The sequence below is a fragment of the Micromonospora sp. NPDC050417 genome, assembly GCF_044458865.1.
Lineage (GTDB): Bacteria > Actinomycetota > Actinomycetes > Mycobacteriales > Micromonosporaceae > Micromonospora_G.
Window position 1 is genome coordinate 113,462 of record NZ_JBITIH010000015.1, and the last position, 56,841, is coordinate 170,302.

53 protein-coding genes and 1 riboswitch (2 of these 54 only partly in view) are annotated in these 56,841 nt (G+C 70.3%); of the genes, 25 read left to right on the forward strand and 28 right to left on the reverse strand.

Translation table 11 applies throughout. From position 1 onward, the window contains the following. On the reverse strand, positions 1–406 hold the start of the coding sequence (locus ACIBF5_RS20330) for an erythromycin esterase family protein (RefSeq protein ID WP_396813785.1). Its footprint begins 797 nt before the window's first position; only the first 406 of its 1,203 coding nucleotides appear in the window; the start codon lies at positions 404–406; its stop codon lies beyond the left edge, outside the window. Between the two features lie 98 nt (positions 407–504). Here ACIBF5_RS20330 and ACIBF5_RS20335 point away from each other — a divergent pair, with 98 nt between their 5' ends. The 4 genes from ACIBF5_RS20335 (at position 505) to ACIBF5_RS20350 (ending at position 4,018) form a co-directional block, all read left to right on the forward strand. Further along, a complete protein-coding gene (locus tag ACIBF5_RS20335; RefSeq protein WP_396813787.1) occupies positions 505–1,200 on the forward strand; it encodes a TioE family transcriptional regulator in 696 nt (231 codons plus the stop codon). 72 nt (positions 1,201–1,272) lie between these two features. Then, positions 1,273–2,250 (forward strand): ATP-binding cassette domain-containing protein, encoded by a 978-nt coding sequence (locus ACIBF5_RS20340; RefSeq protein WP_396813789.1) that lies wholly within the window; start codon positions 1,273–1,275, stop codon positions 2,248–2,250. Further along, entirely contained in the window at positions 2,247–3,074 is an 828-nt protein-coding gene (locus ACIBF5_RS20345; RefSeq protein ID WP_396813790.1) for an ABC transporter permease, read from the forward strand. Before ACIBF5_RS20340 ends, ACIBF5_RS20345 begins: the two co-directional genes overlap by 4 nt. Positions 3,075–3,129: 55 nt before the next feature. Next, positions 3,130–4,018, forward strand: a protein-coding gene (locus ACIBF5_RS20350) for an IS5 family transposase (RefSeq protein ID WP_396813962.1) whose coding sequence is annotated in 2 segments (ribosomal slippage) — positions 3,130–3,467 and positions 3,466–4,018 — 891 coding nt in all. Because the reading frame shifts where the segments join, the coding sequence is not laid out codon by codon here. Here ACIBF5_RS20350 and ACIBF5_RS20355 read toward each other — a convergent pair. Continuing rightward, positions 4,015–7,194 carry a BTAD domain-containing putative transcriptional regulator gene (locus ACIBF5_RS20355; protein WP_396813792.1) on the reverse strand — a complete coding sequence of 1,060 codons (3,180 nt, stop codon included), beginning with the start codon at positions 7,192–7,194 and terminating at the stop codon, positions 4,015–4,017. The two genes, ACIBF5_RS20350 and ACIBF5_RS20355, sit on opposite strands and share 4 nt — an antisense overlap. 211 nt (positions 7,195–7,405) lie before the next feature. Here ACIBF5_RS20355 and ACIBF5_RS20360 point away from each other — a divergent pair, with 211 nt between their 5' ends. The 4 genes from ACIBF5_RS20360 (at position 7,406) to ACIBF5_RS20375 (ending at position 11,734) form a co-directional block, all read left to right on the forward strand. After that, positions 7,406–8,593, forward strand: a complete 1,188-nt coding sequence (locus ACIBF5_RS20360) for a glycosyltransferase (RefSeq protein WP_396813793.1) — start codon at positions 7,406–7,408, stop codon at positions 8,591–8,593. Between the two features lie 222 nt (positions 8,594–8,815). Next, positions 8,816–10,120 carry a sensor histidine kinase gene (locus ACIBF5_RS20365; RefSeq protein WP_396813795.1) on the forward strand — a complete coding sequence of 435 codons (1,305 nt, stop codon included), beginning with the start codon at positions 8,816–8,818 and terminating at the stop codon, positions 10,118–10,120. Further along, on the forward strand, positions 10,108–10,782 hold the full coding sequence (locus ACIBF5_RS20370; RefSeq protein WP_396813796.1) for a response regulator: 675 nt from the start codon (positions 10,108–10,110) through the stop codon (positions 10,780–10,782). The genes ACIBF5_RS20365 and ACIBF5_RS20370 overlap by 13 nt, the downstream gene beginning before the upstream one ends. A gap of 67 nt (positions 10,783–10,849) precedes the next feature. Then, complete coding sequence (locus tag ACIBF5_RS20375; RefSeq protein WP_396813798.1) at positions 10,850–11,734, forward strand: YcnI family protein; 885 nt, start codon at positions 10,850–10,852, stop codon at positions 11,732–11,734. Between the two features lie 19 nt (positions 11,735–11,753). Here ACIBF5_RS20375 and ACIBF5_RS20380 read toward each other — a convergent pair whose 3' ends face one another. The 5 genes from ACIBF5_RS20380 to ACIBF5_RS20400 all read right to left on the reverse strand — a co-directional run bounded on the left by ACIBF5_RS20380 (position 11,754) and on the right by ACIBF5_RS20400 (position 17,186). Continuing rightward, positions 11,754–13,754, reverse strand: coding sequence for a cytochrome c oxidase assembly protein (locus tag ACIBF5_RS20380; RefSeq protein ID WP_396813800.1), 2,001 nt, complete (start codon positions 13,752–13,754; stop codon positions 11,754–11,756). Further along, on the reverse strand, positions 13,751–14,350 hold the full coding sequence (locus tag ACIBF5_RS20385; RefSeq protein ID WP_396813802.1) for a copper resistance protein CopC: 600 nt from the start codon (positions 14,348–14,350) through the stop codon (positions 13,751–13,753). The genes ACIBF5_RS20380 and ACIBF5_RS20385 overlap by 4 nt, the downstream gene beginning before the upstream one ends. A gap of 76 nt (positions 14,351–14,426) precedes the next feature. Then, positions 14,427–15,341 carry a cation diffusion facilitator family transporter gene (locus tag ACIBF5_RS20390; protein WP_396813804.1) on the reverse strand — a complete coding sequence of 305 codons (915 nt, stop codon included), beginning with the start codon at positions 15,339–15,341 and terminating at the stop codon, positions 14,427–14,429. Positions 15,342–15,448: 107 nt separating this feature from the next. Further along, complete coding sequence (locus ACIBF5_RS20395; protein ID WP_396813805.1) at positions 15,449–16,798, reverse strand: hypothetical protein; 1,350 nt, start codon at positions 16,796–16,798, stop codon at positions 15,449–15,451. Between the two features lie 19 nt (positions 16,799–16,817). Then, positions 16,818–17,186 carry a hypothetical protein gene (locus tag ACIBF5_RS20400; protein WP_396813807.1) on the reverse strand — a complete coding sequence of 123 codons (369 nt, stop codon included), beginning with the start codon at positions 17,184–17,186 and terminating at the stop codon, positions 16,818–16,820. Positions 17,187–17,274: 88 nt separating this feature from the next. On the opposite strand from ACIBF5_RS20400, the gene ACIBF5_RS20405 reads away from it, so the two are divergent. The 3 genes from ACIBF5_RS20405 (at position 17,275) to ACIBF5_RS20415 (ending at position 20,229) form a co-directional block, all read left to right on the forward strand. Continuing rightward, positions 17,275–18,150, forward strand: coding sequence for a copper resistance protein CopC (locus ACIBF5_RS20405; RefSeq protein ID WP_396813809.1), 876 nt, complete (start codon positions 17,275–17,277; stop codon positions 18,148–18,150). A gap of 176 nt (positions 18,151–18,326) precedes the next feature. Then, positions 18,327–18,458, forward strand: a riboswitch (cyclic di-AMP (ydaO/yuaA leader). Between the two features lie 3 nt (positions 18,459–18,461). Continuing rightward, complete coding sequence (locus ACIBF5_RS20410; protein ID WP_396813811.1) at positions 18,462–19,472, forward strand: coiled-coil domain-containing protein; 1,011 nt, start codon at positions 18,462–18,464, stop codon at positions 19,470–19,472. A 214-nt stretch (positions 19,473–19,686) separates the two neighbouring features. After that, the gene (locus ACIBF5_RS20415; protein ID WP_396813813.1) at positions 19,687–20,229 is read left to right on the forward strand and encodes a MarR family winged helix-turn-helix transcriptional regulator; all 543 of its coding nucleotides are present in this window, start codon (positions 19,687–19,689) and stop codon (positions 20,227–20,229) included. A 33-nt stretch (positions 20,230–20,262) separates the two neighbouring features. On the opposite strand, the gene ACIBF5_RS20420 is transcribed toward ACIBF5_RS20415, so the two are convergent. From ACIBF5_RS20420 to ACIBF5_RS20450, 7 genes are all read right to left on the reverse strand, one after another. Further along, the gene (locus tag ACIBF5_RS20420) at positions 20,263–20,949 is read right to left on the reverse strand and encodes a hypothetical protein (RefSeq protein WP_396813814.1); all 687 of its coding nucleotides are present in this window, start codon (positions 20,947–20,949) and stop codon (positions 20,263–20,265) included. A gap of 142 nt (positions 20,950–21,091) precedes the next feature. Continuing rightward, positions 21,092–22,378: an erythromycin esterase family protein gene (locus tag ACIBF5_RS20425; RefSeq protein WP_396813816.1), complete on the reverse strand. Its 1,287-nt coding sequence runs from the start codon at positions 22,376–22,378 to the stop codon at positions 21,092–21,094. A gap of 8 nt (positions 22,379–22,386) precedes the next feature. Beyond that, positions 22,387–22,908 carry a hypothetical protein gene (locus tag ACIBF5_RS20430; RefSeq protein ID WP_396813817.1) on the reverse strand — a complete coding sequence of 174 codons (522 nt, stop codon included), beginning with the start codon at positions 22,906–22,908 and terminating at the stop codon, positions 22,387–22,389. A gap of 173 nt (positions 22,909–23,081) precedes the next feature. Continuing rightward, complete coding sequence (gene erm / locus ACIBF5_RS20435; protein ID WP_396813964.1) at positions 23,082–23,873, reverse strand: ErmE/ErmH/ErmO/ErmR family 23S rRNA (adenine(2058)-N(6))-methyltransferase; 792 nt, start codon at positions 23,871–23,873, stop codon at positions 23,082–23,084. 193 nt (positions 23,874–24,066) lie between these two features. Next, on the reverse strand, positions 24,067–24,195 hold the full coding sequence (locus ACIBF5_RS20440; protein WP_396813819.1) for a hypothetical protein: 129 nt from the start codon (positions 24,193–24,195) through the stop codon (positions 24,067–24,069). Positions 24,196–24,347: 152 nt separating this feature from the next. Next, positions 24,348–25,253 carry a Gfo/Idh/MocA family protein gene (locus ACIBF5_RS20445; RefSeq protein WP_396813821.1) on the reverse strand — a complete coding sequence of 302 codons (906 nt, stop codon included), beginning with the start codon at positions 25,251–25,253 and terminating at the stop codon, positions 24,348–24,350. Positions 25,254–25,377: 124 nt separating this feature from the next. After that, positions 25,378–26,079, reverse strand: a complete 702-nt coding sequence (locus ACIBF5_RS20450) for a hypothetical protein (protein ID WP_396813823.1) — start codon at positions 26,077–26,079, stop codon at positions 25,378–25,380. A gap of 205 nt (positions 26,080–26,284) precedes the next feature. Here ACIBF5_RS20450 and ACIBF5_RS20455 point away from each other — a divergent pair, with 205 nt between their 5' ends. Both ACIBF5_RS20455 and ACIBF5_RS20460 read left to right on the forward strand, forming a co-directional pair. Then, positions 26,285–26,650 carry a hypothetical protein gene (locus ACIBF5_RS20455; RefSeq protein ID WP_396813825.1) on the forward strand — a complete coding sequence of 122 codons (366 nt, stop codon included), beginning with the start codon at positions 26,285–26,287 and terminating at the stop codon, positions 26,648–26,650. 64 nt (positions 26,651–26,714) lie between these two features. After that, entirely contained in the window at positions 26,715–27,101 is a 387-nt protein-coding gene (locus ACIBF5_RS20460) for a hypothetical protein (RefSeq protein WP_396813966.1), read from the forward strand. Positions 27,102–27,245: 144 nt separating this feature from the next. On the opposite strand, the gene fabG is transcribed toward ACIBF5_RS20460, so the two are convergent. Together fabG and ACIBF5_RS20470 are read right to left on the reverse strand one after the other, a co-directional pair. Continuing rightward, complete coding sequence (fabG, locus tag ACIBF5_RS20465; RefSeq protein WP_396813827.1) at positions 27,246–28,004, reverse strand: 3-oxoacyl-ACP reductase FabG; 759 nt, start codon at positions 28,002–28,004, stop codon at positions 27,246–27,248. Between the two features lie 37 nt (positions 28,005–28,041). Further along, positions 28,042–29,700 carry an alpha-amylase family protein gene (locus tag ACIBF5_RS20470; protein WP_396813829.1) on the reverse strand — a complete coding sequence of 553 codons (1,659 nt, stop codon included), beginning with the start codon at positions 29,698–29,700 and terminating at the stop codon, positions 28,042–28,044. Positions 29,701–29,954: 254 nt separating this feature from the next. Here ACIBF5_RS20470 and ACIBF5_RS20475 point away from each other — a divergent pair, with 254 nt between their 5' ends. Then, positions 29,955–30,650, forward strand: a complete 696-nt coding sequence (locus ACIBF5_RS20475; protein WP_396813831.1) for a DedA family protein — start codon at positions 29,955–29,957, stop codon at positions 30,648–30,650. 192 nt (positions 30,651–30,842) lie between these two features. Here ACIBF5_RS20475 and ACIBF5_RS20480 read toward each other — a convergent pair whose 3' ends face one another. From ACIBF5_RS20480 to ACIBF5_RS20495, 4 genes are all read right to left on the reverse strand, one after another. After that, positions 30,843–32,228: a chitinase gene (locus ACIBF5_RS20480; protein WP_396813833.1), complete on the reverse strand. Its 1,386-nt coding sequence runs from the start codon at positions 32,226–32,228 to the stop codon at positions 30,843–30,845. 170 nt (positions 32,229–32,398) lie between these two features. Continuing rightward, the gene (locus ACIBF5_RS20485) at positions 32,399–33,814 is read right to left on the reverse strand and encodes a carbohydrate-binding protein (protein WP_396813835.1); all 1,416 of its coding nucleotides are present in this window, start codon (positions 33,812–33,814) and stop codon (positions 32,399–32,401) included. A 184-nt stretch (positions 33,815–33,998) separates the two neighbouring features. After that, complete coding sequence (locus ACIBF5_RS20490; protein WP_396813837.1) at positions 33,999–34,742, reverse strand: YidC/Oxa1 family membrane protein insertase; 744 nt, start codon at positions 34,740–34,742, stop codon at positions 33,999–34,001. Between the two features lie 170 nt (positions 34,743–34,912). After that, positions 34,913–35,212 (reverse strand): DUF6412 domain-containing protein, encoded by a 300-nt coding sequence (locus tag ACIBF5_RS20495; RefSeq protein WP_396813839.1) that lies wholly within the window; start codon positions 35,210–35,212, stop codon positions 34,913–34,915. Between the two features lie 178 nt (positions 35,213–35,390). Here ACIBF5_RS20495 and ACIBF5_RS20500 point away from each other — a divergent pair, with 178 nt between their 5' ends. The 9 genes from ACIBF5_RS20500 to ACIBF5_RS20540 all read left to right on the forward strand — a co-directional run bounded on the left by ACIBF5_RS20500 (position 35,391) and on the right by ACIBF5_RS20540 (position 47,477). Then, on the forward strand, positions 35,391–37,205 hold the full coding sequence (locus ACIBF5_RS20500; protein WP_396813841.1) for a DUF1800 domain-containing protein: 1,815 nt from the start codon (positions 35,391–35,393) through the stop codon (positions 37,203–37,205). 10 nt (positions 37,206–37,215) lie between these two features. Further along, positions 37,216–38,610, forward strand: a complete 1,395-nt coding sequence (locus tag ACIBF5_RS20505) for a DUF1501 domain-containing protein (protein WP_396813843.1) — start codon at positions 37,216–37,218, stop codon at positions 38,608–38,610. A 173-nt stretch (positions 38,611–38,783) separates the two neighbouring features. After that, complete coding sequence (locus ACIBF5_RS20510) at positions 38,784–39,359, forward strand: TetR/AcrR family transcriptional regulator (RefSeq protein WP_396813845.1); 576 nt, start codon at positions 38,784–38,786, stop codon at positions 39,357–39,359. 92 nt (positions 39,360–39,451) lie between these two features. After that, positions 39,452–40,708 (forward strand): MFS transporter, encoded by a 1,257-nt coding sequence (locus ACIBF5_RS20515; RefSeq protein WP_396813846.1) that lies wholly within the window; start codon positions 39,452–39,454, stop codon positions 40,706–40,708. A 57-nt stretch (positions 40,709–40,765) separates the two neighbouring features. Further along, complete coding sequence (locus ACIBF5_RS20520) at positions 40,766–41,617, forward strand: enoyl-CoA hydratase/isomerase family protein (RefSeq protein WP_396813848.1); 852 nt, start codon at positions 40,766–40,768, stop codon at positions 41,615–41,617. 275 nt (positions 41,618–41,892) lie between these two features. Next, complete coding sequence (locus tag ACIBF5_RS20525; RefSeq protein WP_396813850.1) at positions 41,893–43,197, forward strand: glutamate--cysteine ligase; 1,305 nt, start codon at positions 41,893–41,895, stop codon at positions 43,195–43,197. Positions 43,198–43,200: 3 nt separating this feature from the next. Then, a complete protein-coding gene (locus ACIBF5_RS20530; protein ID WP_396813852.1) occupies positions 43,201–44,574 on the forward strand; it encodes an FAD-dependent oxidoreductase in 1,374 nt (457 codons plus the stop codon). 161 nt (positions 44,575–44,735) lie between these two features. Then, positions 44,736–46,160 carry a WGR domain-containing protein gene (locus ACIBF5_RS20535; protein ID WP_396813854.1) on the forward strand — a complete coding sequence of 475 codons (1,425 nt, stop codon included), beginning with the start codon at positions 44,736–44,738 and terminating at the stop codon, positions 46,158–46,160. Between the two features lie 120 nt (positions 46,161–46,280). After that, complete coding sequence (locus ACIBF5_RS20540; RefSeq protein WP_396813856.1) at positions 46,281–47,477, forward strand: low temperature requirement protein A; 1,197 nt, start codon at positions 46,281–46,283, stop codon at positions 47,475–47,477. 23 nt (positions 47,478–47,500) lie between these two features. Here the strand turns inward: ACIBF5_RS20540 and ACIBF5_RS20545 are convergent, their stop codons facing one another. The 3 genes from ACIBF5_RS20545 to ACIBF5_RS20555 all read right to left on the reverse strand — a co-directional run bounded on the left by ACIBF5_RS20545 (position 47,501) and on the right by ACIBF5_RS20555 (position 50,567). Continuing rightward, entirely contained in the window at positions 47,501–48,685 is a 1,185-nt protein-coding gene (locus tag ACIBF5_RS20545; protein ID WP_396813858.1) for a low temperature requirement protein A, read from the reverse strand. A gap of 171 nt (positions 48,686–48,856) precedes the next feature. Beyond that, complete coding sequence (locus tag ACIBF5_RS20550; RefSeq protein WP_396813860.1) at positions 48,857–49,666, reverse strand: Fpg/Nei family DNA glycosylase; 810 nt, start codon at positions 49,664–49,666, stop codon at positions 48,857–48,859. A gap of 277 nt (positions 49,667–49,943) precedes the next feature. Next, the gene (locus ACIBF5_RS20555) at positions 49,944–50,567 is read right to left on the reverse strand and encodes a TetR/AcrR family transcriptional regulator (RefSeq protein WP_396813861.1); all 624 of its coding nucleotides are present in this window, start codon (positions 50,565–50,567) and stop codon (positions 49,944–49,946) included. 435 nt (positions 50,568–51,002) lie between these two features. On the opposite strand from ACIBF5_RS20555, the gene ACIBF5_RS20560 reads away from it, so the two are divergent. Then, on the forward strand, positions 51,003–51,851 hold the full coding sequence (locus ACIBF5_RS20560; protein ID WP_396813862.1) for a DUF4262 domain-containing protein: 849 nt from the start codon (positions 51,003–51,005) through the stop codon (positions 51,849–51,851). A gap of 23 nt (positions 51,852–51,874) precedes the next feature. Here ACIBF5_RS20560 and ACIBF5_RS20565 read toward each other — a convergent pair whose 3' ends face one another. The 5 genes from ACIBF5_RS20565 to ACIBF5_RS20585 all read right to left on the reverse strand — a co-directional run bounded on the left by ACIBF5_RS20565 (position 51,875) and on the right by ACIBF5_RS20585 (position 56,559). Further along, on the reverse strand, positions 51,875–52,783 hold the full coding sequence (locus tag ACIBF5_RS20565) for a phytanoyl-CoA dioxygenase family protein (RefSeq protein ID WP_396813864.1): 909 nt from the start codon (positions 52,781–52,783) through the stop codon (positions 51,875–51,877). A 169-nt stretch (positions 52,784–52,952) separates the two neighbouring features. After that, positions 52,953–53,303, reverse strand: coding sequence for an MmcQ/YjbR family DNA-binding protein (locus ACIBF5_RS20570; RefSeq protein WP_396813866.1), 351 nt, complete (start codon positions 53,301–53,303; stop codon positions 52,953–52,955). A gap of 498 nt (positions 53,304–53,801) precedes the next feature. Further along, entirely contained in the window at positions 53,802–54,470 is a 669-nt protein-coding gene (locus tag ACIBF5_RS20575) for a YceI family protein (protein WP_396813868.1), read from the reverse strand. Positions 54,471–54,811: 341 nt separating this feature from the next. Then, positions 54,812–56,056: a low temperature requirement protein A gene (locus tag ACIBF5_RS20580; RefSeq protein WP_396813871.1), complete on the reverse strand. Its 1,245-nt coding sequence runs from the start codon at positions 56,054–56,056 to the stop codon at positions 54,812–54,814. 74 nt (positions 56,057–56,130) lie between these two features. Continuing rightward, positions 56,131–56,559, reverse strand: a complete 429-nt coding sequence (locus tag ACIBF5_RS20585; protein WP_396813874.1) for a hypothetical protein — start codon at positions 56,557–56,559, stop codon at positions 56,131–56,133. Positions 56,560–56,662: 103 nt separating this feature from the next. Between ACIBF5_RS20585 and ACIBF5_RS20590 the strand changes: the two genes are divergently transcribed. Next, positions 56,663–56,841: the 5' portion of a hypothetical protein gene (locus tag ACIBF5_RS20590; RefSeq protein WP_396813876.1), read on the forward strand. 184 nt of this gene lie beyond the right edge of the window; 179 of the gene's 363 nt are visible here — the first part of the coding sequence; its start codon is at positions 56,663–56,665; its stop codon lies off the right edge, out of view.

The window sequence follows — 56,841 nt, forward strand, 5'->3', positions numbered from 1 at the left end:
CGGCGCCGGTCATCTCCAGCGGGCCGTCGAACCCGGCGAAGCGCAACTGCTCGGACAGCGGCCGGCCGTCGTTGTACGCACGCATCCACCCCACGAGTTCGCGGTTGGCCGCTGACGCGCCGAACCCGTGGCTGAACCCGCGCCGCATGACCTCGTCGAGGGTGCCGGTGCCCGAGGTGACGTAGTCGTCCACGACCAGACCCATCATGCAGTCGCTCTCGATCGCGATCGTCCGGTATCCCTCCTCCTCGATGAGTTGCCGGAAGAGTTCGTTGCGCAGGTCGAGCAGGACGTCCTCGCCGTGGGTGGGCTCGCCCAGGGCGAGCAGTCGCGGTCGGGTCGGGAGCAGCCTCATGACCGAAGCGCTCGCGACGGCATGGGCGCTGTTCTTGACACCAAGCATCATGACGTAAACGCTATCGTTGAACCGGCCGTGTAAACTTTACCCGCAGAATCAGCAGGAAGATGCCTCGAAACCCTCAAGACGGGGAACGGCTCAGGCCGGTGGACCTGGCTCGCGGGCATGGTCTGTCCACGCAGGCGATCAGGAACTACGAGCAAGCCGGCATCCTTCCGGGCGCCGAACGCACCCGGTCCGGCTACCGCACCTACACCCCGCTGCACGCGCAGGCCCTGCGCGCATTCCTCGCCCTCGTGCCCGGACACGGTCACCAGACAGCGACGTCGATCATGCAGGCGATCAACCGGGACGCGACCGAGGACGCGTTGCGGCTCGTCGACGAGAGTCACGTCCAGCTCCTTGAGGACCGCCGCACCCTCCAGTCCGTCGAAGCGGCGCTGCGTGACCTCGCGCCCGTGCCGCAGGAACGCGGCGACACGTTCGTCGGCCCCCTGGCCCGAAGGCTCGGCATCCGCCCCGCCACGCTGCGTAAATGGGAACGTGCCGGCCTGGTCCAACCGGGCCGCGACCCGCAGACGGGCTACCGGGTCTACCGCGCGGCCGACGTACGCGACGCCCAACTGGTGCACCAGCTCAGACGCGGCGGCTACCTGCTGGAGCAGATCGCCCCGCTGATCGCCCAGGTCCGCTCCGCCGGCGGCGTCGTACCGCTCGAATCGGCGCTACGGGACTGGCGCAGCCGCCTGACGGCCAGAAGCCGCGCCATGCTCACCGGCGCCGCCGCGTTGGACGTCTACCTCAACCGCCGACCGGCTCCGCACCGAGCTGAACCGAGCTGAGTCGGGGCGCTGTCGGCGGCCGTGTCGGTGCGGTGTCGGTGACGTGTCAGCGGGCCGCCGCAGGATGGTGGCATGACAACTGACCTGGTGATCGAGGCCGAGGGCCTCGTGAAGAGTTTCGGGAAGACGAGGGCGCTCCAGGGCGTCGATCTCGCCGTACCCCGGGGAACGGTGCTCGGCGTACTCGGCCCCAACGGCGCCGGCAAGACCACCGCTGTACGCATCCTCTCCACGCTGCTCACCCCGGACGGCGGGACCGCCCGGATCAGCGGCTTCGACGTCGTACGCGACGCCGAGCGGGTCCGCCAGACCATCGGCCTCACCGGTCAGTACGCCTCGGTCGACGAGGACCTGACCGGGCGGCAGAACCTGGAGCTGTTCGGCACCCTGCTGGAGTTGGGCCGCGCCGGCTCCCGGCGCCGCGCCACCGAGTTGCTCGAATGGTTCGACCTGACCGAGGCGGCCGGCCGACCGGCCAAGACCTACTCCGGTGGTATGCGGCGGCGGCTGGACCTGGCCGCGAGCCTCGTCGGCTCACCAGAGGTGATCTTCCTTGACGAGCCGACCACGGGTCTCGACCCGGCCAAGCGCGAGGACATGTGGGACGTGGTCCGGTCGCTGGTCACGAACGGCTCGACCGTGCTGCTCACCACCCAGTACCTCGAAGAGGCGGACGCGCTCGCCGACGCGATCACGGTCATCGACCACGGGCGGGTGATCGCGTACGACACCCCGGAAGGGCTGAAGCGGGTCGTCGGCGGCCAGACCCTGGAGGTACGGCCAGCCGATCCGGCGGAGCTGACCCGTACGGCGACGATCCTGAGTGAGGTCTCCTCCGGCGCCCGCGCCGACGAGATCCGCAAGGGCGTGCTCGCGGTGCCGGTCGCCGACGACACGGCCCTCACCGAGGCCGTCGCGCGGTTCGCCGCGGCCCACATCACGGTCACCGAACTCTCCCTGCACCTGCCGAGCCTCGACGAGGTCTTCTTCACCCTCACCGGGCGTACGGCAGCCGACGACGACACCAGCATGAAGGAGGTGGCGGCATGAGCACCCTGGTCGACGCGGCCCCCACGACGAGCCGCGCACTGTCGACGGTCTCCCCGAATCCACGACCGTTCCGCCTGGTCCGGCACTCGCTCGCGCTGGCCAAACGCAGCCTCATCAAGACCTGGCGTACGCCCGAGGCGCTGATCGACGTCACGTTGCAGCCGGTGCTGTTCCTCGTCATCTTCGTGTACATCTTCGGTGGCGCGGTCAGCGGTTCCACCCACGACTACCTGCAGTTCCTGCTGCCCGGAATCCTGGCGCAGACAATCGCGACGGGGTCCATCGCGATCGGGGTGAACCTCAACACCGACATCGCCAAGGGCGTCTTCGACCGGTTCCGGGCACTGCCGATCCCCCGTTCGGCACCGCTCGTCGGCGCGGTCCTGGGCGACGTCGTACGGTATGTGATCGTCACCGTCTCGACCCTCGCGATCGGCTACCTGCTCGGGTTCCGGATCGACGCCAATCCGCTGCTCGCGCTCGCCGGTTGCCTGCTCGCGGTCCTGTTCGCGCTCTGCCTCAGCTGGTTGCCGGTCTTCGTGTCGATGAAGGTACGCACCCCGGGTGCGGTGCAGGGCCTGATGTTCGCACTGATCATGCCGCTGAGTTTCGGGTCCAACGTGTTCGTCAGCACCGACACCCTGCCGGGCTGGATGCAGGCGTTCGTGAAGGTCAACCCGATGACCCACCTGGTCGACGCGATGCGCGGGCTCTTCCTCGGTACGCCGGTCGGCCCGCACGTCTGGTGGACACTCGCCTGGTGCGCGGGTTTCGTGGTGCTCTTCATGCCGCTCGCGCTGCGGGCCTACCGTAAGAAGGTTTGAACTAGGGCGTGTCCTGTATGGGTTTTGACCTGGGATCGTTGATCATGTTCAGGTGGTGGGGCGGGGTGAGCTGACTGACAAGGCGTGGGCGAGGATCGAGCCGTTGCTTCCTCCGGTGGCGGGTCGGGGTCGTCGGTGGCGTGATCACCGGCAGGTGATCAACGCGATCCTGTGGAAGCTGCGTACCGGTGCTCCGTGGCGGGATATGCCCGAGCGTTACGGGCCGTGGAAGACCGCGCATGAACGGCTTCGGATCTGGACAGCCGACGGCACCTGGGAACGTGTCCTCGACGAGGTGATCGTCAAGGACGACTCCGTCGGAAACGTGGAGTGGACCTTCAGTGTCGACTCGACCTCGGTCCGGGCCCACCAGCACAGCGCGGGGGCCCGGAAAAGGGGGCTGCGCGACCGGGTGGGTCGAGGACCTCGCCGTCGACGGCGAAGCCCTCGGACGGTCCCGCGGCGGGCTGACCAGCAAGATTCATCTCGCGGTCGACGGGCGTGGGTTGCCGATGTCGGTGATCCTGACTCCGGGCCAGGCCGGGGACAACCCGCAGTTGTTGGCGTTGCTCGATCAGGTCTCGGTGGGCCGTGACGGGCCTGGCCGGCCCAGGAAACGACCCGAGCGGGTGCTGGCCGACAAGGCCTATTCCCATCCCTCGACCCGGGCGGCGATGCGGAAGCGCGGGGTCGCGTTCACCTGTCCGGAGAAGAGCGACCAGATCGCCCGCCGTCAGGCGAAGGGTTCCCATGGGGGCCGGCCACCACTTTTCGACCCGAAAGTGTACGCCGACCGCAACGTCGTCGAGCGCTGCTTCAACCGGCTCAAGCAGTTCCGCGCTCTGGCTACCCGCTACGCGAAGCGCGCGGCTTACTACCGATCGGAGATCATCATCGCCGCCATCATGTTGTGGCTGCGCACCGACCTACAGGACACGGCCTAGCCGAGCAGGTCGTCCATCACCTGCTGGATGCGCGCGGCGACCGAGGTCGCCGACTGGGCGCGCAGGGCGGCCACCAACGGCTCACGCCGCTCCTCGTCCCCGAGGGCGGCGGTGAGCCGTTCGCTCTCCCCCGGCGGGAGCAGCAACCCGATGTTGGTGCCGATCCGGGTGCCGAGCGCCCACAGCTCCAGCGTGGTCGGGACATCACCCCGGTGGGCCGCGAGTTCGGCACCGCCGAGCGCCCACGCCCCGATCACCGGCAGGTCCTTCGAGGACATCGCCTCGTCGCGGGCGAGCGTCAGCAACGCGGTCGCGTGCGCGTCCGCGTCGTCGCCTGACCCGGGGCGTACCGACGCCACCCGGAGGTGGAGCACCGAGACCGCGACCCGGAACACGACGCGCGGCTGCGGCTGCGGGCGGGTGGACCCGGCCACCACCCGGGTCACCGCGTCGGCGTACGCGAGGACCTCGTCGTACCGCTCCCGCTGCCAGGCGAGGTGGGCCAGCCCGAGGCTTGCCTGCGCGGCGTCGAACTCCTCGGCCGCCTGCCCCGGTGCCGCGGTCTCCCGCAGCCGCCGCTCCGCCTCCGGGTCACCGGTCAGGGCCAGTTGCACGTCCAGCAGCACCCGGACCGACCGGGCGTCCTGGGCCGCGCCGACCAGGTCCATGTGGCGGACGCTGCGCGCCAGCCACTCGGTGGCCCGGACGTCCCCCCGTGGGGTGATCGAGTGCCCGACCGCCTGCGCCGCCATCGCCATGCCCCAGTGGTCACCGGCGACCCCGAAGCGGTGGTACGCCAACTCCGCGTCGACGACCGAAGCCTCCGGCATGCCGCCGTTCTCCCGTACCGCCGCACGGGCGAAGAAGCCGAGCCCCTGCACGTACGGGTCCGGGTGCGCGACCATCTCGTCGGCGCCCTTCATGCTCTCGTCCGGATCGAACGCGTCGAAGCTGGGCAACGCCGACGCGAGCACGGTCTGCCTCGGCGACAGCTCACCGGGCCGCTCCACGAGCAGCGTGCGCAGCACCCGCCGGGAGAGTACGGCGAGTCGGAGCGAGCCGCTGATGCCGGCGTTGACCCCGATCACCAGACACATCCAGGCGAGCCGGTCGGCGTCGGGCAACGGCCGCCCGGCGGCCCGACCAGCCCCGATCGCCGAACGCCGCCGCCGGTCCGGCTCGTCGACCCAGAGCAGACCCCGCGCCCACCCGATGACCTCCAGGTGCAGCCCCCGCACCGACCAGAAGTGGAACAGCACGCTGGCGACGTCAACCTCGGCCGGCTCGTCGTCCTGCTGGATCGCCCAGCGCAGCGCGGCGAGCAGGTTGTCCTGTTCAGCCGCGCAGCGCGCGAACGCGTCGAGCTGGCCGGGGCCGACGAGCCGCTCGGCGAGCGCGACAGCCTGCTCCCGAGCCCACCCGAGTAGTCCGGCCATCGCCGGATCACGGTCACCGGAGGCGTCGAGACGGGCCTCGCCGTACTCGCGGACGGTCTCCAGCATCCGGTACCGGGGCGGGCCGTCCCCCTCGACCAGGGTCAGCAGGGACTGCTCGACCAGGGTCGCGAGTCCGCGCCGTACGTCCGGGGTGTGGGCGACCTCGGCGGCGAGCTCCGCGGTGAACGGCGCCGGAATGACGGCGAGGCGCTGGAGCAGTTCACGGTCGTCGGGGGCGAGCAGTTCCCGGCTCCAGTCGACCATCGCCCAGAGGCTCGCGTGCCGCTCGGGCAGCCCCCGCAGCGCGTCGTCGAGCAACGCGAACCGGTCGGTCAGACCGGCGAGTACGTCGTCGATCGGCATGTGCCGCAGCCGGGCGGCGGCCAGTTCGAGCGCCAGCGGCAGGTTGTCGAGCCGGTGGCAGAGTTCCAGCACGCGTACGGTGTCCCAGGTCGGCACCGCGCCACCGGCCCGCGCCCGGGACTCGACCAGGCCGAGCGCGTCGGCGTCGGGCAGCGCGGTCAGCCGGTGCACCCGCTCGCCGGCCAGGCCGAGCGGGGCCCGGCTCGTCGCGAGCACGGCAACCTCCGGTGACGTCACCGCGAGCAGGTCCGCGACGACGGTGGCCACGGCCTCAAGGACGTGCTCGCAGTTGTCCAGCACCACCAGCCCGTCGAGATCCGGCGAGACGGCGCGCAACCGTTCCTCGGGGCTGAGCACCCGCCGTTCGAGGCCCAGGTTGCCACCGGTCGCCGAGGTGTCCGCACCGCCGAGCGCGGCGAGCACCGTGGGCAGCACCTCGTCGGGTGAGCGCAGCCCGGCGAGTTCGACGACCCGTACCGTCCGCCCGGCCGCCGCACGCCGGGTCACCTCGGCGGCGAGGCGGGTCTTGCCGGCGCCACCGGTGGCGACGATTGTCACCAGCGGCGCCTCGGTCAGCGCCGCACTCACGGCTTCGACGTCCCGCTCCCGACCGACGAGGGCGGTCACCGGGCGGCGCCAGCCGGCGGGCAGGGCGATCCGTGCCGGCTGCCGGGGCGCCGTCGCGACCGCCGGGACGGTGAGTTCGCCCCGGAGCAATGCCAGGTGGACCTGCGTGATCACGGGTGACGGGTCGGTGCCGTACCGGTCGGCCAGCTCGGTGCGGAGCCGCTCGATCACCTCCAGTGCCTCGGCGTCACGGCCCTGGGCTGCGAGCACCCGGACGAGGAGCGCGGCGGACGGCTCGTCGGGTGGTGTGTGCGCGGCGAGCCGTCGCAGGTCGGCCTCGTCGTACGGCCCGGCGCCGCCGAGGGCCGCCTGGGCGCGTACCGCGGCGAGGTCCGCGAACAGGCGGGTCTCCTCGGCGGTGACGAACTCCGGGACCTCGGGGAAGAGGGCACGGGCCTGGTCGGCGAAGCGGCGGGCGGCGACGACGTCACCGCACCGGAGTACGCCGCGAGCCTGCTCGACGAGTGCCCTGGCCTCGACGGCGTCGATGGTGACCTCGTCGGCGGGCAGCCGGTATCCCCCGGGTACGGCGACCACGGGGAGCCCGAGGCGGCGCACCCGGGACATGAGCGCCTGGACGGCGCCGGTCGCGTCGTCCGGCGGTGACCCGTCCCAGACGGCGTCCACGAGCAGGGTCGCGGAGACCGCCCGCCCGCGCGCGTCGACCAGCGCGCGGACCACCGCCGCGAGACGCTCACCTCGGACCGGTCGGCCGTCGACGGCGAGCGGGCCAAGGATGGTGATCTGCACCGACCCAGCATCCCCCACCCGCCGCGCCCTCGTTCGGGGCCACTGGTCATTTGCCCGTCAGCCGGGTGGTGACGCCCGTCAGCCGGGTGGTGACCGGGTGCGCCGGCGCAGCGGTCGACCCGGCTCCGAGCCCTTCCGCTTCTTGCACCCGTGACGAGGCGACCCGGAATACCGGTTGATTCCGGCGTACGGATCGCCGAGGGTCAGCGGGATGCGCATGCTCTTCAGCTTCGTCGGCAGCAGCGGTCACCTCATCCCGCTCGTACCGATCGCCCGCGCCGCCGAAGTGGCCGGCCACACCGTCGCCTTCGCCTGCTCCCCGACGATGGCGCCCAGGGTCGAGGCACAGGGCTTCACCGCCCTCGCCACCCACCGCGCCACCGACCCCCAGGCTGCGGCCGGGCCGGGCGTCACCGCCGACCGTCCTCCGTTGCAGCCGATCGACCCGGCGCAGATCGACCGCGAGGTACGGGAGAACTTCGCCGTTCGGGCCGCCCGCGAACGGTCCGCCCGGATGGTCGACCTCATCCCCGGCTGGCGGCCCGACCTGCTGGTCTTCGACGAGATGGAGTTCGGCGGCATGGTCGCGGCGCAACACCTCGGCCTGCCGTACGCGACCGTCCTGGTCCTCGCCGCCGGCTCACTGGTCCGGCCGGCACTGGTCGCCGAACCGCTGGACGAGCTGCGCGCAACGTACGGCCTGCCACCGGACCCGGAGTTCGCCATGCCCGGTCGCCACCTGGTCCTCTCCCCCTTTCCGCCCAGCTTCCGCGACCCTGACTTTCCGCTGCCGGCGACGGCCCACTCGCTCCGCTCCGCCACACCCTCGGCGACCGGCGACCAGACGCCGTGGTGGCACACGGGCAGCCGACCGAACGTCTACCTGACCCTCGGCACGGAGTTCAATGTGGAGTCCGGCGACCTGTTTCCCCGTCTCATCAACGGCCTGCGCGAACTGGACGTCAATCTGCTCGTCACCGTCGGACGACAGATCGATCCGGCGGAGTTCGGACCACAACCGGAGCACGTACGAGTCGAGCGCTACGTCGACCAGGGAATGGTTCTTCCCGGCTGCGACCTGGTCGTCTCGCACGGCGGCTCGGGCAGCGTGATGGGGGCACTCGTCCACGGCCTGCCGATGGTCCTCGTCCCGATGGGAGCCGACCAACCGGCCAACGCCGCCCGCTGCGCGGCACTCGGCGCGGGCCGGGTGCTGGAGGCGCTGACCGTCACCCCGGAGGATGCCGCCCGTACGGTCACCGAGGTGCTGGCCGACCCCGGATACCGGCAGGCGTCGCGGCGGCTCCGCGACGAACTCGCCGCCCTTCCCGGACCGGAGCAGGCGGTGCCACTCCTGGAACGGATCGCCACCCGACAACGCCCGCCGTGGCACGACTGACACATATCGCCGGCCGTTATGGAATGCGGCGGGGCGACCAGAATCGGTCGACGATCGGCCCACCCGATCGGGCACCACCACGACCAGGGGTATAGCCAGGTATACCCCAGGTCTAGCGGCAGACCGATAGCTCCGTGGTACACCCACGATTAGCGTCGAAGCGTGCTCACCGACGAATCCCGGAACCACATGGAAAACGGTCCCACGACCCCACTGGAATCGATGCGACACCGACGGTTCCTGATCGGCGTCTGGCCATGGCGATCACTCGGCTATCTGCTCACCACAGCACTGGTTGTCGCCGCTGTCGGCGTGCCCTGCCTGATCCTCGGCATGCCATGGCTGTTCGCACTTCACCGGCTCACCAGTGGAGGGTTCCAGCCGATCGAGAACCGGCTGGGGGTCGTGCTGTTCGGCACCCTGGTCGGAGCGGTGCTGATCACCGTCTGCGGGCCACTGATCGGGCTACCGGTGGCCGCACTGGAACGACGCCGACTGCGGCTGATCGACACCAGGCCCGTCGAATCGGGCCACGTCCAACTCCGCGAACCCGGCCCCTGGCCCTGGCTGCGTACCCGCTACACGGAGGCGGCCACCTGGCGCGAGGTCGGCTACACGTTCCTCCTGGCCACGGCGGCACCCCTGCTGTACGGCGCGGTGCTCTTCGTACCCCTGCTGATCCTGACACTCCTGGCCGCCCCCTTCCTGGTGGCCGACGGCGGCGGCCCGTTCGCGATCGGCCGGTTCACGATCGACTCCGCCGCCTCCGCGCGCTGGTGCTCCCTCATCGGTCTGCTTCTGTTGCCGGTGGTGCCGTACCTACTCGCGCTCCTGGCCGGCGCGCACGGCGCGGTCGCCCGGCTGCTGCTGCACCGGGGCGGAGACGAACGGCTTCGGGCCGAACTGGTCGAGGTGGCGCACTCGCGGGCCCGGCTGGTCGACTCGTTCGAGTCCGAACGTCGTCGGATCGAGCGCGACCTGCACGACGGGGCCCAGCAACGACTGGTCAGCCTGACCCTGCAACTCGGTCTGGCCCGGCTCGACCTGCCCGCCGACTCACCCGCCGTCGCCCCCCTCGCCACCGCGCACGAGCAGGCCAAACAGGCGATGGCCGAGCTTCGGGAGATCATCCACGGGATCCACCCGCAGATCCTCACCGAACGTGGGCTGCCGGCGGCCGTGGCCGAACTCGCCGACCGCTGCCCGATCCCGGTGACCGTCCAGGGCGACCTCTCCGGACGGCTGCCGGGACATCTGGAGGCGGCGGCGTACTTCGTCGTGGCCGAGGCGCTCACCAACGCCGCCCGGCACAGTGCCGCCACCGGCGTACGGGTGGACCTGGATCGACAGGACGGCCAGCTCACCGTACGGATCAGCGACGACGGTCACGGCGGGGCCGACCCGGCGCACGGCACCGGCCTGACCGGGCTGGCCGACCGGCTGGCGGCGGTCGGTGGCCGGATGCTGCTCTCCAGCCCGTCCGGCGGCCCGACCCTGCTCCAGGTGGAGCTACCGTGTCCCCGGTGACCAGGGTGGTGCTCGCCGAGGACGGTGTGCTGCTGCGCGAAGGGCTGGTCGGGCTCCTGGACCGCTTCGGGTTCACGGTGGCGGCGGCGGTCGGTGACGCCGACGCGCTCGTCGCCGCGGTGGGCGAGCAGCAGCCGGACCTGGTGGTGACCGACGTACGGATGCCGCCCGACTTCACCGACGAGGGGTTGCGGGCGGCGGTGCGGCTGCGCCACGACCGACCGGAACTGGCCGTGGTGGTGCTCAGCCAGTACGTCCGGCCGGGCTACGCCGCCGAGTTGCTCGACTCCGGCGACGGTCAACGGGTCGGCTACCTGCTGAAGGACCGGGTGGTCGACGTTGCCGAGTTCGCCGCCGTCCTGCACCAGGTGGTGGCTGGCGGCACCGTGGTCGACCCCGAGGTGGTACGGCACCTCCTGCGTCGCCGACGCGACCCGCTGGCCCGGCTCTCGGTACGGGAACGGGACGTGCTCGCCCTGATCGCCGAGGGTCGCTCGAATGCCTCGATCGCGCGGGCGCTGGTCGTCTCCGAGGCGGCGGTGGGCAAACACGTCGGCAGCATCCTCGCCAAACTGGACCTGCCCCCGACCGAGGACACCAACCGTCGGGTGCTGGCGGTCCTCGCCTACCTCGGCAGCGGCGTCGGATCGTCGACCGATTGAACCTTTCCGGCCTCCGGTCCGAACTACCAGGGTAGGTGCACGGGGTACGGGTCGAAGGAGGTCGCCGGTGAACAGGTCGGTACGGGTCCGAGGCGTCCGCACGGTACGCACCGCACTGGCTGGTGCCCTGGCGGGCGGCGTACTCGTCGGCGGGTTGGCGTTCGCCGCCCCGGCAGGCGCGGATGTGACCGTGGCACCGGCGCAGGCGTACCGGGGTGACGCCGCCAAGCTCACCTTCCGGGTGCCGGACGAGCGCGCGGGGGCGTACACCAGCAGGGTCGAGCTGCGGTTGCCGGAGTCGACGCCGATCGCCGAGGTGTATCCGATGTCCGTCCCGGACTGGGGCCCGAGCACCACCACCCGTCCGCTCGACCAGGCGCTCACCGGGATTCACCATGGTGCGGTGACGGAGGTGACCTCGATGGTCACCTGGGTCCGTACGGCGCCACCGTCCGCTGCGGGTGGCGTCGCCGAACTGGTGGTGTCGCTGGGGCCGATGCCCGAGGCCGAGCGCCTCGTCTTCGACCTGACGCAGACCTATTCGGACGGCACGCAGGTGCGGTGGAGCGGGGCTGGCGGAGCGACCACGGCCGGGACCGGCCCGGCACCGGTGGTCGCCCTGCTCCCGCCGGCCGCCGTGGCACCCGCCGGGGACGAGGCGGGGAACTCCGAGGTGGCGGGCGAGGGCGAACCGGCGACCGACGGCTTCTCGAACGTGTTGCGGGTCGGACTGTTGCTGATCCTGCTGGTGGCCGCCGCACTCGGCGGCGCGGCCGTCGCCCGCCTCCGCCAGTCGGCCACCCCCACCCCGCCCGCCGAACCAGCGACGGCCGCGGACGCGGACCAGGCCGGCAACGCGGACCAGGCCGGCAACGCGGAGCCGGCCGGCAACGCGGAGCCGGCCGGCAACGCGGAGCCGGCCGGAAGAAGCCGTTGGCGCCTCCGCTCCTGACCACGGCCCGGCGGGTGGGTCAGTGCCAGCCGGACGGCTCCGCCGCCTGTTCCGGCACCGCTGCTTCCGGACCGCTGACCGGACTGCCGACCGACGGGTCGGGGCCGCGACGACGGAGATGGAGCAGGCCGAGGATGACCAGCGGCGGCAGGTTGCCGAGCGACCAGAGGATCTGACCGGCGGTCTGCTGGTCGACCAGCGGTGGCTCACCCCAGGGGCGGGCCAGGGCGGTGAACCAGTCACCGGCCAACAGGGTGCTCGAACCGGCGAGCCCCAGGCCGAGCACGACCTGCGTCAGCACCAGCAGCAGCACGCCGAGCAGCCGGGCCGGTCGCCCGGCGGGTCGCGGCACCGGGTCGAGACCGAGTACCACCCAGCAGAAGAGCCCACCCGCCGCCACCAGGTAACCGATCATGACCAGGTGCGCGGCGTGCGAGCGCAGGGTCAGGTCGTACAGGCCGGTGAGGTAGAGCAGCGGGGCGGCACTGGCAAGCAGCAGGGCCGCCACCGGTGGCCGGGTCAGCAACAGCCAGAAACGCGACGACCCGGCCGACCGCAGCCGGTCGCGTACGCCCGGCCAACTCGGGTCGGTGGTCGCGGGAAGCGCCCGTAGCGCCAGGGTGAGCGGGGCGGCGAGCACCATCAGCAGCGGTACGACCAGGGTCAGCAGCAGGTGCTGGATCAGGTGCGCGCTGAACAGCAGCGGCGCGTACCGGGCCAGTCCGCTGGAGGTGGCGAGGACGAGCACCACGCAGCCGGCGAGGAAAGTGGCCGTACGCGCCGCCGGCCAACGCTCGGCACGCCTCCGGAGCCGGGTGACCGCGCCGAGATAGAGCCATGCGGCGCCGAGCGCGGCGGCGATGACGATCGGTTCGGGCAGCCAGTCGCCGAGCAACCGCCCGGCGTCCGGGGCCGCCGGGATCGGGTAACCGAGCAGGGCCGCCGCGATGCTCTCCTCCGGCCCGGCCGGCACCGGTGCCGGGGTCCGGGACAGGGCGACCGCGGTGCCCATCGCGGCGGCGAAGAGCAGGATCTCCACCGTGGCGACCCGGACGAACCGGCTCCGGTCGCCGCCGGCCAGGGCGGGCAACGCGGCCCGCCGCTGCCACCAGCCGGCGGCGGCGAGCGTGCCGAGCAGCGCGGTCTTGAGCAGGACGAGCTGGCCGTACCGGGTGTCGAGCAGCGCGCCGAGTCCCGGGAGCCGGACGTACGCCGAGACCACTCCGGAGCCGGCGACCAGGAGCAGGCAGGCGGCGGCGAGTGGGGAGAACCGGCGTACCGCGATGGTGAGTTGGTCGGTGGCGGCGCGGCCGGTCAGTGCCAGGGCGAGTAGTCCCCCGGCCCAGACCGCCACGGGTACGACGTGCAGCAGCAGGCCGGAGACGGCGAGTTGGTGGTTGCTCGCTGCGGCGGCGTGGCCGGTGAAGATGGGCGGCACCATCGCGAGTACGGCGAGCAGCAGCGCGATGCCGGCGGTCCGGGGTGTCAACGCGGCCCGGCAGACCAGGAAGACCGCCCCGGCGAGCCAACCGGAGAGGGCGAGTGCCTGTCCCAGTTGGACGGTGGTGGCGAAGTTGACCACGGTGGTGAACGACACCGCCTCGCCGATCGGCATCCCGAGTATGTCGGAGAGGGTCAGGCAGAGGGCGGCGACGCTGGCCAGGCACCAGCCGAGCGCGGACCAGGCGGCGGCCCGCACCCGTCGGTAACCGGTCCCGGAGAGTCCGCCTCCGGCGGCGCGGGCCGAGAAGAGCAGCGCGGCGATCAACAGGCCGATCGTGACCACGGCACCGACCTGCATGCCGAGCCGGGCAATGGGCAGCGCCCAGCCGGTGACCGGCCCGGAGTCGGCGAGGCCGGGCAGGCTTTCCCTGCGGGTCGCGCCGCCGTACCAGAGCATCAACGCCAGCACCCCGACGGCGGCGAGCAGGCCGGCGGCGGCCCGGGGCAACGTGCCCGGCGCGACTGCGCTGGTGGTCGGCTGGCCGGTACTCGCGGGTGGCCGTGGCGGTCGGCTCACGGCTCGCGGGTCCGGCGCTGTCGGACCAGCAGGATCCCGGTGCCGATCGCCAGCACGGCGACGCCGCCGAGCAGCAGTCCCGGCAGGATGTTCCCGCCGCCGTCCTGTTCGTCGCCGACGAGCGCCTCGGGCTCGGCCGCCGTGGTGGCGGCTGCGTTGGTGGTCGTCGCCGTGGGCGATGGCACGGGCTGCGTGGGGGGTGCGGTCGGCGGGGCGGTGGTCGGTGGCGCGGTGACGGTGAAGGTGTGCGAGCCGCGTACGGGGTGTCCGTCGACCGACACCACCCGGTACGCCACCGTGTAGTCGCCCGGGTCGAGTGGTTGGTTCAGTGGCTGGACGGCGCGTACCCCCTCGACCTTCGGCTTGCCGGAGGTGACCGCCTTGCCGGCGGCGTCGGTGACGGCGACGGTGGTGAACCGGGGGTCGAGCCGTTCGGCGAAGTCGAGCGTCACCTCGACGGGTGCGGTGGCGAGCCGGGCGCCCTTGGCCGGGTTGCTGGCCCGGAGTTCGTTGTGGGCCCAGGCGGGTGCCGGCGCGGCCAGCAGCCCGACGGCGCAGGTGACGGCGAGAACGGCCAGCGGGCGGAACACTCGCATCCAGCTCAACTCCCAACGGCGATGGCAAACAGCCCCAGGGATAGTCGTATCGACGGGCCGGATGGTTCCCATCCGATCACCAGTGACTGTCCTGGCACAACCGGGCGGAGGCGAGCGGTTCGACCTGGAGGGTGGCGTGGTCGATGCCGAAGCCCTCGTGCAGCCGTTCGCGGGCGGCGGCGAGGACCTGGCCGACGTCGGCCCCGGGGTCGAGGCTGAGGTGGGCGGAGGCGACGTCCATGCCGGAGGTCAGTGTCCACACGTGCAGGTCGTGTACGTCGCAGACGCCGGCGACACCGGCGAGGCTGTCGCGTACCCGGGCCACGTCGACGTGCGCCGGCGCGGCCTGGACCAGCACCCGGATCGCGGCGTGGGCGAGTTGCCAGGTGCGCGGCAGGATGAACAGGCCGACAGCGACCGCGACGACCAGGTCGGCGTAGAGCCAGCCGGTGAGGGCGATGACGGTCGCGGCGACGATCACGCCGACCGAGCCGAGCAGGTCGCCGAGCACCTCCAGGTAGGCGCCACGGACGTTCAGGCTTTCTTGCGCGCCCTCGCGCAGCAGCAGGAACGCGACGATGTTCGCGACCAGCCCGCCGACGGCGACCAGCAGCATCGGCCCGGCGGCGACCTCGGGCGGGTCACCGAACCGGCGGACCGCCTCGACCAGCACCGCGATCGCGACCCCGGAGAGGAGTACGGCGTTGGCGAGGGCCGCGAGCACTTCCAGCCGGTAGAGCCCGAAGGTCCGTTGGGTGTGTCGGGCGGCCCGACTGGCGGCGGTGATCGCGGCCAGCGCCATGCCGATGCCGAGTACGTCGGTGAACATGTGACCGGCGTCGGAGAGCAGGGCCAACGATCCGGTCAGCCAGGCCGCGACCGCCTCGACGATCATGAAGACGGTGAGCACCGCGAGCGCTGCCCAGAGGGGTCGGCGGTGTCGTTCGCCGGCTCGTCGTACATGTCCGCCGTGGTCGTGACCCGCGCCCATGGTCGCCCCCTCGTCGTCGCCACCTTCGCCCAAAGTATGCGTACATCGCTATGTGTGCAAGTCAAAGGCAAATCGGGTGACCGGTAGGCACCACAGAGTAACCGGAACTAACCGGCGAAGAGCAGCAACAGCCCGGCGACGGTGTAACCAACCATCAACACCAACAGCGGCACCTGCGCGGCAACCGCCGCCCGGCCGGGAAAGAGCACCAACGCCCGATCGTGACTGAGTACGGTGCCGATCAGGTGCCCGAGCACGATCAGGGTCACCTGCAACGTCGCCACCCCGGCCGGGGTGACCAGGGCGGCGCTGATCGACCAGTGCGCGGTCCCGAGCCAGTTCGCCGTACCGGTGACCAGTGGATCAGAGAGGAGCGCCACGGTCCGCTGCCCCTCCAGCACCAGCAGCGAGTAATAGTGCGCGAGCACGTAACCGACCGCGATCGGCACAATGCAGTGGGCGATCTCGGCCGCGACCTCACCCGGTCGCACCGACGGCGCCAGCCGCGCCGCGAGCAGGCAGGTCAGGCCGTACGCGGCCAGCACCAGCCCAATCAGCGCGAGCATCCCGACGGTGTTGGTGAACACCGGCGGCAACTCGCTGTTCTGCGCCAACCGGAACCAGGCGGGCGCGTTGGAGAGGCTGTCGAACAACGTCGAACCGAGCAGGACCACCACAACGGCGACAAACCCGGGAGCGGGCGGCAACGCGCTCATCCCCTCCAACGGGTTGCGCCAGACCAACGTTCCGTCGTCCCGACGGCCGACCACCGCGAGTCGCCCCACCAGGTCGCTGTAGACCTCGAAGGCGTCACCCCGGTCGAAGAAGTCGACGCCGAACAGGACCGCGCCGACCAGCACGACGATCGCGTACGCGACCACCCAGGTCCGGATGACCGGCACGGTGGCCCGGTCCGGGGCGACGAGTTCGAGCCAGACGAAGGCGAGTAGGCCCAGCGCGGCCGGCCAGTAGCCGAGTCGCGCCGGCAACGGCAGCAGTCCCCGGCGCGGATCGCGGCGCACCGCCGCCGCCACCAGCAGATAGCCCGTACGCAGCGGGTTCAGCGCCCGCCAGACCGACCCGAAGAGCAGCGACAGGGGAACCAGGCCGACCCAGAACAGGACGTAGAACGCCCCCGCCGTCGGATTGCGGTCGACGTCGGGACCGAGGAAGAGCCCGACGCCGAAGTAGCCGACCACCACCAGGCCCAGCAGGCGCAGCGCCCACCGCCACCCGGCCGAGTCGACCACCCGGCCGACCCGCTCGGGCAGCGGCCGTCCCGCCTCCGGGTCACCCAGCCTCGGCTCCCGCCAGAACGCGCCGAGTACGACGAACGAGATGACCAGGGCGAGCGCGGCTCCGGTCACCGCGAAGCCGAACGGGATGGGCAGGTCCTGCCGACCGCCGACACCGTGCGCGAGCAGCTCGGGGAACGTACCGGGGGAAGGCTCGCTCATCGGGACAGGGCAGGATCGCTCATCGGACCAGGAGCTGGAACAGCAGCAGCCCGGTCTCGTGCGTCTCGACCTCGAACAGACCGTCCATGTCGGCCACGAACTCGACCGTGGCCGGCTGCCCGGCCCTCAGGTCCGCGCCGACCTCGTACCCGTGCACATGCACCCGGTCCGCGACATCGCTGGTGACGGTGATCCTGACCTGCTGGTTCTTCTTCGCGTCCACCCGGCCCGGTTGCGGCTGGGACCGCCCTCCGGTGATGGTGATGGCCACCTCGACCGGAGCACCCGGGTCCGCCGGCGCCTCGCTCGACCCACAGCCGGCGACGGTCAGCAGGATCACACCGGTCAGCGCGACCAGCGCACGGCGGCGGCCGATAGAGGGCAACATCGACATCTCCCCTGACAGGCCGGTCCGAGACGTTGGGAAGCGACTGTAGCGTCTTGCCGGGCACAGCGGAAGCCACCATGATGGGCCGATGCGATCGACCCGGATGGTTACCGTCCACGCGGCATGCCGCCTGCTCGCCGTCGCTCTCGGCGCCGCGGTCGCGCTCGTCGTGGCCGGGTCTCCGGCCTCCGCGCATGGGCAACTGGCGATCTCCGACCCGGTCGCCGGTGCCACTGTCTCCCAACCGAAGCAGACGCTGGAGCTCTACTTCACCGAGGCGCCCGCGACGAACGCGTACTTCACCGTGACCGCGCCGAGCGGCGTACGGGTCGACGCCGGTTGGCGACCCGGCCCGGAGAAACGACTCGACCGCCCGGTGACCGAACTCTTCCTGGTCAACGGGAAGTGGGAGCCACGTCTGTACCACACCGGCTACGCCGCGTTGGTGCAGGTGGCGCACTGGCCGGAGAAGGGCGAGTACACCGCGAGCTACCTCTCCGTCGCCTCGGACCGGGAACCCGTACGTGGCACGGTGAAGTTCACCTACTCCGGTACGCCCACCGCCGCGCCGCAGGGCTGGACCCCGCCGACCAACGCGGCCGACCCGGCGCTGCTGGCTGCCGCCGAGAACCCGGATCCACCATCCTCGGCGAACCCCGGCAGCACCACCAGCACCCACACCACCGCGCCGGCCCCGCCACCCACCGACAACGCCAGTGGCGCCACCGGCGACAGTGGAGTGACGGTCTGGTTGCTGCCGGTGTTGTTGCTGGTCGCGGTGGCGGCAATGGTCTTCCTGGTGATTCGGCCGAAACGGGGTGCGCGAATCAACACCGGTCCGGCGAACCGCCGTCGTCCGGCCACCTCCGCCGCCGCCCGACGAGCGGCGGCAGCGCGAAAGTCAGTCGCCAATCAGTCGGCACGGAACACGCAGCCGTCCCGCAAACGCGGCGGCAACCGCTGACACGACAATCCCCGACACCGTCATTACCCGCGGTGCGCACCGCTATGGAATACACGGGTGATAACCGAAAGTCGTTGCCTCATAACGCTTTTCATACGGGTCGGGGCGTGCACAAGGGGTCGATGTACGCGGTACGATTCTTCGCGGTCAACGCCAAACGGCGCCAACCGGTGCCGGCGGGACCGTCGCCTAATCGTCCATGGACGAACCGGGGAACCGAGTACCCGGGGTGAATCCGCGAAAGCGGTAGGGATCACTTCCATCCCGAACCCGTCAGCTAACCCGGTCGGCGACCAACGGAAGGATCCTGCATGACGGCACCCCTCCGCCGATGGTTCACCCCTGCCCTGGCTCTGGCCACCACCGTGCTCATGGTGGCCCCGTTCACCGCCTCGGCGCAGGCCGCGCCTGCCACGCCAACGGCGCCAGCCGAATCCGACGGCCAGTTGCTGAGCGAGGTCCTGGAGCAGACCGGCCGCCGCTTTCTCGACGCCAAGGCCGCGCTCGACGCGTCGAAGAAGCGCCAGGGGGTCCTCGCCGCCGAACTCCAGAAGGCCGAGGCCCAGATCGAGGAACTGACCCCACAGGTCACCGAGATCGCCACCCGTACCTACCGGACCGGAAAACTCGGCGCGGTCTCGGCACTGCTCAACAGCGCGTCACCGGACTCGTTCCTCCAACGGGCGGTCGCGCTCGACGAGATGAACACGGTCAACGACCAGAAACTCCACGAGCTCAACGCCGCCCGCGAACTGGCCGACCGTGCCAAGGCCCTGGCCGATGCCGAGGTCAAGGAGCAGGAGAAGCAGCAGGCCGTGATCAGCCGACAGAAGTCGGACGCCGAGAAGGCGTTCGCCCTGGTCGGCGGCAAGAAGCTCACCAACGGCATGGTCAGCGCCACCTCCGCGGTGGCCGCGCCGGCACCGCGTACGGCCAGCGGTGGTTGGCCGAAGGAGTCGTGCAACAAGGACGACCCGACCACCAGCGGCTGCATCACCCCACGCACGCTGCACGCGTACAACGAGGTGAAGAAGGCCGGCTTCAACCTCTTCGTCGGCTGTCACCGCAACGGCGGGCCGTTCGAGCACCCCAAGGGCCGGGCCTGCGACTGGTCGCTGCTCAAGAGCGGCTTCGCCCCCGCGAGCACCAACGCGCAGAGGTTGTACGGCAACAACCTGACCGCGTTCCTGGTCCGTAACGCGGATCGCCTCGGCATCCTCTACGTGATCTGGTACAGGCAGATCTGGTTCCCGGCGACCGGCTGGCAGTCGTACAGCGGTGAGAGTGACCACACCGACCACGTACACATGTCCATGCTCTGATCCCACCTCGGTCGACGCACGACACCAGGCCCCCGCCCAGCCAGCAGGCTGGGGACGGGGGCCTGAGCCGTTTCGCCGGTGACGGCGGTCACCGAAAACCCAGCGATCAGCGCCAATGGGCCGACGGGTGAGTACCGGACTTACCCGACGGCCGGGCTGATTCCGCCGCCAGCGAGCCAAGATGACACGTCATCCTGGCCAGTACCATGGTCGCGTGGCAACGACCAGGGACCGATGGCTCGATGAGCGGGAGCAGCGTGCCTGGCGTTCGTTCATCACCATGCAGATGGAGCTGCACAACCGGCTCGGCCGCCAACTACTCGCCGACGCCGGCCTCTCCGAGACCGACTACGCCGTCCTGGTCCACCTCAGCGAAGCGCCCGAGGGGCGGCTACGGATCTTCCAACTTCGGGGGCACCTGGAGTGGGAGAAGACCCGGTTGACCCACCACCTGGGGCGGATGGCCCGGCGCGGGCTGGTCGAGCGGGAACCCTGCTTGACCGACCCACGGGGCGCGTTCATCCGGATCACCGAGGCCGGCCGGGAGGCCATCATCTCGGCGGCGCCCAAACACGTCGCGAACGTCCGACGCTGGGTGATCGACGTGCTGACCCCGGAGCAGTTGGACGTACTCGCCGAGATCTCGGACAAGGTGCGCGCCGGTTTCCACCAGGACCCCTGCCCCCCGGCAAAGGCCGAGCCGTGCGACGCGGAGCCGGCCGACTGCCCAACCGACGCCGCCTCGCAAGACGCCTAGCCCGGACCCGGCCGGGGACAGCCGGGGCACCGGTCAGGCGCGGTTGAGCACCCAGGTCAGGCCGCCCGCGTCCTTCGGGGTCAGGGTCAGCGTGTTCCCGCCGCACTGGTAACGCCCGGCACCGAGCAGCGGCTGGATGTCGACCACGTCGGCGCTACGGGTGGCGCCGTCGCCGACGTACTCGGCAATCCGGACGTTGTCGAAGAGCTTCGCCGGCGCCGGCTCGGTCAGCTCGACGGTGACCCGGGTGTCGCCCCACCGCAGCGGTGGGATCGGAGCCCAGTCGCCGGACGTGCCGCCGGGCCCCCCGGTGCTCACCGTGCCGTTGGCCTGCCCCGCGTAGCTGAACCGGCCGGCGACCTTGGCATCGCCGAGCTGCGCGTTGAAGGTCACCGGACGCATCCCGGCGAAGTCCACCGTCGCCACACCGGTCGGACCGACCTTCACCAGGACGCCGTCCCCGCCGCTGATGCTCGCGCTGGCCAGGGCTCCGCCGGTCTGCCCGGCGGCGGAGGTGGTCCGCCAGTCACCGGTGACACAGGTCGCCACCGGACCGGCGGACGGCGGGGACGCACCCGCACTGCCGGTCGGTGCCGCGCTGCCCGTAGCGACGCTCGGGCTCGGGGTGGCCATACCCACCACCGACCCCTCGCCACAGCCGGCTACCGCCAGGCCGAGCCCGGCCAGCGTCGCGACCGTCGCTATCGCCGATGTACGCATCGATCCTCCTCCGAGTCGGGGCGACGGGGTTCGTACCCCCGCCGGGACGGGCGGCATGGGAAATCCGCCCACCTGTCCTGCTACCCCGAACCGGACATCGACCAAACCGAGGGTCGACGCCAGCGAAGATCAAAAGCCGGGCTCAGGTCCCGGCCGGGTACGTCTCCAGCTCGCCCGGCTCGACGTTCGCCGGCAGCTCGTGCAGGGCGGTGGTCTGGTCGCACCAGATGAACCCGTCGTACCGTTCGGCCAGCCGGGTCGGTACGTAGTTACCCCACTCCTCGAACGACGGGTCGTAGACCACCCCGATGGCCCGGTGCTCGGCCAGTTCGTTCAGCCAGCCCGGCCGGTCCCCGTGGGCGAGTACGAGCAGCGCCCGTTCCGGCAACATGCGGTGCAGCCGCTCCTCGATCGAGCCGGGCCGGGCCGGCGGCACGGTCATGATCTCCGCTGGCGCACCCCAGCGCGGGGCGGCGACCACGGTGCCCTGGTAGCCGCCGAAGCCGATCAGGGCCACCGCCTCGGCTCCGTGCCGCTCGCGGGCGAGCTGACCAATGTTGACCATGCCGGCGTCGGCCATGTCGGTGGCTCGTGCGTCACCGATGTGCGTGTTGTGCGCCCACACCACCGCCCGGGTGTCCGGACCGTACCGGTCCAGCAGTCGGTCCAGGGTGTCCGCCATGTGGATGTCGCGGATGTTCCAGGACTGCGGCCCGCCCGCCACCATGGCCCGGTAGTACCGTTCCGCCCCGGCCACCACCTCGGCGTTCTGCCAGGCCGCGAACCGATCGGCCCCGCCTGTCGGCGCTCCACCCGCCGCCGCCCCGCCGGTGCTGGCGCCGGCACGGATCGCGCCGAGCAGCCGGACCACCTCGTCCTCGCAACTCGCCGAGACGAACCTGCTGGCCAGCCCGTACTCCTCGACCTGGTGCCCGTACGGCTCGAAACACCGGTACGCCTCGCGCGCGGCGGCCAACGCCTCCTGGTCGTCGTCACCCAGATAGTCGAAGATCGCCTGCATCGACTCCCAGAGGGAGTAGACGTCGAGCCCGTGGAAACCGACCCGGTCCGACTCCGGCCGTTCCAGGTTCCAGGCGCGCAGCCACCGGCAGAACCGGGCCACCTCCGCGTTCGCCCACATCCAGGTCGGCCAACGCTCGAACCGCTCCAGTGCGAGCTGCGGGTCGACGTCGCCACCGGGAGCGGAGATCACCGACTGGTGCACCCGGTCACAGTCCGGCCAGTCGCCCTCGACCGCGACGAAGTTGAACCCGCACTCGGCGATGAGCCGGCGGGTCAACTGCTCACGCAGCCGGTAGTAGTCGTACCCTCCATGGCTCGCCTCGCCGAGCATCACCACCCGGGCCCGACCGGCCAACCTCAGCAACGGATCGAAGTCGCCCGGTCCCCCGAGCCGGTGCACCTGCATGCCCCGGGCTACCCGGCCGATCGGGTGTGAAACCGCGCCGATCCGGCCACCGACCCTCCCCGGACATCCCGGGCCCGACCGGAGCGGCCCGACGGTGACTCCTCCCGAACGGTGGGCGCCGAGAGCAGTCCCGGCTGGGCGCCGTGCGGGCCACCCGCCGCCCACGCCCTTCGGACCCGCCCCGCAGCCGCTCCGAGAAGCACCGCGACGACCAGGAGCAGGAGGTAGCCGGCGCTCCGAACACCATGCCAGTGCAGCTCGCCGTACCGGTCGAGCAGGAACCCACTGAAGCAGAGAAAGCCGAGCAGGCCAACCACGAGACTCGCCCGTAGACCGGGTACGACAAGGGCGAAACCGGCGACCGCCACCATGACCACCAGGAGCCGGGCCAACGGTGCGGAGGCGGGGAAGAGCGCGGCAGCCAGACAGGTCGCGGCGACGACGAGCGCCGCTCCACCGCCGATCCGAATGCCGAACGGTGCCGGCGGGACCCCGGGACGACCCGTCCGGCCACCACGCTCCAGGCCCATCGCCGCTCCTTCCGTTTCCCCCCGGGCCACCGCGCACGGCGGCCCCGAAGGACGAGTCAAGCGCAGGAGTACGCCCTGGTGGCAGCCGCCTTGACGAGGGCCTTACGCCGGCCGTCCCGATCTCTACGGGACCTTGACGGCCGGCGTACCGCACTGGTCTGCCCGGTGCTGGGTCAGCCCGGTGCGACGGGCTGGAGGAGGCGGAACAGGGTGAGCCACTGCTCCGGCCAGACGTACCCGACCGGGGTGTCGGCGGCCAGCCGGATCGCCCGGAACGCCCCGTCCAACCGGGCCCGGGGATAGTGCCGGCGCAACGACCCGTAGAGCGAACCGCCCTCGCCCCGGAAGCCGAGTTCGACCAGCTCGCGGTAGTCGGGCAGCAGTGCCGGTGGCAGCAGCGGCTCGGCCCGCCGCTCCAGGCGCAGGATGCCGGCATCGACCCGGGGAACCGGACGGAACGCCGACCGGTGCACCCGTCCGCCCAGCCGCCACCGGGTGGACGGCCAGGTCAGTACGGTAAGCCGACTCCACCGGCCGTAGTCGCCGGTGCGCTTGCGCGCGTATTCCAGTTGGGTGAGCAGCGTCGCCGAGGTGAGCGACCGGGCTCCCAGGCACCACTCGACCGCCCCGGCGGTCAACGCCCACGGGATGTTCGCCACCACGGCGAACGGCTCCGCCGGTGCCCGCGCGGCGAGGAAGTCCCCGACCCGGCAGGTGACGTTGCCGAGCGGGGCACAGGCGTCGGCGAGCGCCCCGGCCATCTCCGGGTCGATCTCGTACGCGATCACCCGCCCGCACCGCGCGGCCAGCGCCCGGGTCAGCGCCCCCCGCCCGGCGCCGGCCTCGACGACCAGGTCCTCCGGGCGCAGTCCAGCGGTACGCACGATCCGCTCGATCGCCTCGGCGTCGTGCAAGAAATTCTGGGAGAGTACGCGACGGGACCGGTCGCGCTCGGTTTTCCTGATGGGTCCGGGAAATCCATTGACGGGTTGGCGAGGTGCCACAGCCGGTGTCCTTGTCTGCCACGCCGGTGGATACCGGTCGGCGATCCGGACAGGCAACACGAGTCGGGGCCTGTCCGAGCGGGATCTGGACTCGGGTGGCCCTGGACGTGCGCGGCGGACGCGGCGCGCGTAACGACGATCAGACGTACGACGATCAGCCGGCGGTGGGCGCGTCCTGGCAGGCCAGGGCGGTACGCCGGACTCGCGGACGGGACGCCAACAACGGGCCCCACGCGGCCGACGAGGCGGCCACGTTGATCAGGGCGTGCGTCATGATGCACATGGCGGTGAGGCTAACCAGGGGCAGCGAGGCGAACAACCGATTTCCACCGGTCCGCCGCCCACGCCGCACCCACAAGCCCACGCCACACCCACAACGCCGGCTGTGTAGCCGCCGCCCACCGAACCTCAGCCGGGCGGCCACGTGCGCAACCGTCAGCCGGGCAGGCGGACGGTACGCCCCTGCCGGCGGGCCGCCTCGGCGGCGTCGAGTACGGCCACCACCTCGCGGCCGAACCGGACGTCGCACTGGTGGTCCCGGGCTCCTGAGTCGATCGCCTCGGTGAGCTGGTCCAACGCCAGAGAGAGGGCCTGCACGGCGGTGCCGTCGCCGCGCGGCACGCTCTCGATGCCGTTCTCGCCGTAGAAGACGAAATCGAACGCCCGGGCCGCCGGCGACGCGTTCAGGGTCAGCGAGAGGGTGCTGGTGGCGCCACCGACGTGCGACAACAGCAGGTGCACGGTGTCCCGGGGGCCGTCCATGGCGGCCACCTGGGTCACCCGGCCGAGCACCGGCACGATGATCGACAGGGCGTGCGGTCCGATGTCCCAGAGCCCGCCCCGCTCCCGTCGCCAGGGCGAGGCGCCGTACGGGTTACCCGGCTCGAAGATCGAGGCGTACATGGTGGCGCGGGCGCCGTGCCAGCCCCCGGCGGCGGCGGTCGAAGCGAGGAAGCCGGCGACGTTCGCGTGGAACCGGTTGGTGAAGAAGACCAGTGAGGCGACTCCGGCACGGGCGGTCGCGCTCACCACCCGTTCGGCGTCGGGCAGGCTCAGCGACAACGGCTTGTCCAGCAGCAGGTGCTTTCCGGCGTTCGCGGCCTGGACCGCGATGTCGGCCTGGATGTCCGGTGGCAGTGCGACCGCCACGGCGTCGACCATCTCGATCAACTTCTCGACATCGTCGAAGGCCGGTACGCCGTACCGCTGCCCCAGCGCCCTGGCCTTGTCCGGGTCACGTCCCCAGATACCTGCGAGCTGCGCCTTCGGGTGCGCGGTGAGTGCCGCCGCGTGCGTCTCGGCGGCCCAGTGCCCCGTGCCGAACAACCCGAACCGTTGCAACGCCGGCTCCTCTCCTCGCCCCGCCAGCCTGGCGGCATCCCTGGTTAACCTAACGCCTCCCCCCACCCCGACCGGGAAAGGAAGGGCCCCTTGTTATCGCTTTCGGATGTACAAGGGGCCCTTCCTAACGTCGACGGCGCGGGAAACGGCGACGGGCAGTGTGCCGCTCCACCGACAACAGGGCCTCGTCGGCTTCGGCTGCGGATTCGGCCGCCTCTCCGACCAGCGCCTCGGCGGCCACCTCGGCGACCCGGGCCGCCTGCTCCGCGCGGCGCACCCCGGCGGCGGCCCGGTCGTGCGTACGCCGGGCCGCGGCCTGCTCGATCCGGCGCTGTTCGGCAACCCGCTCCCGTTCCTCCTGGGCCGGGTCCCAGTCACCGGAGCGCCGGAACACCTCCCGCAACTCCTGCACCGAGATGTCGCCGCGCCGGTACGCCGAGAGCGCCGCACGGGCCACCGCCCGTTCCCGGTCCGCTCCCCCGGCCTCGTCCCGGTCCGTCACCTTGGCCGCCTCCCGGCCAGCGGAAGCCACCTGCCAGGCCAGGTCGTACGCCTGTTCAGCGGCCTCCTGGGCAGCCCAGGCCAGGTCCCTCGCCTGCTCGGCCACGGCCACCGCGGCACGGGCCAGAACCGCTCGCTCGGCCGCCCCGACAGCGTCGACTCCCACCCGGGCGGCGTGCGCGGCCAACTCGTCGGCATCCGCACGCAACTGCGCCAGGTCCGGGCGGGGCGTACGGGTGCGGTCGCTCATCACTGCGAGCCCGAGCAGAGCGAGCACGACAAACCCACCGGCCATCAGCAACGCCCACACGCCCGTCGCGCCCACCGTCGCACTCCCCACGGTCCGCGTCGCCCAGCGGAGCCTGACCGGAGCCACGCGGATCCGACCAGGTCCATGAAGCCCGAGCCATGGCGTGCGGCCCGGGACCGACCGCACTCGATGATAGACGCGTGTTGATGGCGTGACCAGCGGTGACGGTTGACCGGTGGCCAGGTCGGGGGCATCGGAAGCGGCTCACTAGGCTGTCCACGTGAACGGCTCCCTGGTAACGGTGACGATCGTGCTCTCACTCGTACTCGCGGCTTGGAGCCTGATCACGACGGTGCGCAACCGGCCACCGGACCTGACCCACCTGGTCGGCCTGGCGATCGTGGAGGCGAGCCTGCTGGTCCTCGCCGGCCTGGCGCTCGCCGCGTGGGCCAGTGGTGAGCATCCCGGCGAGCCGGGCACCTTCTTCGGCTACCTGGTCACCCTGGTCTGTCTTCCGCCGCTGGCCGGGGTGCTGGCTCGGATGGAGCCGACCCGCTGGGGTTCGGTGATCGTGACCGTGGTCTGTCTGGTCATCCCGGTCGTGGTGGTACGCCTGCAACAGACATGGGAGGTGACCGGTGGCTGAGAAATCGACCGGTTCGGTTGACGAGTCGCCGGTCGGATCCCCGGCGGGCGAGACACCGCCCCGCGTGACCAACCGGGGGCCGGGGCGGGTGCTGATCGCGGTCTACATCCTGTTCGCGATCGCGGCGACCTCACGGGCCACCCTCCAGATCGTCACCAAGTTCCACGAGGCGCCGGTGGCGTACCTGCTCTCCGCCCTCGCCGCCGTGATCTACATCATCGCCACCGTCGGGCTGGCCAGGGGCGGCCCGAGTGGCCGCCGGATCGCGCTGGTCTGCTGCACCGTGGAACTCGTCGGGGTGCTCGCAGTCGGTGCCACCAGCCTGCTGGACGGGGCCCTCTTCCCGGACGACACGGTCTGGTCCGGCTTCGGCGCGGGCTACGGTTACATCCCGCTGGTCCTGCCGGTGCTCGGTCTGCTCTGGCTGCGCCGGACCCGCGAGAGCGCCTGACCGAGCCGGACCCGCGAAAGCGGCTGACCGAGCCGGACCCGCGAAAGCGGCTGACCGAGCCGGACCCGCGAAAGCGCCTCACCGAGCCGGACCCGCAAGGCCGCGCGGGCCGGCGCGGGTCCGCACCGACCCCCCGGGGGCCGCTCAGTCGCGCGGACCGCCGGCCACGTAGATCACCTGACCGGAGACGAACGAGGCCCCCTCGCTCGCCAGGTACGAGATGGTGTGCGCCACGTCCTCCGGCCGGCCGACCCGGCGTACCGGGATCTCGGCGGCGCCGAGCCGCTGGAACTCCTCGAACTCGACCCCGATCCGGGCGGCGGTCGCCGCGGTCATGTCGGTCACGATGAAACCGGGAGCCACCGCGTTCGCGGTGATGCCGAACGGGCCCAGCTCGATCGCCAAGGTCTTGGTGAAGCCCTGGAGCCCGGCCTTGGCCGCCGCGTAGTTCGCCTGCCCCCGGTTCCCCAGGGCGGAGGTGCTGGAGAGGTTGACGATCCGGCCCCACCGCTGCCCGACCATGTGCTTCTGCGTCGCCTGGCTGAAGAGAAAGGCACCCCGCAGGTGCACTCCCAGCACGGTGTCCCAGTCCGCGTCGGACATCTTGAACAGCAGGTTGTCCCGGAGCACCCCGGCGTTGTTGACCAGCACGCCCGGCGTACCGAGTTCGGCGGCGACCCGCTCGACAGCGGCCTCCACCTGCACCCGGTCGGCCACATCGGCCCCGACCGCGATCGCCCGACCGCCGGCGGCGGCGATGGCCTCGACCGTCGACGCCGCCGCCGACTCCTCCAGGTCCACGACCGCGACCGCCAGCCCGTCCGCGGCCAGCCGCAGGGCGGTGGCGGCGCCGATGCCTCGGGCGGCGCCGGTGACGATGGCGACGCGGGACTGCTCCGACATGCTTACCTCCCGGTAACTTACGTTCAGTCGGAGGAGCTTAACCCAGTTGTCCCTGGCCCCGGTGCAACCGAATCCAGCGGTAGCCGTACCCGGCCAACGCCAGCGCGTCGAGCCTGCCGACCGGCCCGTACTCCTGGTCGGCGAGGACGTCCCCGGGGAGTTCCGCCTCGGCGTACAGCTCACCGAGGTCGACCGTCACATCCTCGACACCGAGGTTGTGCAGGAAGACCATCGTCCCGGTCGGGCCGTCCGCCCGGTGCGCCAGCACCCCCGCCGGCAACACCCGGTCGATGTCCGTACACCGGCCCGAGCCGACCTCCGGGGCCTCGCGCAGGGTACGGATCATCCGCTCGAACCAGGAGAGCAGCGAGCCCGGGTCGTGCCGCTGGGCGGTCACGTTCACCCGTTCGTAGCCGTGCTCGCCGCCGGTGATGACCGGTCGGATCAGCTCCTTCGCCGGTGCCGTCGAAAACCCGGCATTCTCCTGGAAAGACCACTGCATCGGGGTACGAATCGCGTCCCGCCCGGGCAGCGACAGGTCCTCGCCCATTCCGATCTCCTCGCCGTAGCGGAGCACCGGCGTGCCGCGCAGCGAGAACTGCAACGCGTACGCCAGCTCGATCCGGCGGCGGTCGTTACCGAGCATCGGAGCGAGCCGACGTCGGATCCCCCGGCCGAACAGTCGCATCCCCTCGTCCGGGCCGAACTGCTCGAACACCTGCTCGCGCTGCTCGGCGGTGAGCCGGGAGAGGTCGATCTCGTCGTGGTTGCGCAGGAAGGTGGCCCACTGCCCGCCGTACGGCAGTTGCGGGGTGTCCCGCAGCGCGGCGATGATCGGCTCCGGGTCCTGCCGGGCCAGGGCGAGCACCAGGCGGCCGTTGAGCATGAAGTCGAAGAGCATGTGCAGCCGGTTGGCCGATCCGCCCCGGTCGCCGAAGTAGTGCACCAGTTCGGCCGGCTCCACGTTCGCCTCGGCCAGCAGGACGGCGTCCGCCCGACGCCACTGGGCGTGCTGGCGCAACTCGGTGAGGAACTCGAAGTCCTTGGGCGAGTCCGGGTTGCCCGGCTCGGTCAGCTCGATGATGAACGGCACCGCGTCGATCCGGAACCCGGAGACGCCGAGCTGGAGCCAGAACGAGACGATCTTCTTGATCTCCTCCCGTACCGCCGGGTTGCCCAGGTTCAGATCGGGCTGGAACCGGTAGAACCGGTGGTAGTACCAGCCCTTCGCGGTCCGGTCGTAGCTCCACGTCTCGTCCTGCTCGCCCGGGAAGACCATCCCCTGGCGACGGTCGGGCGGCGCCTCGTCCGCCCAGACGTACCAGTCCCGGTACGGCGAATCCGGCGACGAGCGGGCTGACTGGAACCAGGGGTGCTGGTCGGAGGTGTGGTTGACGACCAGATCGATGATCACCCGGATGCCCCGGTTGTGCGCCTGGTGCAGCAGCTCGGCGAAGTCACCGAGGGTGCCGAAGCGGGGGTCGACGTTGTAGAAGTCCGTGGTGTCGTAACCGTCGTCCCGGTTCGGGGACGGGTGGATCGGGTGCAGCCAGAGGCAGGTGACGCCGAGCCGGGCCAGATAGTCCAGCCGGCCGATCAGCCCACGCAGGTCGCCCACCCCGTCGCCGTCGCTGTCCGCGTACGTGTCGATGTCGAGGCAGTAGACGACTGCCTCGGAATACCACCGGTCGCCCATGCCCGACTGCCTTTTCCTACGGCGGGTGCGGGTAAACGGCCCCCTGGTCGGGGCGGAGGTGTGAAAGTCGATCGTGACGGGTACAGCAGACGTCATCACCCCGAACGGACGTCGTCCCGACGACCGCTCGGGCGATCGCCGTTACGGGCGACTCCCGCTGCTGTCGACGCTCACTGGTGCAGCGGTCGTTCACCAGGGCTGGCCCGACCCCGTGGGCCGGTCACCGATGCCGACGGGCGGAAGGAGCCATGTCGATGCTGGTCGTGGCCGAGGCGGAACCGACCGAGATCGGAGGAGTGACCGGCTGGGTCGCCTCGGTGATCGACACGCTGGGGCCACTCGGAGTCGGCCTGCTGGTCGCCCTGGAGAACCTCGTCCCACCGGTCCCCAGCGAGGTGGTGCTCGCGCTCGCGGGTTACCTGGCCGGCGAGGGAAGAGGCAACGTCGTCGTGATGTGGGTCGCGGCGACCGCTGGCTCGGTGCTCGGTGCGCTCGCGCTCTACTGGGTGGGCGCGGCTCTGGGCGAGGCGCGGCTCAAGCGTTGGCTCGACCGGGTTCCGTTGGTCGACGCCGAGGACCTGGAGCGGGCCGACCGCTGGTTCGCGCGGTACGGCAACTGGGCGGTGCTGCTCGGTCGGATGGTGCCGGTGGTCCGCAGCCTGGTGTCGGTGCCGGCCGGCGCGGACCGGATGCCACTCGGGCGGTTCCTGGCGTTGACCACGCTCGGTAGCGGGATCTGGAACTCGCTCTTCGTCGGCCTGGGTTTCGCGCTCGGCTCGCGCTGGCAGCAGATCGACCGCTACAGCACCTGGTTCGACCTGGCCCTGCTGGTCGGATTCGTGCTCGTGGTCTCGACCTGGGTGGCCAAACGGCTGCGGCGGCGGCGCCAACCCGCGTCGCCCCGGCCGTCGGCCCGCCAGGACACCGGACAAGTGGCTGATCGACACTGATCAGCCACTCGTCCCGCGCGCCCTGGATGCGGGTCCAGAGGGGTCGGTGTCCCCGGTCGGGTCAGTGCTGGACGGTGATGGAGGTGAACTGCCAGGCGTTCTGGGAGATTCCACGGCAGTGGGCCACCACGCCGCCGCCCGGACACGACCGGTCCCGGTTGACCGACCAGTAGGTGAACCGGGCTGAACGGGTTACGGCAGCGTCGCCAGGTGCGGCTTGACCGTGCGGGCGAAGTTGTTCCCGGTGGCGACGTCCCAGTTGATCGACCAGGTCATCGCGCCCCGGATGCCCGGGTAGGTGCGCGGCGGCTGGAAGCTGCCGCAGTTGGTGCCTCGGGCAAGACAGTTGAGCGCCTGGTTGACCAGGGCGGGTGCAACGATGCCGCCACCGGCCGCCCCGGGGCCGGCGGGCAGGCCGAGCGCCACCTGGTCCGGCCGGAGTCCGGCTTCCAGTTGCAGGCAGGCGAGCGCGGTCATGAAGTTGACCGTGCCCTGGCTGTACGCGAACCGCTGGTCGCAGCCGAGCATCGAGCCGGAGTTGTAGAACTGGGTGTGTACGACGGTGAGGATGTCCCGGATGTCCAGCGCGAGCTTGAAGTAGCTCACGGTCGGCGACTGCATGTCGATGGTCTGTGGCGCCATCGTGATGATCAGGTTCGCGCCGACCCGGTTGCGCAGGCTCCGCAGTGCCTGCGCCATGTACGTGGGGTTGAGCCCGTTCTCCAGGTCGATGTCGACGCCGTCGAACCCGTACTCCTGGATCAGGTTGAACACGGTGTTGCTGAAGTTGGTGGCGGAGGTCGCGTCGTTGACCGCCACCCGACCGGTCTCCCCGCCGACCGACAGGATCACCTTCTTCCCACGCGAGTGCAGGGTCTGTACGTCGGTCCTGAAGTTGGCGTTGGTGTAGCCGCCGAGGGAGGCCGCCAGGCCCGGGTCGATGCCGAAGGTGACCGCCCCCGGGGTGCTGGTCGCCTCGGCGAACGCGACCGCGATCAGGTCGTACTCGCCCGGTACGTCACGCAGCCGCAGTTCCACTGCCGCGTTGTCGAAGTTGTGCCAGTAGCCGGTGAGGAAGTGTCTCGGCAACGGCGAGTTCGGCGGCGGGGTGACGGGCGGTCCGGTGGTGGGGGGCGGAGTGGTCGTGGGCGGAGTGGTAGGCGGAGTCGTCGGGGTCGTACCACCACCACACGCCACACCGTTCAACGTGCAGTTCGACGGCACACCAGCACCCGTGGCGTTGAACCCGAACGACGCCGACGCACCCGGAACCAACGTCCCGTTCCACGACCGGTTCACAAACGTGAACCGCTGACCCGACGACGTCATCGACGCGTCCCAGAACGTACCCACCCGGCTCCCCACCGGCAGATCAAACGCCACCACCCACGACGAGATCGTCGACGGCCCGCCATTCGTGACCGTGTACTTCCCCTCCCAACCAGAACCCCAGTCCGACACCTTCACAAAAGTCGCGGTCGGACCGGCCGCGAACGCCGGCATCGCCACCGCGACGGCACCGAACGCCGCCACCAGGGTCGCGGTCAGGGACAGGAGCAGGGTTCTGGAGCGCTTCATGCGGTCCTCCACAGCCGGTCAGGCATCGCCATCCATCGACGGATGGCCAATTATTAGGACTGTTAACTGTTCCTGTCCAGCCCTGCCGGGAGAAGGAAGGGCCCCTTGTTATCGGAATCCGTTGTACAGGGGGCCCTTCCTAACACCTCGCGCGTGGGAGGCGGGGCGGGTCAGCGGCGGAAGGTGAACCAGTTGACGTTGACGAAGTCGGCCGGCTGACCGCTGCTGAAGGTCAGGTAGACGGTGTGCACCCCGGTGGTCGCCGAGATGTTGCCCGGGACCGAGCGCCAGCTCTGCCAGCCACCGGTGTTGCCGAGCGCGAACCCACCGATCGGCGGGTTGGTCGGGCTGTCCAGGCGTACCTCGACCAGGCCACTCACCCCGCCGGGGGCACCGGAGGCGACCCGGGCCACGAAGTCGCGGGCCGGGGTGGTGCCGAAGTCGACGTTGTCGTACCGGGCCCAGTCGCCGCCGGCCAGGTGGCTCAGGTTCTGCCCACCCTCACTGCACGCCTCGATCTGCACGCCGTTCTGCCCGCTGTACGCCTCGGCCTGGATGGTCGAGTACGCGCTGCCGCCACCACCGGCCGGTGGTGTGGTCGGCGGAGTGGTGGGCGTGCCGCCGCCACCCCGGCTCCAGACGGCCACGTAGTCGACCAGCATCGGCCGGCCGGAGACGGTTGCCGACGTCGGCGTGGTCGCACCGGCGACCCCGTTCGGGAACGAGCCACCCATCGCCACGTTGAGCAGCAGGAAGTAGCCGGCGTGACTGGTCATGTTGTTCCAGTACGGCTGGCCGACCTGGTTCTGGGTGACGGTGTGGTACTGCTGGCCGTCGACGTACCAGCGCAGTTGCTGGGGGTTGGACCCGCTGTCCCACTCGAAGCGGTAGGTGTGGAACGCGGACTGGCAACTGCTGCCGGGGCAGGCACGGTTGGTGCCGATGCCGTTGAACTCGTTGCACGGCCCGCCCGGCGCCACCCCGCAGTGCAGTACGCCCCAGACCGAGTTGATCCCGTTGACGTTCTCCATCACGTCGAACTCGCCGATGCCCGGCCAGTTCTGGTAGTTGCCCCGGTACGGTGCGCCGAGCGCCCAGAACGCCGGCCAGTATCCGGCCGCGGCGGCTCCGGTCACGTTCGGCATCTGGATCCGCCCCTCGATGGCGAGTACGCCACCGGACGGGGGTTTGAAGTTGGTCCGTACCGTCTCGATCCGGGACGAGGTCCACTGACCATTGGCGCCCCGGATCGGGGTGATACGCAGGTTGCCGGCGCCGTCGTGGCTGACGTTGCTGGTGCTGTTGGTGTAGGTCTGGATCTCACCGGTGCCCCAGTTGGCCGGACCGCCCGGGTAGCTGGTGCCGGTGTCGATGATCCAGTTGCTGGCCGAGGGCAGGGTGTTGGCGGCGCCGGTGAAGTCGTCGCTCCACACCAGACTCCAGCCGGGCGGGGTCGGTGGTACGGCGGCGCGGGCGTTCACCGAGACGGCGCTGACCACGGTGACGATCGTGGTGAACGCGGCCAGCAGAAGAAACGCGCGGCGCCTCGGGACGGGACCGGCCGGAGCCGGAACGGTGCTGGTCATGATCTGTGGCCTCTCTACGGGACGGATGAGAGAGCGCTCTCTCCCTGGTTGTACGTCCCGACCCCTCTTATGTCAACGTTCATCGATGTTCACCGTCGGCGCCACACCTCGCCGCGAGCGACAGCAGAGGCAGGGGCCGGCTATCGCAGGGGACGGGGCCGACTACAGCAGAGGCAAGGGCCGGCTACGCCAGGGGACGGGGCCGGCGCAGGACCGCCCGCTCCAACGCTGTCCACCCGGTGGTGGTGACCAGGTAGAGAACCGCCGCCAGTGGCAGCACCAGAGCGGCGAGCACCGTTCCGTACGGCAGCAGCGGCAACAGCCGGGCCAACACCGCCGCACCCGGCAGCTCCGTACCGTCGGGTGCGGCGGCCGGGGCCGCGGCGGCGGCATCCCGCCGCATCCGCCGCGACGTCCACCAGGCCAACGCGGTCAGCAACACCAGCAGTACGCCGAAGAGCGGCCCCGCCGCACCGCCGAGCCCGTCGGCGACGTGGTGCCCGAGCGGCACCCCGACCAGCCGCCCGTCGAGCAAGCCGGAGGTTCCGCCGATCGGGCCCACCGTGGTGAAGAGGTGGTACATCACCACGAAGAACGGCACCTGCAACAGCCCTGGCAGGCAACCCGCGATCGGGCTCGCGCCCGCCTCCCGGTGCAACGTGACCAGTTCCTGTTGCAGCCGCGCCCGGTCCTTGCCGTACCGCTGCTGAAGTTGGCGGATCTGCGGGGCGAGCTCGGCCCGGCGCCGCTCACCGCGTACCTGCGCCCAGGTCAGGGGCGTGATCAGCAGCCGTACGACGATGGTGAAGAGCACGACGGCGGCGGCCGTGGCGGCGGTGCCGGCAATCGGGGTGACCGCCGAGGCGAACGCCTCGACGATGGTGGCGGCGACGGCGACCGCGCCGTCGAGTGGCGCGAACGTGAGCATGGTGAACCCCTCGGTCCGATTCCGGAGGGCACGACACCGGTGTGCGCGGCAACCTGGTGGCGCGGATCAGCGCGGGCGCGGGTCAGCGCATCCGGTGCGAGCCAGAGACAGCGTCCGATGTGGACGATGAAGAACGGAACCGGCCGCGTGGCGGCGGGAAGGAAAAACCGCTACGCGGCCGAGAGGAGCACCGACGGTGCTCGGGGACGGGGCCGACCGGCCGCGTCCGGGTCGAGCTGGCGCGGGATCCGGGCCCGGCGGGCCCGCTCCCGGATGGTCAACCCGCGTCGGGCCGCGTTCCCAGCCCCGGGCACCGTGCCGAGCAGGCGCACCGCCACCGCGATCACCAGCAGCGTGGCCGCGGCCACCGCCGCCCCGGCGAGCAGTTCGGACGGTTGGGTGGCCACCGTGACGACGTGTGCGAGGGCGTACGCCCACCAGCCCACGAAGGTCAACAGCGATTCCGGCACCCGGCCAGTGTAATCGGCCGCGCCACCCCGCAGCGCCGATCGGGCGCGCTTCCTTTGCTGCGGCTTAACAATCCGCCGCGACCGTTGAGCGGTCACTCAGCCCCTGACTAGGGTGCGCCAGGGGCACGGCCGCGCCGCCGCCCCGAGCCGACCGGATCGACGAAGAGGTGCGCCGAGAATGGCCGAGCGGGACCAACGGGGCTTGCCCGCCACCCGGGCCGGAGGCAACGTGCCCGCCCGTCTCGCTCCGGTGCTCGGCACGATGGCCCGCGCGGCCCGGGCGAGCGAACCGGCCCTCTTCGGCCTGCTGCGCAACCGGCGCCAGGTGGTGATCGGGCTCGGCGCGGCGGCCGTCGCCACCGGCGCGGTCGGCTCGGCCGCCGCCGTACTCGGTGGGGGTGGTGGGATCGCCGCCGCCGTGAGCGACCAGGCCACCTCGACCCGCTCGCCCCGGGATGCGGGCGCCTTCGCCGACCGCGATGCCAGCTACAGCCAGTCTCTCGGCGAATCGATCAATCTCGGCGCGGCCGGCCTCTCCGACACCCCGGCCAAGGCCGCCGAGGCGGCACTCGCGGCCACACCGCGCTTCCCCAACCCGCTCAGCCGTGACCCCGTGCAGCACCTGCTGCGGCGCACCACCTTCGGCCCCACCCGGGCCGAGGCCGACGCGGTCCGGGCCATCGGCATCGACGCCTGGATCGAACAGCAGCTCGACCCCGGCAAGCTCGCCGACCCGATCGGCGAACAGGTGGTCGGCGTGTTCCCCACGGTGAACATGTCGACCGCGCAGATCCGCCGGACGGTGAAGGAGTTCGACTGGTCCGCCCAGTACGACCTCGGCCACGCCACCCTGGCCCGACAGTTCTGGAGCAGCCGTCAGCTCTTCGAGGTGATGGTGGACTTCTGGTCCAACCACCTGAACGTGACCAACCCGTTCGACGGCGGCTGGGACGTACGGACCTCGTTCGACAGCCAGGTGATCCGCAAGCACGCGCTCGGCAGGTTCTCCGACATGCTCGCCGCCAGCGCCCGGAACCCGGCGATGCTGCGCTACCTCAACAACAACGAGTCGCACCGCCGCTCCGTGAACGAGAACTACGGCCGCGAACTGCTGGAACTGCACACCGTCGGAATCGACGGCGGTTACACCGAATCCGACGTACGCCACAGCGCCTACATCATGACGGGCCGGACCGTGACCAACGCGGGCGAGTTCCGGTACGAGGCCGACCGGCACTGGATCGACCCGGTCAAGGTGCTCGGCTTCACCGACAAGAATCCGTCCCGGGCCAAGGGACTCCAGGTCGGTGACCGCTACCTGGAGTACCTCGCCACTCACGAGGCGACCGCGAAGAACATCGCCCGCAAGCTCGCCGTACGGTTCGTCGCCGACACCCCGCCGCACAACCTTGTGCAGCGGCTCGCCGAGACGTACCTGGCCAACGGCACCGCGATCGCACCGGTGCTGCGGGTCCTCCTCCGGTCCCAGGAGTTCTGGATCGCCACCGGCCTCAAGGCGCGCCGGCCGTTGGAGAACTTCGTCGCCACCGCCCGTTCGCTCGGCATCGCACCCGGCTCCGACACCCGCACCGGAATCGAGGGTCTCTACCGGATGACCCAGCGCTTCGGGCAGCCGCCACTGGGCTGGGTGCCGCCGAACGGCTACCCCGACGTCGCGGCGGCGTGGCGGTCGGCCCACGCCACGCTGGCGATCTGGAACAGCCACCGGGCGCTGGTGCAGGGTTCGCAGCGCGGACTGTCGTACCCGAAACCGGAGGGGCTGGTCGGCAAGCGCCCGCCCACCACCGGCCAGTATCTCGACGCCCTCGCCGCCCGGCTGTTGCAACAACCGCTGGCCGCGAAGGACCGCCAGGCGCTGCTGACCTTCCTCGGCTCGAAGGAGGGTACGGCGGTGAAGAACGCCACCCTCGGCGGCAGGATCGAACACCTGGCCCCGCTCTTCCTCGACTCGATCTACCACGCGCTGCGCTGAGGAGAGACCCATGACGCAGGACAGTCCTCAGCCGCCCGACGGCAATCCGCCGCGCCAGACCGACGACGCGCCCCCGCGTCCCCGTACCGCCCAGGAGCTGCGCCGGCACGGCCCGAACCTGGCCGAGGCGGCGATCCGGGTGCACGCCGAGTCGGTCAACGGAGAGCTGACCGGACAGCGGGACCGCTGGCGGCACGGCTTCACCCGACGCAGGGTGATGGCCGGCGCCGGTGCGGTCGGCGTGGCCAGCCTCGCCGGTCAGATCGCCACCACCCGGGTCGCCTTCGGCGCGCCCGCCACCACCAACCGCACCCTGGTGGTGGTCTTCCTCCGCGGCGGCATGGACGGCCTCTCCGTGGTGGTGCCGCGCGGCGACCGGAACTACCTCAACGCCCGGCGCAACATCGCCGTCCCGGACGGCGCGCTGATCGCCGGGGACGACCGGTTCGGGCTGCACCCGGCCCTCGCCCCGCTGGAGCCGTTCTGGAAGTCGGGCAGGATGGCGGCGGTGCACGCGGTCGCGTCGCCGGACGCCAGCCGCAGCCACTTCCAGGCCCAGGACTGTCTGGAACGGGGCGCCGCCTCGACCGGCGTACACACCGGTTGGCTGGACCGGGTGCTGGCCGCGCTCGGTCCGGGCACCACGTTCCGGGCCGTCGCCGAGGGCTCCGCCCTGCCCCGGTCACTGGTCGGCGGCGAGAACAAGCTGGTGTTGCAGGGCATCCGCGAGTTCGACCTCCAGGGCTTCAGTGGCGTACGTGCCAGCACGCTGACCGCTTTGAAGTCGCTCTACACCGGCCTGGACGACCACCCGCTGGCGACCCAGGCGACCGAGACTCTCGCGTCGATCGCGGCGGCTCGGAAGATCGCCAGTCAGGACTACCGTTCCACCGCCCAGTGGCCCGGCGGCGGCTTCGCCGACCAACTGCGGGACGTGGCCCGGCTGATCAAGGCGAAGGTGGGGCTGCGGGTGGCCGCGGTCGACATCGGCGGCTGGGACATGCACACCAACATCGGCGGCCCGGACGGCGGCGACATGCGCAACCGGCTGAACGAACTCGCCGGCGCGCTCGGCGCCTTCGCCGCCGACCTGGGGCCGGCGATCGACGACGTCTCGGTGGTCACGATGAGCGAGTTCGGTCGCCGGGTCGAGGCGAACGGCAGTTCCGGAACCGACCACGGGCACGGCGGGCTGATGCTGCTGCTCGGCGGTGGCATGAACGGCGGCAAGGTGCACGGGCGTTGGCCGGGGCTCGGCGCTGGCGCGCTGGACCAGGGTGACCTGGCCGGCGCCAACGACTACCGCGACGTCCTGGCCGAGTTGCTCAAGTCCCGGCTCGGGGTCGCCGACCACAAGCCCATTTTCCCCGGCCTCAAGCACAGGGAGATCGGCGTCTACCGTTAGCTGGCACCGCGACGCCACTGACCGCGAGTCCCGTTCACGTTCGTCGGCTGTCGCACGGCACCTCTCCGCCAGTCCAGGTGTGGGCCGGCCCCACCTGTTGCGCCCCGCGCACGCGGGGGGTACTGTACCGATCGTTCCCAATAGTTGCCCGGACCCACGAGAGGAGGACGACCATGGCTCGACCGAAGGAGTTCGACCCGGAGGTCGTCCTTGATCGTGCGATGACCCTGTTCTGGGAGCAGGGCTACGAGAAGACCTCGATGCAGGACCTGGTCGAGCGGATGGGCATTCACAAGCGCAGCATGTACGACACGTTCGGCGACAAGCGAGCCCTGTACCTGAAGGCCCTGGACCGGTACGCGGACACGGTGGTGCGAATCAAGCGCGAAGCCGCCGAGCGGGAGACAGACACCCGGGTGGCGCTGCGAGGACTGTTCGAGTCGGCGGTGGCGAACATCGGGCGGTATCCCGCCGGCTGCCTGTCGGTCAACTGCGCGACGGAGCTTGCCCTGCATGATTCCGACGCGGCGGCGCGGGTGGGCAGGACCTTCGAGTACGAGCAGCAGCTCGTGCTCGACCTGGTTCGACGCGGCCAGGACGCGGGCACGATCGCCTCCAAGCATGATCCGCGCAGTCTCGCACTGTCGCTGTTCAATGCGTGGGTAGGTCTACGGGTCAGGGTTCGGACCGGCCTGCCACAGGCGCAACTGCAGCGAATGGTCGAAGACATGATGACCATGCTCGACTGATTTTTTTTTGACCAAATTCTGCACCGATCGTTCCCCTATGATCAGGGCGCGGATCACTGGTGCGTAACCCCCTGACTGAAGGAGTGTCCGTCTTGGCTCGGACTGGTCCGTATCCCGCACCTCCCCCGTCCAGGGGTTCCTGGGCCGCCGTGGTGGGCATCGCGCTCGGCGCGTTCGCGCTCGTCGTCACCGAGTTCCTACCGGTCGGGCTACTCCCCGACATGACCCGGGAATTCGGCGTCTCCGAAGGAACCGCCGGCCTGGCGATCACCGCCACCGCCCTACTGGGCGCAATCGCCGCACCACTGACCACCGTCGTCATCCGTCGGATCGACCGCCGAGCGGTCCTGCTCGCCCTGACAGCGCTCCTCGTCGTCGCCGGGGCGATCTCGGCAGTCGCATCACACTTCGCAGTGCTCATCGCCGGCCGGGTGCTGCTCGGCCTAGCGGTCGGCGGGTTCTGGGCGGTTTCCCTCGCCGCAGCGGCCAGGCTGGTGCCGCCCGATCGCGTACACACCGCGTCGTCACTCGTCCTCGGTGGCATCTCGATCGGCGCCGTAGTCAGCGTTCCAGCCGCCTCCTTCATCAGCGCCCACTACGACTGGCGAACCGCCTACTGGGCAGCCACCGCACTCGCCCTCATCGTGTTTCTCATTCAAGTCGCCCTGCTCCCGAAAATCCCCATCCAGAACGCGGTGGCGGTCAGCCAGTTCCGCCAACTGCTGGCGATGCCCAAGGTCCGGGCGATTCTGCTCACCGTCGTGCTCGTCGTCGGCGGCCACTACGCGGGATACACCTTCATCACCCCGTACCTGGAGCAGCTCACCGGGCTCCGGACGAACTCCCTGAGCATCCTCCTTCTCGCCTACGGCGTACTCACCGTGGTCGGCACCTTCGTCGGTGGAGCCCTCGCCGCACGCCACCGACACCGCGCCGTCCTGATCACCACGATCGTGTTCCTCCTCGCGATGACCGCTGCGGCGGCTTTCGCGCACCAGGCCGCAGTCACGACGATCGCGGTGCTGGTGTGGGGTCTCGCCATCGGTATGGCGCCCGTCTGCACCCAGTTGTGGCTGCACACGAACACCACCCGATTCGTGGAAGCCGCACAGGCGGTGAACACCGGCGTCTTCCAACTGTCAATCGCCCTCGGCTCGCTGCTCGGCTCGGTGACGGTCGACCTCATCAGCCTGCACAGTTCCATGTGGCTCGGCGCGGCGGCGCTCGCACTAGCCGTCATCGTCGTCGTCATCGTCGGCCGGGTGGCCCCGGACGACGCGCCCGAACGCCAGCACGGCACCGAAGCGGGCACTCCCGCGGAAGCCGGCGATCCGGTGGCGTCGCGGTAACCGTCGTCGATACCGCAGCACCCATATCCATTTCCACTCAACACCATGAGGTATGACATGACAAAGCGCCAATTCACCACCACGGAAATCGACAGCTCATACTGGCGGATTACCTTCTCCAACGGTGACATCAACCTGATGGACGCGGATACGCTGGAGCAGCTCGCCGAGTTGGTCGCGGCGATCGAACAAGCTCCCGACCTCAAGGTCGTGGTGTTCGACAGCGCCAACCCCGACTACTTCATCGCGCACTGGGATGTCTTCGCCGACACGGACCGCGTCGGCGCGATGGCTCCCGGTCCGACGGGGCTCCACCCCTATATCGACAACTTCGTACGCCTGAGCCGCGTCCCCGCTGTCACGATCTCCGCAATCCGTGGCCGTGCACGGGGAGCCGGCAGCGAGTTCGCCCTCGCCACGGACATCCGCTTCGCCGGCCACAAGGCGATACTCGGACAGTTCGAGGTGGGCGTCGGAGCGGTGCCCGGCGGAGGCGCGATGACCCGCCTCGCCCGCCTGGTCGGACGCGCCCGCGCGATGGAGATCGTCCTCGGATCGGAGGACGTCCCCGCCGAGGTCGCCGAACGGATCGGTTACGTGAACCGCACAGTGCCCGACGCCGAGTTGGACGCCCACGTCGACGCATTCGCCCGACGGATCGCCGGCTTCGAGAAACATGCCGTCGCAGGCGCGAAAAAATTCATCGACGAAGCTACTCTGCCTGACGACAACTCGGTGTTCGCCGCCGGGCTCAATGCGTTCTTCCAGTCCGCCGGCCGGTCCGAGTCCGTAGCCCGGATCGCAGCCCTGCTCGAACGAGGGTTTCAGCAGCCCGATGGTGTCGAACGAGACCTGGGGCGCCACGTCGCCGAATACCGCGCCGACGCGACCGTAACCGAAAAGAACTAGTCGGCCCGAACGTCACACTCCGCACAGACAACGCAGGGCACCCCCCTCGTACACCCCCTCACGCGACCTTGGTCGTCCGAGGGGGTGTACGAGGGGGTGTACGAGATTCGTGCTACGTAGCCGAATGGTGTGCAGGCGCGGCGTTGTCGGTCGACTGGTGCGGTGTGCGTGTCGCCACGCCGGAGCCGCGTTTCCCGGCCTGACCGCGCTGGGTAACGGAGTCGCCAGGCGCTGATGTCGGCGCGACGGCAACGACGGAACGGCGGGTGGTGGCGATGGCCGGCATTGTGGCGATGGCCCAGGGTGCGGCGGTTTCCCAGGAGACGGCGGCGCGCACCCCGGCGGCCGAGGTTCCGGCCGACCAGCCGGGCCTGCGTACGGTCGGGGTCGAGGAGGAGTTCCTGCTCGTCGACCCGGACACCGGAGTGGCGGTACCCGCGGTCGACCGGGTCCTGGAACGGGTGCCCGAGGAACTCCGGGGCCAGGTGCAGCACGAGTTCCAGACCAGCCAGATCGAGATCGGCAGCCCGCCCGGGCTGGAGCTGGGCGGGCTGCGCCACTCGCTCGGGCTGCTCAGGGTCGGTCTGGCCGACGCCGCCGAGGCTGCCGGCGTACGGCTGGTCGCGGTCGGAGCCGGGCTGGTCGACGGGCCGGTTCCACCGGTCTTCGACAACCCCCGGTTTCACCGCATGGTCGAGCAGTTCGGCCCGTTGGTGGACGGCCCGGGCAACAACGGCATGCACGTGCACGTCGGGATCCCCGACCCGGAAACCGGCGTACGGGTGCTCAACCACCTGCGCCCCTGGTTGCCGATCCTGCACGCGGTGACCACCAATTCCCCCTTCCACGCCGGTCGGGACACCGGGTACGCGAGCTGGCGTTCGGTGCTCTGGGAGCGCTGGCCCTCGGTCGCGCCGACCCCGTGGCTGGAGTCGTACGCGCACTACCAGTGGCTGGTTGACCAGCTCGTCTCGACCGGCATGCTGCTCGACGAGGGGATGGTCTACTGGTACGCCCGGCTCTCCGCGCGCTATCCCACCGTGGAGGTCAGGATCGGCGACGTCTGTCCGAGCCTGGACGACACCATCCTGGTCGCGGCGCTCGTCCGGTCGCTCGTCGGCCACGCGATCGGCGAGGTCGAGCGGGGCCGCGAGCCGGTGCGAATCGATCATCACCTGCTCACCGCCGCGCACTGGCGGGCGGCGCACGACGGGCTGGACGGGCTCGCCGTCGACCCGGTACGCGGTGGCACCACGCCGGCGTGGGAACTGCTGGAGAAGCTGGTCGACCGGGTACGGCCGGAACTGGACCGTCATGGTGACCTGCCCGAGGTGACGGCGCAACTGGACCGGCTGCGCCGGGACGGCACCGGCGCCACCCGGCAACGCGCGGCGTACGCCCGCCGGGGTGAGCTCTCCGATGTCGTCGCCGACCTGGCCCGGCAGACCCGCGGCGACGAGGCCGATCGGCGCTCGGGCGATCGGCGCTCCGGCGATCGGCGCTCGGGCGATCGTGCCGAACCGTACCCGGGCAACCGCGCCGAACAGCAACGTCGTGACCTTGCCGAACAGCGACAATAAGGTATGGCTGGTCGACTGGTAGTGATCGGTGGGGACGCCGCCGGTATGTCCGCGGCATCCCAGGCGCGTCGTCGTCGGGACCGGGACGACCTGGAGATCATCGCCTTCGAGCGGGGGCACTTCACGTCGTACTCGGCCTGTGGCATCCCGTACTGGATCAGCGGCCTGGTCGACTACCGCGAGTTGATCACCCGCGATCCGGAGACGCACCGCAGGGAACACCAGATCGACGTACGGCTGCGACACGAGGTCGTCAAGATCGACCTGGAGCGGCGCGAGGTGGTCGCACGGGACCTGGAGAACGGCGGGCGCGAGGTCCGGGAGGGCTTCGACGACCTGGTGTACGCGGCCGGCGCGGTGCCGACCATGCCCGGCTGGGCACGGACCGACGCGGGTGGGGTCTTCGGGGTACAGACCCTCGACGACGGCAAGGCGCTGCGGCACTGGCTGGACGGGGATCCGAAGCCGAAACGGGCGGTCGTCGTCGGCGGCGGTTACATCGGGGTCGAGATGGCCGAGGCGATGATCGAACGTGGGCTCGCGGTGACCCTGGTCGAACGGGGTGAACAGCCGATGTCGACCGTCGACCCGGACATGGGCCGGATGGTTCGCGACGCGCTGAACGGGCTCGGCATCGACGTACGCACCCGGGTGACCATCACCGGCCTGACCACCGAGGGAGGCCGGGTCTCCGGCGTACGGACCAGCGAGGTCACCATCCCGGCGGACGTGGTGGTGCTCGGCACCGGCGTACGCCCGAACGTGCGGCTCGCGGCGGAGGCCGGCCTGCCGATCGGCCCGACCGGCGGCATCCGTACCGACCTGCGGATGCGGGTGATCGGCGTACCCGGGGTCTGGGCGGCCGGCGACTGTGTCGAGACCCTGCACAAGACAACCGGCCAGCCGGTCTACATACCGCTCGGTACGCACGCCAACAAGCAGGGCCGGGTCGCCGGCATCAACATCGGCGGCGGGTACGCCACCTTCCCGGGTGTCATCGGCACGGCCGTGACCCGGGTCTGTGACCTTGAGGTGGCCCGGACCGGGCTGCTGGAGCCGGAGGCACGGATCGCCGGGTTCGAGTTCATCACCGTGACCGTGGAGTCGACCAACACCGCCGGCTACTTCCCGGACGCCGCGAAGATGACGGTCAAGCTGATCGCCGAGAAGGGCACCGGGCGGCTGCTCGGCGCGCAGATCGTCGGCCGGTCCCAGTCCGCGAAGCGGATCGACACCCTGGCCGTGGCGCTCTGGAACAAGATGACCGTGGACGAGATGTCGATGCTCGACCTCGGCTACGCACCTCCGTACTCCCCCGTCTGGGACCCCGTGCTCGTCGCCGCCCGCAAAGCCGTCGACATCCTCCACTCGACGTAAGGAAGGGCCCCCTGTTATCGCTTTCGGTATAGGAAGGGCCCCTTCCTAACCGGGGGATGGACGCCGCGAACTTGTCGGTGGGGGTGGCTACGGTTCGGGCCGTTGGTGCGTCGGTGTCCCCCCACCCGGCGCGAGTCACACCACCCCCGGAGGCCCCGCCGATGTCCCAGGAGAAGACGTACCTCGAACTGTCCGAGACCGACGGCACCTCGCACAAGTTCTACGAGGTGACCGTCGACGGTTCGGAACTGACGGTCCGCTATGGCCGGATCGGCGACAGCGGCCAGGTGAAGCGGAGCAGCTTCGCCAGCGCGGAACGGGCCCGGCTGGAGGCGTCCCGCAAGATCGGCGAGAAGGTACGCAAGGGCTACGCCCCCGCCGTCGCGGGGGTACGGCAGAAGCGCAGCGTCTCCCGCCGTCAGATCGTCAGTGTCCGTTCCACCGCCCGGCGCGCCCCGGTCCTCTGGCGTTACGACTCGGGCGCCCCGGCGTTCGGCATCTTCGTCGACCGGGACGGCTGCCTGGTCGGCAACGAGCGTGGGGTGATCACCGCGTTGAACCACAACGCCGAGGTGATGCAGCAGTACCGGCTGCCCGACGGGGTGAAGTGCATCGTGGCCGACGACGACTGGCGGTATGCCGGCTGCGACGACGGCAACGTCTACGACATCTCCGGCAAGGTGCCCCGGCTGGCCTACCGGATCGCCGACGACATCGACATCTACTGGCTGGACATCCACGACGGGGTGCTCGGGGTCTCGGACTCCGGCGGCGGCATCGCCTCGATCGACCACGAGGACGAGTTCCTCTGGCGGCGGCAGGGCAACGGTTCGAGCGGCTGGATGGTGCGGTGCGACGCGGACGCCGTACACCATGGTCATTCTCGTGGGGTGACCAGTTACGACTGGCGGACCGGCCGTGAGGTGTGGCACCAGTCGACCGGCGCGGTCCTCTTCGGCTGGCAGGAGCCCGGCACCCTCTACGCGGGCACGGCCACGAACCAGGTGGCCCGGCTGAGCAAGGACGGCCGGTTCGAGCGGACCTACCGCTGCGACGCCGCGGTCTATTCCTGTGCGACGGCGGCGGACGGCGAGTTCGTCTTCGCCGGGGACAGCCACTCGTCGATCTACTGCTTCGACGCCGCCGGCAACCGGCTCTGGAAGCTCGGCACCGGCTGCGGCTCGGCCTACTCCATGCAATACCACGAGGAGCGGCTCTATCTGGTCACCACGACCGGGGCGCTGGCCTGCGTCGACGCCAGCGAGCCGGCGATCCGGGCCGCCGAGCAGGGCACCGTGCCCGACGTGGTGGATGTGAAGGCGCCGCCCCGGATGCCGGCGGTCCCGGTCTCCACCACCGTCGAGGTGGTCCACGACCAGGGTGACGGGGTGCTGGTGGAGTGCGTCGAGGAGGGCGGACGGCTGCGCATCCATGTCCTCACGCCGGGTTTCCGGCGCGACTGGCTGGTCCAGTTTCCCAAGGGCATCCGCGAGCCGCGTGCCCGCTATCTGGTCTCGGAGGTCCGGGAGTCGGGCCGTGGCGGTTTCTACCGGGCGTACGGGGACATCCGTCGGCTGCGCGGCTGAGTCGCCGGTCTCGGGCCGGCTCCGAGTGGTCCGCGAACGGATCCCCACACACCGTTACTTCCTACCGCTTAGTGTCTGTTTACGGCGATAACGGTGGACCGGTGGCGGGCGGGGTGATGGATGGCGACGGGCGGCGCCGAGGTGATGGCCTCGACCTCCGAGAATCCGCAGCGGCCGGCTTTCCTGGAACTCTTCTTCGACCTGGCCTACGTCGCCGCTCTGCTCGGCCTCGCAATAAAGCTGGGCAACCACATGAGCTGGGCAAACATCGGTCAGACCCTGACGCTGCTGCTGGCGTTCACGATGATCTGGGCACTGACCGCCTGGGCGGGCAACAGGGCCGACCCGGCCCGGCCGCTGATCCAGCCGCAGGTGCTCTGGGTGATGGCGGCCAGCCTGCTGCTGGCCGCCGCGATCCCGGACGCGTACGGCGACCGCAGCGTGTTGTTCGCGATCACGTACGTGGCGATCCACCTCACGTCGAACCTCTACTACTGCCTAATCGAGCGGACCGGCCCGTCGGCGACTCGCGGTCGCCGGGTCCTTTTCTGGGAATCCATCGCCGGCGTCGGCTGGATCGTCGGTGCGCTGCTCGGCGGCACGTCGCAGGGGGTGCTCTGGGCGACAGCGGTCGGGATCGAGTACCTCGCCGCCGCGTTCGGCTGGCCCGTACCCCACGCCGGGCGTTCCCACTCTCGTGAATGGCGTCTGATCGGTGAGCGGATCTCCGAGCGTTACCGGCAGTTTGTGATCATCGCGCTCGGCGTGTCCATCTTCGTGACCGGCAAGGCATTCGGCGAGTCAACAGCTCAGCGGATCGACCAGGCGTGGGCGGTTCTGGTGGTATTCATGATGACGGTGCTGATGTGGCGGATCTACATCTACCGCGCCGGCGAACTGATGACGATCGCCATCTCCCGGTCGGCGGACCCTTCCCGACTCGGGCAGTTCACCGCCGCCATCCACGTGGTGATCGTGGCCGGCATCGTCCTCACGGCGGGGACATGTCAACTCGTCGTCGAACATCCGTTCGGTACGACGCCGCCGCACTGGGTGCCGGCGCTTCTCGGCGGTCCGGCCCTCTTCCTGCTCGGCCGCGGACTGCTCGACTACGTCGTCTTCGGGCACGTCTCCCGGTCCCGGCTGGTCGGGCTGGTCATGCTCGCCGCGGTGGTACCCACGACGCCCCTTATACCGCCGATCACGATCACCATCATCGACGTGGTCATTCTCGCCCTGATCGCGGCAGCCAACCTGCTCAGCACCCGGAAGCATCCCCGGGAGCCACATCCGCCCGCACTGAGCCGGCCTACCTGACACAGATCCCGGCGCCACACACATCACGGCGCCGGGACCGGCGGGCCACTCAACCACGTGGTCCGGACCAGCGTCTCCACGAGCAGGGTCAGCAGCAGCACCAGGTTTGCCAAGATCATGATCATGAGCGGCGAGAGGAGGGGCATCACGGGCCCGATCGCCCCCAGGACGACCAACGCGACCGCACGAGACCGGAGCAGCCGGCCGGTCATCACAAGATCGAAAAGGAAGCCCCCGAGCAGGAACAGCGCCGGACCGCCCAAAATCAGCACGACCCAGCTCGTGGGTGCCTCGCCGAACGGGCGACCGATGACGAGGATGTCGCTCGCCGAGATGACCACCACCCCCGCCACCATGACGAGGTGGGTGTAGGAGGTGGAGGTGCCGGAACGGACCCGCTCCACCAGGGCGACGTTGGCCGGTGCCAACAGTTGACGGACCCGGTGGAAGTAGAGCTGGAAGAGCAGCACCGCGTTGAGGAACGCCACCGCGCTGGCCACGACCCGACCCGCCTCGAAGCCACTGAGGGAGAGTTCCAGCCCGGTCGTCAGGATCAACTCACCGAGCGCGATGATGAAGATCTCCCGGTGCCGTTCCGAAAGGTGGGTTCCGGTGAAGATCTGGCTGGCGAGTTCCGTCCGACCGAGTCTCGGCGTAGGCCAGCCGACCCGCGCCGAGCCGAGGTCCACCGCGACCGCGACGGCCCAGAGCACCAGCCGGGCCGTGCCGTCCACGAGCGCGCCGGCCACCCAGAACGGACCGGTGACGCCGAACCAGAAGAACACCCGGACACTCCTGGCCTGGATGTAGCGGTTGACCCGGGTTCCCGGAATCAACACCAGGTCGCGGGCGAGATGGATGCCGAAATACCCGGCGACGAATATCCAGCCGGCGGAGCCGAACGCTCGGGGCACTGAGATCGCCATGACAAGGGTGCCGAACATGACCGCGAGAACCGTCGCCTGGATGATCGGCATCTGCGGGTTGAAGAGGTCGGTCAGCCACGCCGTCAGCACCCAGACCCACCACGCGGCGGCCAGCAGCACCGACAACATCACCGCGTTACGCACGCTGGGGTCGGCGGCCAGGGCACCCGCGATACGGGCGAGCAGGAAGATGTAGACCAGATCGAAGAAGAGTTCCAGGAACGTGGGGTACTCGGGCTCGTCCCCCTTACGCAGGATCCGTGGTAGCGGACTCGACGTCACGGCGGCTGCCTCCTATGCACGCCGGACCAGCGAGAGGCGCCCATTCCTGGTCTTGTTCCTACCTCCGTAAAGATATAAAACAGGCCGTTGTCCGGCAGCTAAACCGCTCGCTCCCGGCCCCGGCGAGAACTGACTGGTCGGGTCCTCCGCCCTCGGCGTCGGCCCGCCCGGTCAGCGCGGCTGGCAGGTGGGGCACCAGTACAGGTTGCGCCCGACCAACTCGCCCTGGCTGATCGGCGTACCGCAGACGTGGCAGGGCTGACCCGCGCGGCGGTAGACGTACACCTCGCCGCCGTGCCGGTCCACCCGGGGCGCACGACCCATCGCCTCCGGCAGGTGCTCCGGGCGTACGGTATCGATCCGACCGGTCGCCACCGCGGACCACATCAACTCCCCGAGATCGTCCCAGAGCGCCGCCCAGCCGGACCCGGTCAGCCGCTGCCCGGACATGCGCGGATGCGTGCCGGCCCGGAAGAGCGCCTCGGTCACGAAGATCAGACCAGTGCCGGCCACGATCGTCTGGTCCAGCAGCAGCGCCGCCAACGGGGTCGGACTGCGCCCGATCCGCCCGTACGCGGCGTCGGGGTCGGCGTCGCGCCTCAGCGGATCGGCGCCGAGCCGAAGCCGCAGCGCCTCGACCTCGGGCGGGGTGAGCACCTCGCAAGCGGTCGGCCCGCGCAGTTCCAGCCAGTGCCGGTCGGTGCTCATCCGCAGCCTGACCTGCCCGACCGGGTCCGGCGGCTCGCCGTCACCGTCGGCGAACTTGCCGTACAACCCGAGGTGGACGTGCAGGCTCACGCCGTTGGCGTAATGATGGAGCAGATGCTTGCCGTACGCCTCGGTGCCCTCCAGGACCGTGCCGCTCAGCAGCGCCGCCCCCTCGGCGAACCGGCCCTGAGGGCTGTCGACCAGCACCTTGTCGCCCGCGAAGAGCGCCCGGTGGCGTGCCGCGAGCCGGTGGATGGTGTGTCCCTCAGGCATGGTGACCAAGCCTATGCGGTCTGCCGCCTCGGCCGCCCCTCACCCACGGCGTGGGTTAACAGGGGGCCCTTCCTCTACCGAAAACGATAAGAGGGGGCCCTTCCTTACAAAGCCAGTGCCCCCTCGGCCATGGCGGAGGCGCGAGGGGGCACTGGGGTCGCGGCGACGGTTGACTGTACGTCCGTCCAGTCCATTGTCGACACGACCCTACGAGCCCGATCATCAGCTAGTCAACCGGGCGTTGGCAAGTCGACGGTCTGCGAGCGGACGGCCACCGTCAGACGGGGGTACGCAACCCGTCGGTGACCCGGAAGTCGTCCGGTGGCAACGGCAGCGGCGACGGCTCCCCCAACTGATAGAGCTCGTACAACCGGGGCCGGACGTCCGCGAGCGGGTAGGTGTTCTCGTACACGGCGAGCTTGTAGACCACACCTTCGAGCACGCTGCGCAACAGCACCTCCTCCAACGCCGGGTCAGCCGCCCCCCGCGCCTTGAAGATCGCGCGCAGCCGCTCCTCGAAGGCCCGTACCGCGCCCGAACGTGACCGCTCCACCTTGGCGAACACCTCACGAGTGCCGGGCTGGAGCATCAGGCAGAGCATCAACCGCTGCATACCGAGGAACTCGCGGGCGCCGAGCAGAGCCCGGTCGATCACGACGGCGAGCAACCGGTCCGCCGGCACGTCCTCGCCCTGGTCGTCCAGCATCGAGAGCACGCTGTCCAGCCAGCGCCCCAGGACCGCCTCCAGCAGGTCACGTTTGGAGGCGAAGTAGTAGGAGATGAGCCCCCGGGACACCTGCGCCCGCTCGGTGATCTGGGAGATGGTCGCTCCCTCGTATCCGTGAGCCGCGAAGACCTCCAACGCCGCACCGATGATCCGTTCCTGGGACCGATGGCGCATCTGGACGTTCACCCGAGGGGAACGAGGGGACACCGATGACCTCCAGTTGGGAGCGCGCAACAACATAGGCATCATTGCGTACCGACCCAGGTCGCGAGGGTCCGGCGGCGCCCGGGCGGGGTATCCGGAGATCGCCAATGTCCGCTGGAGCGCCCCACGATCGTCAATGCCCGTCGCGGCAGTCGCCGGCCGTGGGCCGGCACCCGGCGAGAAAGGCACCCGGGGTACGCCCATGAGACGCCGGAACTCCGCTGTCATGTGGGCCTGGTCGTAGTAACCGGCACCGCTCGCCAACTCCGACAAATGCGTACGGGGAACGCGTGCGAGCACCGTACGCGCCCGCTGGAGCTGCCCGAACTGCCTCGGCGGAAACCCGGGTGTGGACCGCCCTGACCAGGCCGGGCACGCCCGCCGGGGCGTCGGTAGAGTCGCGGGGTGACCGACTCCTCCTGCCCCTGTCTGATCTGCGCCGACGCCTCCGCCGGACGGGACGACAAGGTCCTCGCCACCATCCAGGAGCACGGCTGGTCGGCGCTGCGGGTCGAGGGCGGGATCGGTTTCGCGTACACGGTCGGGCTGTGGCACTCGTTCCGCCGACCGGAGATCGTGATGTTCGGGCTCGACGGCGAGAACATGCAGCACTGGCTCAACGCGTGCGTGGCGCTCGGACGCGAACAGGGTTGGCCCGAGCCCGGGGAACCGTTCGAAGGCGTCCTGGAGGGCTTCCCGACCCAGTTGCGGCCGGTGCATGACTCGTGGCGCAATGCCCTGTTCGGCACCGCGCACCGCTTCTACGACGGCTTCGCCGTCCCCGTCCTCCAGTTGGTCTGGCCGGACCGGGACGGCCGCTGGCCCTGGGCGGAGCAGGCCAGCGCGAGCAGTCGCAACCGGCAGGCATTCGCCTGGTTGCCCGTCTCGGAGCACCCGGTGGGCGCATGGCGGCTGGTCGGCGAGTTGGAGCCGGACTTTCCCTTCCCGGTCGGCCCGGACAGTTGGGCGCTGACCACCACCGCGGTGCTCGACGGAGAGCGTCCGATCACCCGGATCAGCCTGGACGAGGGCGCGTACGACGTGCTCGACGAACGCGGCTACGACGCCGACGACCTGTGCCTGGCCTTCCTCGGTGACCTGGTCGTGCGGTACCCGCAGGTCGCCGCCGCCGCCGATCTCGGTGAGGGACACGTCGCGATCAGCGGCGACGAACAGGTCTGGCTCCGCGCCCGCCAGTCACCCGGCGACAGCCGGGCGAGCCAACGTGCGTGGGACTCCGCCCGGCCCCGTTAGCCGCCGAGCGGACCGGCTCCGGGTCAACGGAGCCAGGGGATGGTGCGGTCGAGGCCCCGGCGCTGCTTGAGCTCGCGGCGCAGCGGGATCTCGTCGTCCACGTACCCGTCCCAGTTGACGCCCCAGTGGTTGGCCGTGTGGGTGCTCTCCCCCAGCAACTGCCGCTGCACCGGCGTACGCGCTGCCCACCACGGGCCGTCCTGGTCGAGGTGCAGGTCATCGAGGGGACGGATCCAGCGGTACGTGTAACCGACGAAGAGCATCTTGCGGGTGATGCTGGAGCGGTTGATCGACCGCGAGTGCCACAGCCTGCGGTCGAAGACGAACGCGTCGCCGGGGTTGGCGGTGATCTCGACCGTGCCCTCCGGGTCGGGGTGGTGCACCGAGAGATCCGCCGGGCGGGGTAGCGAGTTCTTGGTGTGACTACCCGGGATGACCTTGGTGGCACCCCGGCCGGTCTCCGAGAGATCGGAGAGCACGTACGCGACCTTCAGTGAGAACATCGGCCGAGGCTGGTCGGGATCCAACGTCTCCGGATCGGAGTTCTGCCGGTAGCCGTCCTGGTGCCAGCCCCAGTAGGGCCGCTCCGCCTCGGCGGCCGGCTCCGGGGGCGTCACGTCGAGGTGGTTGTGGTGGGTGTAGATGTTCCAGCCGAGCAGCCCCCAGATGTACGGGAACGTCGTCGGGTGGGTGAGTAGTTCGCCGAAGAGTTCGTCCCGCTCAAGGAAACCGAGCAGGTGCAGGGTCCCGTTCTTCGCGGTGTTGCCCGCCGTGGCCATCCGGTCGTGAATCCGGTCGACCGCCTTCTCCAGCGCCGCCCGGTGCTCCTCGGTCAGCACCTGCCGCAGCAGCAGGAAACCCTGCTCGTGGAACTCCTTACGATCGACGTCGCTGATTGTTTCGTACCCTGTCCGCCCCTGGTAGTCGAACATTGCGCCAACCTCTCCCTTGACCCGCGTCGCGTGAAGCTGTCAGGGAGTGAACCGGCCGGATACGAAGGAAGTATGTGGTTCGGGTCAGCGAACGATGCTGACGGCCCGGGCAGTTCGGGCTCCATCGCCGCCGTACCGAATCTTTGCCGCCTCTTCACAAAAGCCCTGGTCAGGCGGTTGGCCGGTCTTTCAACGGGAGCTTGCTCAGGACCGCCTCGTAGGAAGCGTCGAGCGCCTCGACGAGTTCGTCGTCCGGGATGGTGCCGTCGATCCGCAGGCTGTTCCAGCCGTACCGCCCGATGTAGGCCATCACCGAGGCGTCATGGGGGTGGCGGAGCAACCACTCGTCGGCAATCTCGCGGTCCGCACCGCACTTCACCCCGACCGCCGTCCGTGACTCCGAGCCGAGAAACGCGAAGATCTTGCCGCCGACCTTGACCACGATGTCGGTCTCCCACGGCTCGTCCCGCCAGGCACCCGGTTTGGCCAGGCAGTATTCGAGCACCTCATCCCACGTCATCTCGGGCCCCCTTACTGACAGCCATGTTCACATGCCGGTACGACACCACGCGTGACCCGCACTGACAAACACCAGGGAAGAGTGAGGATCACTGGGTACACGTAGCTCCGCCGGTGAGCGTTCAACGATCGCCGGCCGGTTTGCCTGCCGGGATCCACGCCATACCGTCGGCGGACGCCCTGGCTCGGTCGCGGGACGACGCCCGGCGCCGCCAGATCAACGCGAAGGGATCCAGCGTGCCCACGTTCGACCGAGACGCACGACGTGCTGACAGGAAAACGGGGTGGCGTACGACGAGCACACGGGTAGGTACGACGCGGTCACGGTGGGCTTGGTGCACTCGTGGTGGGCTACGGCGCACTCGCGGTGACCGACCGCGTCACCTCGGACCAGCTCTACCTGGGGATCGGCTCAGCGCCGCGGCACAACTGGGTGCAGATCATGCTCAAGTCCGAATGAGCCCTCGAACCATGGGCGGGGTGGCTGCGCTCGGGCGGTTCAGGACTGACGGATCGCCTCACCGGCGATCTCGATCCGTACCGTCTTGCCGACGAGAACTCCGCCGCTTTCGAGAACCACGTTCCAGAGAAGTCCGTAGTCCTCGCGGTCGACGTCCGCGGTCGCACTGAAGCCGAAGATGTCCTGCCCGTAGGGATCACGACGGGCACCCCCGAACTCCACCTGGAGGTCGACCGCCCGAGTGATCCCCTTGACCGTCAACTCTCCGGTGAGCACGAATCGTCCGGGCGTCTGGACGGCGTGCGGCAGTACCTCGCGCCCCGCGCCCCGTTGACCCAACCGGTGGTTCCTCAACCGGGCCCAGGCGAAGATCGGGTCTTCGTTGCGCTCCCACTTGATGCCCGTACTCCGGTATTCGAGCGTCCGATAGCGCTCCACGTCGAGGAAGTCGGGACTCCTCAGGTGGGTGTCCCGATCGTTGCTCCCGGTGGTGAGGCTCGCCGCCAGGATCGTCGCACTCACCGAGGAGGCCAAGGGGTCCGCCGCCACGTGGATATGGGCGGTCGCCTCGGCGAACTCCCCCCGTACGGGGCTCACCATCATGTGTCGGGCCACAAAACCGATCCGCTTGTGCGACTGATCCAGAGAATAGGAACCGGCAGCCGGGATGGTCATGCCTTCCCAGGTACGTGTGGCGAAGTCGGTCATCGTGTTGCCTTCCCCGGTTGTCTTCCCCCCGAGTTGTTCCCGGGTGTTTGCCAGCGCGCCACAGGAGCCCGCGGGTAGGCGAGTCGATCGGACCCGTGCACCCGCAGCCCAGCATAAGGACGCTTCGGGGCCGCTTTCCGGGCTCCACCGAACGGTGGATCTTGACAAACCCCTCGCTCGGGAAGAAGGTGCGTCCGACGGCGAATTCGCACGGCATTTCGGTCATTTCCCCTGACAAATCAGCCACTGGAAGGAAGTTGCCGACGGCCGAATTCGACGGAATTCGATCGCGGCGCGCATCGGTGCCGAGGACCGGCGTCGACCCGCGCACGTGATAACGCTCACCCGAGGATCGGCTGACGGCGCGGATGCCGGATCGCGTCCCAGACCCCGACACCGGCCACCACCAGGGTGGCGATGGCGGACAGAGCCAGCGGCGACACGTTCGGTCCCACCGGCACCAGGGCTGCGAGCGCGACGATGGCGAGCAACCGGGGCAGCGAGAAGGTGGCGAAGACGGAACGTTTGAAGAGCAGGTGTCCGGCAAGGAAGAGGGCCGGCCCGCCGAGCACGGTGACGATGGTGACGGTGTCGGCATGGCCGCCCGGATGGGCGATGACGAGGTCGTCCCCGACCGCGGCGACGATGATGCCGGCGACCATCGGCAACTGGAAATAGGTGTACGCCGAGCGGCCGATCTGCCCCGGGTTCTCCGACTGGTCGATCGCCGCGCTGGCGGCCTCGGCGCCTCGGTCGAAGTAGAGCCACCAGAGGGCGACACTGCCCACGAACGAAACGGTGAACGCGAGCAGGTGCAGCGCCTCGGCCGGACGGGCCCCGAAGACCGTACCAGTGATCAGGATCGATTCGCCGAGTGCGATCAGGATGAACAGCTGCCCGCGTTCGGCGAGGTGCCGGCCGTTGACCGGCCAGTCCGCCGGGGTGGACTTGCCCGCTCCGGGAACCCAGAAGCCGGCGATGGCGGCGAGGTATTCGATCACCACGGCGGCGGCCCAGAACGCGAGCCGGGTCGGCCCGTGCGAGAGGCCACCCGCCACCCAGAGCGCGCTGGAGACAGCCTTCCACACCAGCAAACGCTGAAAGTTGAGCCGCAGCCCGAGCCGTTGGCGCTTCTGCTCCGCCGACTCCGTCGCCGCTCCAGTGCCGGGCCGACCCAGCGTCAGTATGACGAAGACGTTCCGCCCGACCTGGATCGCCGCGTACGCCCCGGCGACCCAGATGCCCCGCTCCCCGTACGCCTGCGGCAGTGACGCCGAGACGATCAGGCTGAGCAACATGAGGACGACCAACATCAGTCGGACACCCAACTGGTCCGGGTCGAACCAGTTGGTGACCCAGGCGGTGTCCACCCAGGCCCACCAGATCGCCAGCAACAGCAACAGGGTCTGCACCGCGCCGAGAGGAGTCAGGTGGGTGAGGAGGAGGTGGGTCAACTGTGTGACCGCGAGTACGTAGATCAGGTCGAAGAACAGTTCGACGAACGTGACCCGGCCGCGTCCCTCGGAGCCCCGCAGGCCCCGCACGCTCTCCCCGATATCCGCCACCTGATCGGCCTCCGACCGCATCGGCCCAGCTCAACCACTGTGGCCAGGCCGATGGTAACGGCGGGAACGGCACCAGGTCCGCGTGTTGCCGCAGGTCAGGGTACGAGCACCGGGAGCGTGGCCAGCGTGGTGGCGACCAGTACGTGGCGCCGACGCTGCTCCGCGACACAGCGGCCCCCGGCCTGGGTGGTTGGCGGTTCGGAGATCGGGGTACTCCGATGCTCGTAACCGCGTGGGCACCGGCGAACAGGCGTAGGTAGCCGCGCTCCGACCAGGAGGTGTGTGGTGGTCAGAATTCCTTCGCTCTCGCGGCGAACAGCGGCGTCGACCGAGCCGGAGTCGACGGTGACGTCCGCGCCGACGACCGACAGTGCGCCGACGACCGACAGCGGGCAGGCGGGCGCCACCGGTGTGGTGGCTCCGCCGGGCGCGGTGGCTCCGCCGGGTGAGCGGGCGACGTACCGCAGTTCGTCGGCCAGCTCGGCGACCGCACCGGTCATCAACCGCCCACGTACGAGTGTCACCCAGGACGACGACACGCGGGTCGACGGTCGCCCCGCCCGAGAGGACGTACCCCGGGACGACCGTCGCGACCGGAGCCTCGACCGGACGACCGGCACCGAGCGGGTGGACCGCGAGCCCACCGTGGTGCCGCCGGCGGGCCCGCGTCCCCGGGCCAGCCTGCTCGCCACCCTGAGCCTGATCCTCGGCGTGGCCGCGGCCCTCTTCGTGCTGACCGGTGCCCTCGCCGGGTACGGCATCGCGATCGGCGCGATCGGCGCTTTGCTCGGTGTCGCCGGCGTCTC

Excerpts from the sequence above, each read along its gene's own strand:
- ACIBF5_RS20340 (WP_396813789.1), top strand. The coding sequence starts at position 1,273 with ATGACAACTGACCTGGTGATCGAGGCCGAGGGCCTCGTGAAGAGTTTC.
- ACIBF5_RS20345 (WP_396813790.1), top strand. The coding sequence starts at position 2,247 with ATGAGCACCCTGGTCGACGCGGCCCCCACGACGAGCCGCGCACTGTCG.
- ACIBF5_RS20360 (WP_396813793.1), top strand. The coding sequence starts at position 7,406 with ATGCGCATGCTCTTCAGCTTCGTCGGCAGCAGCGGTCACCTCATCCCG.
- ACIBF5_RS20365 (WP_396813795.1), top strand. The coding sequence starts at position 8,816 with ATGCGACACCGACGGTTCCTGATCGGCGTCTGGCCATGGCGATCACTC.
- ACIBF5_RS20385 (WP_396813802.1), bottom strand. The coding sequence starts at position 14,350 with ATGCGAGTGTTCCGCCCGCTGGCCGTTCTCGCCGTCACCTGCGCCGTC.
- ACIBF5_RS20390 (WP_396813804.1), bottom strand. The coding sequence starts at position 15,341 with ATGGGCGCGGGTCACGACCACGGCGGACATGTACGACGAGCCGGCGAA.
- ACIBF5_RS20395 (WP_396813805.1), bottom strand. The coding sequence starts at position 16,798 with ATGAGCGAGCCTTCCCCCGGTACGTTCCCCGAGCTGCTCGCGCACGGT.
- ACIBF5_RS20400 (WP_396813807.1), bottom strand. The coding sequence starts at position 17,186 with ATGTTGCCCTCTATCGGCCGCCGCCGTGCGCTGGTCGCGCTGACCGGT.
- ACIBF5_RS20405 (WP_396813809.1), top strand. The coding sequence starts at position 17,275 with ATGCGATCGACCCGGATGGTTACCGTCCACGCGGCATGCCGCCTGCTC.
- ACIBF5_RS20410 (WP_396813811.1), top strand. The coding sequence starts at position 18,462 with ATGACGGCACCCCTCCGCCGATGGTTCACCCCTGCCCTGGCTCTGGCC.
- ACIBF5_RS20420 (WP_396813814.1), bottom strand. The coding sequence starts at position 20,949 with ATGCGTACATCGGCGATAGCGACGGTCGCGACGCTGGCCGGGCTCGGC.
- ACIBF5_RS20425 (WP_396813816.1), bottom strand. The coding sequence starts at position 22,378 with ATGCAGGTGCACCGGCTCGGGGGACCGGGCGACTTCGATCCGTTGCTG.
- ACIBF5_RS20430 (WP_396813817.1), bottom strand. The coding sequence starts at position 22,908 with ATGGGCCTGGAGCGTGGTGGCCGGACGGGTCGTCCCGGGGTCCCGCCG.
- ACIBF5_RS20440 (WP_396813819.1), bottom strand. The coding sequence starts at position 24,195 with ATGTGCATCATGACGCACGCCCTGATCAACGTGGCCGCCTCGTCGGCC.
- fabG (WP_396813827.1), bottom strand. The coding sequence starts at position 28,004 with ATGTCGGAGCAGTCCCGCGTCGCCATCGTCACCGGCGCCGCCCGAGGC.
- ACIBF5_RS20470 (WP_396813829.1), bottom strand. The coding sequence starts at position 29,700 with ATGGGCGACCGGTGGTATTCCGAGGCAGTCGTCTACTGCCTCGACATC.
- ACIBF5_RS20475 (WP_396813831.1), top strand. The coding sequence starts at position 29,955 with ATGCTGGTCGTGGCCGAGGCGGAACCGACCGAGATCGGAGGAGTGACC.
- ACIBF5_RS20480 (WP_396813833.1), bottom strand. The coding sequence starts at position 32,228 with ATGAAGCGCTCCAGAACCCTGCTCCTGTCCCTGACCGCGACCCTGGTG.
- ACIBF5_RS20485 (WP_396813835.1), bottom strand. The coding sequence starts at position 33,814 with ATGACCAGCACCGTTCCGGCTCCGGCCGGTCCCGTCCCGAGGCGCCGC.
- ACIBF5_RS20490 (WP_396813837.1), bottom strand. The coding sequence starts at position 34,742 with ATGCTCACGTTCGCGCCACTCGACGGCGCGGTCGCCGTCGCCGCCACC.
- ACIBF5_RS20500 (WP_396813841.1), top strand. The coding sequence starts at position 35,391 with ATGGCCGAGCGGGACCAACGGGGCTTGCCCGCCACCCGGGCCGGAGGC.
- ACIBF5_RS20505 (WP_396813843.1), top strand. The coding sequence starts at position 37,216 with ATGACGCAGGACAGTCCTCAGCCGCCCGACGGCAATCCGCCGCGCCAG.
- ACIBF5_RS20510 (WP_396813845.1), top strand. The coding sequence starts at position 38,784 with ATGGCTCGACCGAAGGAGTTCGACCCGGAGGTCGTCCTTGATCGTGCG.
- ACIBF5_RS20520 (WP_396813848.1), top strand. The coding sequence starts at position 40,766 with ATGACAAAGCGCCAATTCACCACCACGGAAATCGACAGCTCATACTGG.
- ACIBF5_RS20525 (WP_396813850.1), top strand. The coding sequence starts at position 41,893 with ATGGCCGGCATTGTGGCGATGGCCCAGGGTGCGGCGGTTTCCCAGGAG.
- ACIBF5_RS20530 (WP_396813852.1), top strand. The coding sequence starts at position 43,201 with ATGGCTGGTCGACTGGTAGTGATCGGTGGGGACGCCGCCGGTATGTCC.
- ACIBF5_RS20535 (WP_396813854.1), top strand. The coding sequence starts at position 44,736 with ATGTCCCAGGAGAAGACGTACCTCGAACTGTCCGAGACCGACGGCACC.
- ACIBF5_RS20540 (WP_396813856.1), top strand. The coding sequence starts at position 46,281 with ATGGCGACGGGCGGCGCCGAGGTGATGGCCTCGACCTCCGAGAATCCG.
- ACIBF5_RS20550 (WP_396813860.1), bottom strand. The coding sequence starts at position 49,666 with ATGCCTGAGGGACACACCATCCACCGGCTCGCGGCACGCCACCGGGCG.
- ACIBF5_RS20555 (WP_396813861.1), bottom strand. The coding sequence starts at position 50,567 with ATGCGCCATCGGTCCCAGGAACGGATCATCGGTGCGGCGTTGGAGGTC.
- ACIBF5_RS20565 (WP_396813864.1), bottom strand. The coding sequence starts at position 52,783 with ATGTTCGACTACCAGGGGCGGACAGGGTACGAAACAATCAGCGACGTC.
- ACIBF5_RS20570 (WP_396813866.1), bottom strand. The coding sequence starts at position 53,303 with ATGACGTGGGATGAGGTGCTCGAATACTGCCTGGCCAAACCGGGTGCC.
- ACIBF5_RS20575 (WP_396813868.1), bottom strand. The coding sequence starts at position 54,470 with ATGACCGACTTCGCCACACGTACCTGGGAAGGCATGACCATCCCGGCT.
- ACIBF5_RS20580 (WP_396813871.1), bottom strand. The coding sequence starts at position 56,056 with ATGCGGTCGGAGGCCGATCAGGTGGCGGATATCGGGGAGAGCGTGCGG.